We start from the raw sequence: 47,547 nt of genomic DNA, 5'->3' as shown, positions 1-47,547 counted from the left end.
TTCGGCGGGGTGGTGGTGGGGTTCGGCGGGGTGGTCGTCGGGTTGGGGATGCCGGTGCCCGCGTTGAGGGCGTTGAGGACGGAGTCGTACGCCGGCTTCTTGTTGCCGTTGCAGTCGAACAGCAGGGCGTTGTCGGACCCGCGCCACGAGTCGCAGTCCCGCACGCCCCACACCGTGATGCCAGTGCAGCGCGACACGTTCATGCAGGCCCGGGTCACCGCGCCGAAGATGTTGGCCTGGTTGCCGCCGGTCATGACGTCCAGCTCGGTGATCTGCACGTCGACGCCGAGGTCGGCGAAGCGCTGGAGGTTGGCCTGGTAGTCGCTGGCCAGGGTGGTGCCCAGGTGGGACTGGAAGCCGACGCAGTCGATCGGCACGCCCCGGGACTTGAAGTCGCGCACCATGTTGTAGATGCCGGTCGACTTCGCGTTGACCCCGTCGGTGTTGTAGTCGTTGTAGCAGAGCTTCGCGCCGGGGTCAGCGGCCCGCGCGGCGCGGAACGCCGCCTCGATCCAGTCGTTGCCGGTGCGCTGCAGGTTGGAGTCACGCCGGCCGCCGCTGCCACCGTCGGCGAACGCCTCGTTCACCACGTCCCAGGCGTAGATCTGCCCCTTGAAGTGGGTGGCGACCTGGGTGACGTGGTTGATCATCGCGCTGCGCAGGGCGCTGCCGGACATGCCCTGCGCCCAGCCCGGCTCCTGCTGGTGCCAGAGCAGGGCGTGGCCCCGCACGCTCATCCCGTTGGCCCGGGCGTGGCTGACGAGGCGGTCACCGCCGCTGTAGTTGAACACCCCCTGCTGCGGCTCGGTGGCGTCCCACTTCATCTCGTTCTCGGCCACGACGCTGTTGAACTCGCGGTTGAGAATCGTCGTGTACGTGCTGTTGGAGAGCTTGCCCGTCGCGACCGCGGCGCCGAAGTAGCGGCCCTTCTCGGCCGCGGCGGCCCGCAGGGTCGTGCCGGCGCTGGCGGCGGGGGCCATCGTCACCAGCACGCCGGCGGTGAGTGCGCCGGTGACCGCGAGGGTCACCGTCGTCAGGAGGACTCTCTTGCGTCTCATGTCGATTCCTTCTCCGGGTGGATTGCAGCGGTGGTGGTGCGCCCGGATTCGCTTCGCAGAGGAGATCCGGGCGGATGATCCTGGAGGGTCACTGTTGCCGCACGAGGCCCGTCCCGCCGTCGCCGGCGGCGCTGTGGGGGTGCTGACACGACGCCCGCATGCCCTGTCGGGAAGTCGCGATCCCGAGGTTCGACCAGCAGGCCCGCCCGGTGGACCATCGACGCTGGTTATCCTCGGCATCGACTGTGAACGATAACAAGGTCGTTCGTCAAGTCCTGCCGAATCGCGCCAGTTCGAGCCGCCGCTCGGGGGCAGCCGAACTGCCCGCGCCGGGTGCGGGCCGCCGGCCGCCACGCCGACGCCGCCGGCCGCCGCACAGTAGGATCCGGCGGTGGTCGGTCGTCGGCGCCGCGTCCTCCGCCGGGCCCTGGCGGCCGGGCTCCTGGTCGTCGCCGCCGCGCTGCCCGCCGCCGCGCCGGCGTCCCCCGTCACGTCCACGACGCTCACGGTGCTCCAGCTGAACCTCTGCAACAGCGGCCGGGCCGGCTGCTACACCGGCCGGGCGGTGCCCCGGGCCGCCGAGGTGATCCGCGCCGAGGCACCGCAGCTGGTGTCCCTGAACGAGGTCTGCCAGGGCGACGTGCCCGAACTCGGGCGGGCGTTCGCGCGGGTCCACCACGGCGGCACGGTGGTGGCGGAGTTCAGGGCCGCCGACGACCGCCCGAGCGGCGGCGTCACCCGGTGCCGCGACGGCCAGCCGTACGGCATCGGCCTGCTGGTCCGGCTGCCCGTGCCGCACCGGGGACACACGGTGCACAGCGGGATCTACCCGGTGCAGGACCTCGCGGACCCGGAGCTGCGGGCCTGGCTCTGCGTCCACGTCCCCGGCGTCGTCAACGCCTGCACCACCCACCTCGCGGCGTTCAGCGCCCGCACGGCGCTCGCCCAGTGCGGCCACCTGTTCGACGCGGTCGTGCCGGCGGTCCTCGGCCGCGCCGGGTACGCGCCGACCGTGCTGGGCGGCGACCTCAACCTCCGCTCCGGCGGCTCACCCGACCTGCGGTCGTGCGTGCCGCCGGAGCGTCCCCGGGTCGACGACGGCTCCGTGCAGCAGATCGTGGCCACGGCGGGCGTCACCGTCGCCGCCGGCCGGTCGGTGGACATGCGCGCCGCCACCGACCACCCGGGACTGCTGGCCACGCTCACGATCGAGCACGGCCGGCCGCCCCCGGTCAGGAGACCGCGGCCGTGACCAGCTCGACGACCTTCCGCTCGACGGCGGGGCTCCACGCCCGCAGCGCGTACGCCACCGGCCACAGGTCCCCGTCGTCGAGGTTGGCCGCGTCCTGGAAGCCGAGGGTCGAGTAGCGGTAGTTGAACTTGCCCGAGTCCTGGAAGAAGACGACGATCTTGCCGTCCGCGTTGGCGTAGGCGGGCATCCCGTACCAGGTCTTGGGTGACAGCTGCGGGGCGGCGGCGGTCACCGCCACGTGCACGCGCTCGGCGAGCGCGCGGTCCTCCGGCGCCATCTGCGCGATCCGGTCGAGGACCGCCTGGATCCCGTCGGCCTTCTTGGCGCCCTTCCTGCCCTCGGCGCGCAGCTCGGCGGCGCGCTCCTTCATCGCGGCACGCTCCTCGGGGGTGAAGCCGTCGGACGTGGTCGTGGACTCCGTGGCGGACATGCGGGGCTCCCTTGCGCCGTTGCGGGCCGGGCGGAGTGCCGGCTACCTGGCAAAAGGCTAGGCCCGGCGGCGTGGCCGTGCTTCTCGATTCCTGATCTCCTCCGCCGGGTGGGCGGACGCCTTCGCCGCGCGTCCCCGCGACGGCGGGGAGGTCACGGCGCGGGCGGAGCGGCGCCGCATTCGCCGGCGAGGAGGTCGGCGGTGGTGTGGGCGGCGATGCCGGGCTGCGCGCCGTCGGCGAACCGCGCGACGACCGCTCGGACGTGCCGCTCGGCGGGTGCGGCGAGGCCGTCGTAGACCGCCGCGAACAACTCCCGGGCCCGCTGCCTGGGCCACCCCTGCGGCAGCAGTTCCAGGGGCAACTGCGGATCGAGGACGGGAAAGCGCCGGTAGGTGTCCATGACCTCGGTGCGCGCCCGCACCGCCGCCGCGCCGTCGATCCGTCCGGACCTCACCCGGGGCAGCAGCGGGGTCCACCGCCGCAGGAACGCCTGGTAGTGCCGGCTGATCACGTCGATGTCCCAGGCGTCGACGGGAGCCCGGTGGCCGATCGCGTCGAGCGCGGCCTGCCGACCACGGAACACCGTGACGGCACCGGGGGTGAGCTCGGCGAGGTGCGCCCGCGCCTTGGGCGTCAGGTCGTGCGGCGAGATCCACAACCCGTCGTACAGCGGCGCGTAGCCGAGCCAGCGGAGCTGGCCGCGCAGGGCCCGCCGCTGTGCGCTGCGCTCCTGCGGCAGCGAGAAGGCCACGATCGTCCAGCGCCCGTCCCACGGCACCGCCGTGGTGGTGGAGGCCACGATCCAGTTCCCTCCGGCGGCCAGGTTCGCGGCGGCGAGGCGGCTGAGCCGGTAGGCGCTGCGCCGGCCCTGGCGGCTGCCCTCCAGCACGCCCCGGCGGGCCAGCCGGCTGATCGCGGTCCGCGCGCCGGCCGTGGACACCCCGGCCTCGGCGAGCAGCGCGACGATCGCGGCGGACGGGAGCGCGGCCCGGGCCCGCAGGGTGTAGTCCGCCAGGAGGGTCACCGCGACCCCCTGGGGTGAGTTGCCGGCCTGCCTCCGGGGCAGCCGCAGCGGGCGCCCGTCGTCCGGATAGATCTCCTCGATGCTGAACGGGCTTGCCACAGGCGCTCCGGGCTCGAAGTCTCGGGGACAACCCACGACTGTAGACGGATCTCCCGGCGGGCCGGCTCGCCGTGGGGGCCCACCGGGGCGGCCGGGTCGACGATCCGCAATGATCGAGCTACATCGATTGACACTTGTGTGCCCCGGGGGAACACTAACTGCTACGCGATGCCCTACGGAGCCGGGCGGGCGAGCACACGCAGTGGGCGACACGCATCCCACGGGGCCGGGCAACCCCGACCGGGACGCGCGTGGCCCGACCCAGCCCGCACACCCGCACAGGTGACCGAAGGAGTCGTCCCCGTGAGAATCAGAAGGAAACTGCTGCTCGGCCTGGCCACGACCCTGGTGGCGGCCGGCCTGGTGGCGCCGACGTTCCAGCCCGCGTACGCGGCGTCGCTGGTCGAGGTGACCAGCTTCGGCAACAACCCGGGCCGGATGCGCATGCACGTCTACGTGCCGGACAACCGCCCGGCCCACCCGGCGACGGTGATCGCCATGCACGGCTGCGGCGGCTCGGGCCCCGCCTTCTATTCCGGCAGCGAGTTCGCTTCCCTCGCCGACCGGTACGGGTTCATCGTGATCTACCCGACCGCGACCCAGCAGGCCGGCTTCGGCAACTGCTTCGACACCTGGTCGGACGCCGCCAAGCGCCACGACGGCGGCAGCGACCCGGTGTCGCTCGTGTCGATGGTCCGCTACGCGCAGCAGCAGTACGGCGCGGACCCCGAGCGGGTCTACGCCACCGGCAGCTCGTCCGGCGGCATGATGACCAACCACATGCTGGCCGTCTACCCCGAGGTGTTCAAGGCCGGCGCGGCGTTCATGGGGGTGCCCTACAACTGCTTCGCCGGCGCGGCGGACTACCCGCCCGGCAGCAGCCAGTGCACGGGCGGCAGCATGAACCGGACCCCGCAGCAGTGGGGCGACGCGGTCCGCCAGCAGGCGTACCCCGGCTACTCCGGCCCGCGCCCGCGCGTGCAGGTGTGGCACGGCACCGCCGACACGCTCGTGCCGTACAGCCTGCTCCAGGAGTCGATCGAGCAGTGGACGAACGTGTTCGGCCTCAGCCAGACCCCCACGTCCAGCGACACCCCGCAGGCCGGCTGGAACCGCCGCCGCTACGCCGACGGCAGCGGCACCGTCCAGGTCGAGGCGTACAGCATCCAGGGCGCCGGGCACAGCCTGCCCTCCGGCGGCATGGCCGCGGCCGCCATCGCGTTCTTCGGCCTGACCAGCACGCCGAGCCCGACCACCACCCCCAGCCCCACCGTGACGCCCACCCCCACCACGACCCCCAGCCCGACCCTGCCCCCCACCACGCCGCCGGCTTCCGGAGCCTGTCGCGTGACCGTCGCCGTCAACGCCTGGAACACGGGGCTGACCGCGAACCTCACCATCACCAACACCGGCGCCAGTGCCGTCAACGGCTGGTCCCTGGTGTTCGGTCTGCCCGCCGGGCAGACCATCACCTCCGGCTGGAACGCCACCTACTCCCCCACCACGGGGCAGGTGACGGCCAGGAACCTCGCCTACAACGCGGCCATCCCCGCCAACGGATCGATCGACATCGGCTTCCAGGTCACCCACGGCGGCAACGCCGCCAAGCCGACCTCGTTCGCCCTCAACGGCGCGTCCTGCACGGTCGCCTGACAAGGCCGCGCTCCGGGGAGGCGTGCCCCGGCATGTCTCCCCGGAGCACCGGCGGGTGTCACCACCGCCGCGCGAACGAACCGGCGGGCCGCGCCCGCCCCCTGTGCCATCTCCATCATATGGGTCGGTCAAGCCGCCCGAATCGTCCGGGATGCCGATCTTCTGTCCCCGGCCGACGCATAGTGTCGACACGTCCGCGCCGGCCGCGCGCCCCGTGAGGCGCGCGGGCCGCAGCCGCCGCGCGCCTGTCGACCCGACACGCGCACGCCGAGGCGCCCGGCCAGGGCCGCGCGGAGCGACGCACGCAGGAATCGGGGGGGCACCGTGTCGGAAGCAGCACACCAGATCGCCGTCGAGCAGCAGGTGGTCGACCGGGTGTACGCGCGCCTGGAGGTCATGCGCGAGCAGACGAGGCAGCTGAGCGCGGAGGGACACCGCCGCGCCGGCTCCGGGCCGGTCACCGGCCTGGTCGAGCGGGACGCCATGGTCCTGGGCGCCGCCGCCAGGCTCGCCGAGCTCGACGGCCAGGAGGAGGGCATCGTCTTCGGCCGGCTGGACTTCGACGACGGCTACACCTACCGCATCGGCCGGCTCGGCGTACGCGACGAGGACCGGGAGCCGCTCGTGGTGGACTGGCGCGCGCCCGCCGCCGCGCCGTTCTACCGCGCCACCCCGGGCGAGCCGCTCGGGGTGGCACGCCGCCGCGTCATCACCTGCGCGGGTGACCGGGTCGTCGGCCTCGACGACGAGGTCCTCACCACGCGGGACGTCGACGGCGTGGTCGGCGAGGGAGCCCTGCTCACGTCGCTGACCCGGGCGCGCGGCGAACACATGCGCGACATCGTCGCCACGATCCAACGCGAGCAGGACGAGGCGATCCGCGCGCCCGCGCACGGCGTCACGCTGATCACCGGCGGCCCGGGCACCGGCAAGACGCAGGTGGCCCTGCACCGCGCGGCCTACCTGCTCTACACCGACCGGGGCAGGTTCACCGACGGGCGGGTGCTGGTGGTCGGCCCGTCGACGGTGTTCACGGAGTACATCGGCAAGGTGCTTCCCGGGCTCGGCGAGGACAGCGTCCACCTGCGCGCGATCGGTGAGCTGTTCGACGGCGTCGTCGCCACCCGGCGGGACCCCGCCGCCGTGGCCCGGTCCAAGGGCGACCTGACGATGGTCCGGGTGCTGGCCGACCTGGCCTGGGACACCCCGCCCCACGCGCCGGACCACCTGCGCGGCCTCACCGCCGACGACCTGGCGAAGGCCCGCGTCGAGATCCGGCGCAGGTGCGAGGCCAGGGGCGTCACGGTCAACGGCGCGCGGGCCGAGGCCGCGCGGGTGCTCGCCGAACTGCTGGACGGCAGGGAGGCGCCGGAGGCCTTCCTGAACGCGTGGTGGCCGCCGCTGACCCCGCAGGACGTCCTGCCCGCGCAGGACGGGCAGTGGTCGGTCGACGACGTCCCGCTGCTCGACGAGCTGGCCGAGATCCTGGGCAGGCCGCCGGAGCCGACCCGGGCCAAGCCGGAGTGGCAGCTCCGTGAGCTGCGCAGCGGCGCCCGCCTCGCGGAGACCTTCGTGCTGAGCTGGAGCCTCAACGACGGCTGGCAGCTCTTCGCGCCCGGCCTGGCCACGCCGATGGCGTCGTCCGGCCAGTCCATCGACCACAACGGCTACTGGGCGGCGCAGCGGTGGGCCGCCGCGATCGTCCTGCGCGAGGGCCACCAGGTGGTGAGCTGGGTCGACGGCTTCGACCCGTACGGCGAGGAGGGCTACGTGCCGGTGCTGGCCGAGCCGTTGCCGGTGGCCGAGACCGAGGAACCCGTCGGCGACGCCTACCTGCACGTCATCCTCGACGAGGCGCAGGACCTGTCGCCGATGGAGTGCCGGATGATCGCCCGCCGCGCCGCGCACGCCTCGATGACCATCGTGGGCGACCTCGGCCAGGCCACCCACCCGCTGGCCGCCGACTCCTGGCCGGAGCTGGTGCGGCGGCTGGGCAAGCGCGAGGCCAGGACCCTCGACCTGCCCACCGGCTACCGGGTGCCGCAGGTCATCGCCGACTTCGCCGCCCGTGCCCTCGCGCCGGGGATCCCGCCCACCCGGTCCTTCCGGCCCGGCGGCAGCCTGGAGATCCGACAGGTCGACGACCTGGCCGAGGCCGTCGCCCGCGAGACGGGCACCGTCATCGCCCCCGACCACCTGGCCGCCGCCCTGGGCGCCGTGCCGGTCAGCCAGGTCAAGGGCCTGGAGTACGACCGCGTGGTGCTGGTGGAGCCGGCCGACATCGTCGCCGCCGAGCCCCGCGGGATGAACCGCCTCTACGTCGCCCTCACCCGGGCCGTCGCGGAGCTGGTCGTCCTGCACACCAGGCCGCTGCCGGAGAACCTCACCGGCGGCGGGCCGCAGGCAGGATGACCCGGCCCGTCCGGCGCTCAGAAGACGGACATGAACTCGATCGGCCCCATCCTGGCCGAGGCTAGGCGGCGGACCGACTCCGCCCCGTCCCGCACGGCCGCCACGAACAGCTCCTCCAACCGCCGGGCGTCGCCCTCGGCGAACACCGCCGGGTCGACGTGCACCTGCCGCAGCTCGCCCAGCCCGGACAGGGTCACCGTCACCAGTCCCCCGCCGGCCCGGCCCGTCACCGACGTGCGGTCCAGCTCCTCCTGGACGCTGGCCATCCGCTGCCGCAGCCGCTCGGCGCGGTCCAGCACGGCCCTGACCTCAGCTTGCACGCTCGCCTCCTGCGGGTTGCCGGGTGATCTGTTCCGCCGCCGCGGCCCGGCTCAGCCGGGGGCCCTGCGGCAGCACCGCCAGCAGCTGGCGGGGAAAGGGGACGGGCGGTCGCCCGCCGAGTTGGAGCGCCGCCACCGCCTGCGCGTCGGCGAGCGGGAACGCGACGCCGCCGTCGGAGATCAGCGACATCCCGGGCGCGGGGCCCGTCCCGTCGCCCGGGACGGCGACGACGAGCATGCCGGAGGCGGGTCCCGCGTGCACGAAGCCCCGCCCCCGGGCGTCGACCGCGGCCTCCTCGCGCGGGGCCAGGACGACGGTGCTGGCGTACGTGCTGGCCGAGGTGGGCTGCTGCCGCAGGCACAGCACCCGGCCGCCCGGGTCCTGCCACCCGGCCGCCGACAGGTCGGGCAGGCGGGACAGCAGCGAACGGTCCGCCGACCTGGGCGCCCCGGCCAGCGCGGCGGTGTCCAGCTCGATCGCGGCCCCGGCCGGCCCCGCCTCCAGGAACAGGGCCTCGGTGCGGTTCACCGGGGCGAGGCCGTCGGCGCGCAGCACGAAGTAGCGCCGCTCGCCGGAGGCCAGCTCCTGCCGGTACAGGGTGCCGATCGGGCGGCTGCGCCCGCCGACCTGCGGGCCCGCCGCGCCGGCCCCCGCGATGGTGGCCGCCCGCAGCGCCGGGCCGTCCGGGAGCCAGTCGAGCCACCGCTGCGGCGCCCGGACCGGGCGGGCGTCGAGGGCGCCGAGCGCGACCGGGACCGCGTCGTCGAGCACCCGGTGCTTCACGCCGGCGTGGATCAGGAACCGCGCCCCGTCCGGCCCCCGCACCAGCAGGAACCGCCCGGCGGGCAGCGGCTCGGCGACGGCGCGTGGGTCGAGGTTGACGCCGAGGGACTCGCCGGGGGTGTCGACGACAGAGCCGGGCAGGCAGGCCAGCCACGGACCGGTGGTCAGCTCGGCCGGCGACGGCACGAGCTGCGGGGCGTCCGCGATCCCCAGGGCCGGGCCGCGCGGGACGTCCCGCAGCGAGTTGCGGGAGATCAACTTGACCTTCGCCTGGCCGCCCTGCAGCAGCATCGCCGACGCCAGGTTCGGGGTGGGGTGCAGCACCCCGTCGAGATAGACGTACCGCGTGCCGGACTCCTTCTCGACGAGGATCGCGCCCTTCTCCCGGAAGGCCGCGCTGCCGCCCGGGACGATCCAGCCGTAGACGCCGAACCCGGCCGCGACGAGCACCGCGACCAGGATGCCGAAGCCGAGACCGGTCAGGGCCCGCCGGGCCGGGAACACCGCCGTGCCGGGGTCGCCGAGCACGAGGGCGCAGCTGAGCCGGTCCATCATGAACTGGTACGCGTGGACGTGGTCCCGCTGGGTCTGCATCCCCGCCCCTAACCGAACAGGCCCCGGGCCCAGGCGTACCCGCCCAGGACGTGCGTCAGCAGCGGAAGCACCGCCAGCCCGGTCGTGACGTCGAAGAACGTCGCCAGGTACTCCCAGATCGGGAGCATCCGGCGCGGCCACGGCCGGATCGCCGCGAGCACCAGCGCCACGACGAGGCAGGCCAGGGCGACGAGCAGGCCCAGCCGTGCCCCCGGCGTGGCCCGGGCGGCGAACGTCGTGACCACCAGCAGGAGTCCGGATCCTCCGGCGGCCACCAGCGCCACCCGCTGCCACAGGCCCGTGAACGTCCGGGCCCGCAGCAGGACCGCGCTGGCCAGGACCGTCACGAGGGTCCAGCCGACCCAGCCCGGCGTCGCCATGACGAACAGGAAGAGCACCGGCAGCAGCAGCGCCGCGACGACCATCGTCACGGTCAGGTAGGTGTCGGCCAGGTAGGTGCGGTCCCGGACCTCGTCCGACGGCGCGGGCTCGATGTCGACGGTCATGTCGGCGCCCGTCTTGGGCAGCTGCGGCCCCCGCAGCCCGGACATCCGGATCGCCGCCCTGGGTGCCAGCACCACGGCGACGACCACCGCCGTGGCCGCCACCGCCGCGGCCCGCTCGGCGCTCATGCCCATCGTGGCGTGCAGCGAGATCACGCAGACCACGACCAGCGCGGCGACGATCACCACGAGGAACGGCGCGAGCGGCAGCGCCGGGGCGACCGTACGCTGGGCGACGATCAACAGCACGGCCACGGCGGTGGCGGCCACCGCGGCGGCGCTGCCGGCCTCCGCCGTGACCGCGATCCGCTCCGGCGCGCCGTCGACGGCCGCGGCGGCGGCCAGGGCCGCGAAGGCCGCGGACGCCACGGCGAACACCAGCGACAGCGCCGAGTCGGCCATCCGCCGGGCGATCCGCAACGCGGCGGCGCCACAGGCGACGGCCAGCACGGCGGTGCCGGCCACCTGGGTCGGCAGCGGCCCGCGCGCCGCCGACGCGTACCCGAGCAGGCCGAGCGCCACGGCGGCGAGCGCGAGGAAGAGCCGGCGGCGGTGGTGCGGCTGCCAGCGGTCCGCGCGGCGGTTGACGCTGGTGGCGATGCCGTCGGCCAGGTCGTCGAAGTCCAGTTCCGGCAGCGGGTCCTCGGCCGGGCGCAGCACGACTTCCTCGCCCTCCAGCCAGTCGAGGCTCTCCGGCGTGCCGGCCAGGTCGAACGGGGCCTCGCCGACCCGCTGCAACACCCACCCGGCCGCGCCGGCCGCGCCGGTGGGTGGGCCCGCCGTCGCCGTGTGTCGCAGCAGGATCGGCAGCAGCGTCGCGACCGGGGTGCCCGACGGCACGGCCAGGTCCACCTTCCGCCGGGGGCCGGTCACGGTGATCCGGCAGAGGTCGTTGTCCAGTGTGCTGCTCACGTCATCTCCCGGTGGTCACGAAGCCGGTCTGGACCAGGCGTACGCCGCGCCGGGTCACCAGTTGGGCGCGGCCGGCCGGCAACTGTCGCGGCGTGGCCTCGCCGAGGAACCTGCCCTCCTCCTTGGGGTAGGAGAACAGCAGGGCGGGGCTGCCGAGCTCCCACAGCCGGCGGATGACCGGGTCCATCATCGCCCGCATCGCCCCCGACGTGCTCCGGGCGACGATCAGGTGCAGGCCGATGTAGGCGCCCTGGGCCAGCAGCGGCAGCAGCGGGTCGAGGGTCGAGCCGGCACCGACGCCCCTGGTCATCAGGTCGTAGTCGTCGACGACGACGAACAGCTCCGGGCCCTGCCACCAGTCCCGGCGGCGCATCCGCTCCGACGAGACGTCCGGGCCGGGGATGCGGCGGCTCATCGACACCGCCGCCTGGCCCGCCAGCTCGAACAGCTTGTCGCCGGTGAGGCCGGTGCCGACCTGGTACTCGGCCGGCAGGGCGGTGTCCAGGTCCCGCCGGGTGTCGCCCAGCACGACCTTCGCCTCGTCCGGGCCGTAGCGGCGGCGGACCGCGTCCAGCACCAGGCGCAGCGCGTTGGACTTCCCGGTCTCGGCGTCGCCGAACACCAGCAGGTGCGGGGTGGTCAGGAAGTCGTGCCACACCGGGGCGAGGCGCTGCTCGTCGCGGCCCACGCACACCCTGAACTCGGGCTCCGGCGGCGGCAGCTGGGCGACGGGCAGCCGGGTGGGCAGCAGCCGCACCTCGGGGGCGAGGCGACCCGGCCAGAACACCCGGATCTCCTCGGTCACCGCCTTGGTGGCCTCCGCCAGGTCGTCGACCGCCGAGCTGCCGTCCATCCGGGGCAGGGCGGTCAGGAAGTGCAGCCCGTCCGCGGTGATGCCGCGGCCCGGCTGGTTCGGCACGGTGGCCGCCTTGCGCGAGCCCACCTCCGACTCCATCGAGTCGCCGAGACGCAGCTCGACCTTCGTGCCCAGCAGGTCCCGCAGCCAGGTCCGCAGCTCCGACCAGCGGGTCGCGGTGACGACGAGGTGGATGCCGAACGACAGGCCACGGGAGGCCAGCTCGCCGATCCGCTGCTCCAGGTCGGGGTAGTCCTGCTTCACCGTGTACCAGCCGTCGACGACGAGGAACACGTGCCCGAACGGGTCGTCGATCGCACCCGCCGCCCGCTGCGCCAGATAGGTGGCCATGGAGTCGATGCCGCGCTCGACGAACTCGGCCTCCCGCCGCTCCAGGACCTGCCGGACCTCCTCGACGGTGCGGACCACCCGGTCGCGTTCCAGCCGGGTCGCGACGGAGCCGACGTGCGGCAGCCCGGCCACCGCCGCCAGGCCACCGCCGCTGAAGTCGAGGCCGTAGATCTGCGCCTCCTCGGGGGTGTGGGTCACCGCCAGCGACAGGATCAGGGTGCGCAGCAGGGTCGACTTGCCGCTCTGCGGCGCACCGGCGACGCCGACGTGCCCGTCGGCCCCGGACAGGTCCGCGACGAACAGCTCGCGGAGCTGGTCCTGCGGCCGGTCGACGATTCCGACCGGCACCCGCAGGCGTCCGCGCAGCGCCGGGTCCCCTACGGTCGCGCCCCGCGCCGGGTCGGGAACGACGCTGGGCAGCAGCGTGTCCAGGCTGGGCGGGTCGGACAGCGGCGGCAGCCACACCTGGCGGGCCGGCGGGCCCGACCCCGCCAGCCGGCCGACGAGGACGTCGACGAGGCTGGGGCCGGTGGCCTCCTCGTCGGGTCCCGCCCCGTCCGCCGGCTCGACCGCGGGGGCGTCCACCCGCGCCGGGTCGTGCCGGACGCGGGCCTGCCGGGTGCCGAACAGGACCACGTCGGCGGGCTCCCGTGCCTGCCGGCCGGGCTCGTCCGCGACCGGTCGCCCGCCGCTGTACGGGCCGGACACGTACGCCGACTTGAACCGGACCAGGTTGCTGGTGTCGACCTTCAGGTAGCCGTTGCCCGGCTCGGACGGCAGCTCGTAGGCGGAGCCCACGCCGATGACGGCGCGGGACTCCATGGTGGAGAACGTCCGCAGGGCCAGCCGGTAGGACAGGTGCCCCTCGACCCGGTTGATCCGGCCCTCGTCGAGCCGCTGCGAGGCGAGCAGCAGGTGGACGCCGAGGCTGCGGCCCAACCGGCCGATGGAGACGAAGAGGTCCATGAACTCGCTCTTGCTGGACAGCAGCTCGCTGAACTCGTCGACGACGACCAGCAGCACCGGGAACGGCACCAGCGGGGCGCCCGCCGCGCGGGCCTTCTCATAGTCGAACAGCGACGCGTGGCCGCTGGCCCGCAGCACCTCCTGCCGCCGCGTCAGCTCGCCGTTGAGCGCGTCCTGCATCCGGTCGACCAGGGGCAGCTCGTCGGCCAGGTTGGTGATGACGGCCGAGGTGTGTGGCAGCCGCTCCATGCCGAGGAACGTCGCGCCGCCCTTGAAGTCCACCAGGACGAGGTTGAGGATCTCGGAGGAGTGGGTGGCGGCGAGCGCGCAGACCAGGGTACGCAGCAGCTCGCTCTTGCCCGAGCCGGTGGCGCCGATGAGGAGCCCGTGCGGGCCCATCCCGCCCTGGGCGGACTCCTTCAGGTCGAGCTCGATGACCTCGCCGTCGGCGGTGACCCCGATCGGCACGGTGAGCCGGGAGCGCTGCGGCTGCCGGCCGCGCCACGACGCTTGCACGTCGAAGGTGTGCGCGTCGCGGATGCCGAGCAGGGTGGTCAGGTCGAAGCTCGACTCCAGGGGCTTCTCGACCGCTTCGAGGGTGCCGCTGGTCCGCTTCGGCGCGATGACGCGGGCCAGCGCCTCGGCCGGCACCACGCCGAGACCGTCGCGCTCGGCCGACCGCGTCTCGTCACCGGCGGGGAAGGCGACCTCGGTGTCCCGCACGTCGAGCCGGAGCACCCTCGGCCCGCCGGGCAGGGCCCCGGTCAGGTCGAGCAGCACGACGTTGCGCAGCCCCGCGCCGTACAGGCGGGAGCTGTCCGGAAGCCGCGCCAGGTAGGCCAGGATGACGACGAACGGCTCCGCCGAGCTGGGCCGGGCCGACTGGTCGTGGTCGCCGCGGTCGACCACCTCCTGCCCGAGCAGGTCCATCAGCTCGTCGTGGCCGGCGGCGAAGAGCCGCGCCGGGCCGGCGGCGTCGTGCGCGGTGGGGTGCGCGTTGTGCGGCAGCCACTTGATCCAGTCCCATTCGGCGCGGTGCTCCTCGGCGGCCAGCACCGCGATCCGCAGCTCGTCGGGGGCGTGGAAGGTGGCCAGCTGGGCGAGCATCGCCCGCGCCAGTTCGGCCGCCGGGCCGCCCTCACCCTCGAACTCGATGCTGGTGAAGCTGCGCAGACCGACGGCGATCGGCACGCCCGACACCGTGCGGTACGCCTCGGAGAAGCGGCGCAGGGAGATCGACGAGAGGGGTTCGAGATCCTCGATCGGCTTGGTGGTCGGGGGCAGGAACCGCATCATCGCGTTCTGCCGGCCCAGGCCGATCCGCACCTTGCCGAAGTCGTCGTGGCTCGGGCGGCGTTCCCAGAGGCGGCTGCTCATCGCCACCGACCAGAGCGTGTCCGGCTGGGGGTTGTCCCACAGCACGGCCTGCCGGTGCTGGTTGGCGGCCTTGCGGGCCTGCCGGCGGAGCTGGGTGACGTAGCGCAGGAAGTCCCGCCGTTCACCGCGCATCTTGCGCTTGCGGTCGGCGGCGGCCCGGCCGATCTGGACCAGCCCCATGAACAGCATCCCGGCGGCCATCGCGCCGCCCATGACGTACAGGATGGGGGTGCGGTTGAACAGGCCGAACATCATCATCATGCCGCCCATGCCCAGGCCCATCGGGACCATCATGGCGAACGACCGGAAGTCCAGCGGGGCCTCCTCGGCCATCAGCGGGGGCTCCTGGAGCTCGACCTCCCCGTCCGGGGCCTCCGGTCCGGCTGCACGCGGCGGCCGCTTCACGGTGATCGTGTTCACGTGCACCCTCCTCCGGTCCGGCTGCTCATCCGCCGCCCCAGGCGTCGTCCTCCCGCAGCAGCGTGACCGCGTACCGCGTGTCCTTCCCGGCGTCCTTCGCCGGCTCCTCGCCCATGGGGTCGTCGGCGGCGGCGACGTCGGCCGCGTCGGCGACGGGCCGGCGCCCGGCGCGTGCGCGCGAGGCCGCGCGGCGCTCCTCGGCCTCCGCCTCGGCCCGGGCCCGCTGCTCCGCCTCGGCCCGGGCCCGCAGCTCGGCCCGCTCGGCCGCGGTGTAGTCCGGCCCGCCGCAGCGCGGCGGCTGTTCCTCGGCGAGGGGCGTGCCCCGCCGGTCCCGCCGCCAGGTGCGGACCGGTTCCGGCCGGCTACGCATCCGTCCCCCGGTCCGCCCGGTCCGGGTCGGCGGCCGGCAGGTCCGCGCCGGCCAGCCACCACCGTTCGCCCGGCGCGTCCCAGGCGCTGGTGTCCTCGGGCTCGCCGGTCGGGCGTACCACCGGCACCCGGTCCGGAGCCGGCGCGTCGTCGGCGGCCCAGCTCGTCGGGGCCTCGATCAGCAGCTCGGCGGCCTCGGGCCGCTCGGCCTTCTCGCGTTCTCCGGGCCTGGGCACCGAACCGACCGGCGCTGCCGCCCACCCCGGCCGCACCGGCGCGGCGGGGCCGCCCGGTGGGTCGACGGCGCGCTCCGGGCCGGGCTCACGTTCCGGCCCAGGCACACGTTCCGTGCCGGGCACACGCTGCGGCTCGGGGTCACCCTGCGAGCCGGCGGCACGCTTCGGGCCGGGCTTGCGCTGCGGCTCGGGGTCACCCTGCGGGCCGGCGGCCCGCGACGGCACGGGCAGCGGCACCGGCACCGGCAGGTCCTGGTGCCAGCCCGGTTCGGGATCGAGCAGTTCGGCGGCGTCCGGCCGCTCCGGCGCGGCGCGCCCGTCGGGATCGGCCGGTGCGACCGGCGGCGCCACCACCGGTGGCAGGCCGGATCCACCGGGCGGCGCGCCCTGCGGGGCGTCCGGCGCGTCGACGCCGTCCGGCACCGGAGGCTGCCACGTCTGCGGCTCGCCCTCGACCAGGCCGGACGCGTCCGGGCGGTCGGGCGCACCGCCCCCCGCGCCACCGGGCGCACCCGACGGCGGCGGCAGGAACGGGGGCACGCCGCCGCTCCCCGCCGGGGCGGGCGACGCCGGGGACGCGCCGAGCCCGCTGCCCCCGGCCTCCGTGCCGCCCGGCGAGTACGGCACGTCGACGCCGCCCGAGAGCGGCGGGTCCCAGGTCTGCGGCTCCCCCTCGACCAGGCCGGACGCGTCCGGACGGTCGGGCGCACCGCCCCCCGCGCCACCCGGCGCACCCGACGGCGGCGGCAGGAACGGGGGTGCCCCGGAGGTGCCGTCCGGCCTGCCGCCACCGGTCGCATCGGGCGGATCCACGCCACCGAGCACCGGCGGGGCGAGCCCACCGGGCCCGTCCACGCCGGGCGGCCCGACCGTCGGCGGAGCGTCGACGCCCGGCGCCTCGAACCCCGGGAGCCCGCCGCCGTTCTGGCCGCCCGGCACCCCGCCGCTGCGGGGCGGTGGCGTGCCGGTCGGTGCCGGCGGCGTACCGCCGGGCCGGTCCACGCGCGGCGGGGGCGTGGTCACCGGCGGCGTGCCGACGGGCGGTCGCGGGGAGCCGACCGGCAGGGGCGTCGGCGGCCTCGGCGGCGGCGTCACCACCGGAGGGGACGTCACCGGCGGCCGCGTCGTCACCGGCGGCGTCACGACCGGGGCCGTCACCGTGGGCTTCGGCGGCGACGTCACCACCGGGGACCTCGACGGCGGCCTCGTCACCGGCGGCGTCACCACGGGCGCGGAGGTCGACAACGGCGGCCTCGTCACCGGCGGCGTCACCACCGGGGGGACCGTCGCCGACGGCCGCGTCGCCACCGGCGGCGTCACCACCGGGGCCGTCAACGACGGCTTCGTCACCGGCGGCGTGACCGTCGGCGGCTTCGCGGTGGTCGCCGGCGGCTTGGTCGAGGTGGGAGGCGGCGTGCCGGTCGGCGGCGTGCCGGTCGGCGGCTTCGTGGGCGAGGGTTTCGGGGGCGGCGGCTTCGTGGTCGTCGTCGGCGGCTTCGTCGTGGTGGTGGGCGGTGGCTTCGTGGTCGTCGTCGGCGGCTTGGTGGTGGTGGTGGTGGCCGGCGGCGTCGTCGTGGGCCTGGTCGTGGTCGTCGGCGGCGTCGTCTGGAAGCTCTGGCTCGGGGTCGGTGGGACCACCCGGCCGTACGTGAGCTGGTACTGACCGGCGAGCGTGTCCACCACCTCGAACATCTGGGCGGTCATCGGCTTGACGTACTCGGTCGAGCTGATCGCGACGAGCCCGGTGTCGGTCACTCCCGCGCCGTTCGCCTTGGCGATCTCCGCCCAGCCGACGTCGATCGTCTCCATGGCGTTCTGCGCCCAGGCGAGGTAGTTGGCGCTGTTCCAGAGCTGGTCGGGAACCGATCCGGTGCCCCCGCTGCCGCCCCCGCCGGCGATCCGTTCGGCGTTGGCCCCGAGGTAGTCGGCGAACAACTGCATCTTGGCGAGGAACGCCTCGGCGGCCACTCCCGCCCACGCCCGGTCCTCGCCCGCGATCGCGTGCGCCTGGTCGTAGATGAACGACTCCAGCCAGGACAGCAGCTCGTACGCGTACTGGAAGGCGCCGTAGGCGTCGGCGAGGGACTGCGCATCGACGATGCCGCTGGCGATCGCCGTCTTCTCCGCCCCGGAAATGGCGGTGGCCGACACCCCGACGACCGATGCCTTCAGCTTCTTCCACTGCGGCGGGTCGCTGTTGGCCCAGTCGACGTAGTCGTTGAGATCCTTGGCGGTGGCCGCCGTGCTGCCGAAGACGGCGTCCGGATCGATGTTCGGACGCTTCCAGTCGGCATCGGGGTCGGAGTTGTTGTCCGCCACGGTTCATCCTCGATCCATCTGAAGTACGACCGGCTGGCAACGGCCGGCTCTCCCCTACGGCTGGGCGGTGGTGCCCTCGTCGTCGCCACCGGTCGAGCCGCCCGGCACGCCCGAACTGCTGTTGCCGTAGTCCTTGAACATGCCGATCTTGGACCAGGTGTCCCGCATGGCGTTGTCGAACGTGGCGGCGGTCAGCTTGTTGAGGTCCTCGGCGCTCTCGTATTCCCGCAGCATCGCGCGCAGGTTCTTGGCGAGGCCGACGAGTGCCTGGTCGACCGCGTTGAGGAAGCCGATGGTGTCGCCCTTGAGGCCGTAGTTGGTGGTGGAGCCGCTGGGCCCGGTGATCACCTCGCGCAGGGCGACGGCGTGACCGAAGGTGCCCGGTTTGATGTCCAGCACCGACAGTTTCCGCACCGCCTGGGTGAGCGACCCGTCCTCGGTGATGCTCTCGATCTGTCGGCAGAAGTAATCGATGGCCGCCGAGCTGATGACGACCTCGCCCCGGTCGCCCGACCTTCCGTGCACGCCCGTCGGCGGCTCGAATTCGATGGGCGGCTTGTCCGTGTAGTGGCGCTCCGGGTCGTAGTCGCCGGGGTCGGGGGCCGGATTCTCGACGAGCTTCTCCCACTTGTCCTGCGGGAGGATGTGGTCCCGGTAGTAGATCCAGATGTTGGTCTCGTACTGGGTGTACTCGTTGTCCGCGTAGTTGTCTGCGAAGTCCTCCCGCATACGCACCATGGTGTCGAACGCCCAGCCCGGATAGTGATCGCCGTCGAAGCGGTCGAGCAGCCCCAGGCTCTTGATGGCTTCGTCGTTCGGCGTGCTGTAGTCGACCATCTGACCTCCAGAACACGATGACCAGGAATGGCGTCGGCCGGGTGGGTGTCGAGGCCGCCGTCGCGCAGCAGCCCCGACGCGCGGTCACCCGCCCCGGACGTCGTTCCAGATCTTGGCCGCGTTCTGTTCGGTGGTGCCGTAGTTGTCCGCGATGCTGAGCAGCGTCTGCCGCGCCGAATCCAGCGCGACCGTCATCTGGGCGGCCGCCGCGTTCCAGGCCGCCTTCGACACCTGGTACTGCTCCTGCGCCGCGCCGGTCCATTCGGCGAGCGTCCGCTCGACGTTGCCCTCCATCTCGGCCAGCGCGGAGGTGATACGCCCGTTGATCCCGTTCATGTCGGTCAGCGTGGCGTCGGCCTGGGTGAAGCTGAAACGGTAGTTCGACATCGGTCAGATCCTTTCTCGACGGTTCGGTCAAAAGCCCGGCAGCGCCTGCGCGAAGGACGCCGCCGTGGAGGACGCCTCGTCCTCGGCGGCCGAGTAGGACCGGGTGTTGACACCCATGGCCTCCATGATGGTCAGCAGCTCGTTGATCACCTTCTGGAACGCGTTCTCCCAGGCGTCCATGGCCGAGTTGAACTGAGCCGACGCCTCACCGGTCCAGGACGCCTGCAGCATTCCCATCTGGTCGTTGACGTTGCGCAGGTGAGTGGTGAACTCCTCTGCGCGGCTGGCGAACTCCTGGGCCGCCTGCTGCATGCCCGGTTCGTTGGTCTGCACCACTGGCATCGTCACAGCGAATCTCCTCCGAACGGTCGCTCCGCGATGACGCCGCGCGGTCGGCGATCCGGTTCCGTCGGCGTCGGCGACAGTTTTGCCAATCGACGTGCCCGTCGGGAGGCTTCCGCCGGCGGGACTGCCCGTTCGACGCCCCGGATTGCCTCCCGGTGCCCTGGCGGCACACTCGGGAAGATCCGCTGCCTGTTCCGCCCTGATCGGTCGTCGGCGCCTTGGCCACGGCCGCCGCCGGTCCTGTACTGGGGGCCGCGTCCGGCGAAGGAGGAGCGCGTGGAGTTCAGCGAGCGCATCGAGAGCCTGTTCCAGCGGTACCAGCAGCAACGCGACGGCCTCGGCGCCCTGCGGCGGCGGATGCGGTCGATCGCCGTCACCCGCACGTCGCCCCGGCGCGAGGTGTCCGTGACCGTGGGGCACAACGGCGTCGTCTCGGACATCACCTTCCCCACCAACGCCTACCGCCGGCTCGCGCCGGCCGAGCTGCGCACCCTGCTCATGCAGGCCATCGGGGAGGCGCGGGAGGAGGCCCAGTCACAGGCCGCGGCGGTCATCGCGCCCCTGCTGCCGGACGGGCTGAACGCCCGGGACCTGATCAGCGGCGACGTGGACACCGACACGCTGCTGCCGCCGCAGCCGCGGATGGTCAACAGCGTCCGGCAGCAGTTGGGGCTGGGGCGGGTGTCCGGATGAGCGGCGACCTCTTCGTCGACCCGGAGGGCCTGGGCCGCCTCGGGGACCAGTACCGCGGCCGGGCGGACGCGTTCCGCCAGCTCCAGGCGTACATCGAGGCCCTGCGCCACACGTACGGGACCAGCTGGGGCAACGACGACCTGGGCCAGCAGTTCGCCGCGAAGTTCGTCGCCGGGCTGCTCGCGCTGGAGAACATCGTCGGCGCGGCGGCCGACACGCTCGACTACACGGCCGACGGCCTGACCGTCTCCGGCACGACCTTCCGGGGCGCCGACGACGACGCGTACGGCGCCGGCCGCAAGCTCGGGACCGTCTTCGGGAACCTCCGCCCAAACTCCGACACCAGCCCCGTCAGGGACAACCGCCGCTACGAGAAGCTGCGGCCGGCGCTGCTGCGTACCGTGCCGGACCGACTGGAGCCGGAACGGCTGAGGCCGGGGCTGGTCTTCACCGTGCCGGCGGGCACGCTCAGCTCCTCGGTCCTCGCCCCGGCGCTGCCTCCGGGCGCCGAGGTCCTGGTCGGCGGCGTGCCGGTGGACGACCAGCAGCAGGTGGTGTACTTCCGGGAGGTCGCGCCGGGCACCGTGCGGGTGGACACCAACCACTACCGCACGATCACCCCCCTGCCGCCCGGGACGGACGTGCGGCTGGGCGGCACGCCGTTCGAAGCGAAGGACGGCTACCAGCTGTTCCTGGTGGAACGGGCGCCGGCCGACGGTCCGCCCGCCGGGCCCACGTACGTCGACTACCACCCCGACGGCACGTCCGAGCCGTACGGCACGGCTCAGGGATAGCGCCCGATGCCCGACCTGCACATCTCGACCGACCCGGAATGGCAGTGGGTCTACGACGCCATCCTCTACGGCGTCGGCGAGGAGTATCCGGAGGCCGACCCGACCGCCCTGCGCCAGATGGGTGACGAGCTGCTCGCCTTCACCAACACCCTCAACGAGGAGGTGGCCGGGACCGCCGGCCTCGCGGGCAACATGCCCGCGCTCCTGAGCGGCGACGCGGCGCAGGCGTTCGAGCACTTCGCGCAGAGCCTCACCACGAACGTGCCGGTCGCCGGCGACATCTCCACCGCCCTCGGGCAGAGCGCCTACGACTTCGCCCTCGACGCGGAGCAGACGCAGTACAACATCGCCATCGCGATGTTCACCACGCTGTGGGACGTCTTCCTGGCCCTGTCCGGCGGAGCGAGCGCCTTCATGGTGCCGGCCCTGATCCGGACCGGCAGCGAGATCGTCAGCACCCTGATCGCGCAGTTGCGCAGCCGCATCCTGCAACGCATCGCCAACCTGACGTTCGACGCCATCGGCGAGGGTTTCGAGGAGCTGTGGCAGGGCCTGGCCGCCCAGGGCCTGCAGATGGCCGAGGGTAACCGGGACAAGATCGACGGCAACGACGTGCTGCTGGACTTCCTCGCCGGCATGCTGATCGGGGCGACGGCGAGCGGCGTGATGCAGGCCGGCGCGAAGTGGTTCCCCAAGGTCGGCACCCACCGGTACGGCCAGGAGATCTTCGCCGCAGCCGGCGAACTCCTCGGCGAGACCTTCCTCTGGGGGATCCTCGGCGGCGACTTCAACCCGGGTGCCACGGTGACCTCGTCCGTCATCACCGGCTTCACCCAGCAGTGGGCCGAGGACCTCGGCCAGCACGTCCGCCCCGGGCCGCAGTCCGGGCCCGGCGGCCACGGCCAGGGCGGGAACGGCATCGGGGACCCGGCCGGCCTGGACGGCCCGAAGACCGACCGGTCCGGCCCCGGGCAGGACCCGTGGCGGCCGGGCGACGACTCCCCGGCAGGGAAGTCCGGCGCCGACGGGCCGGGCGGCGACCCGCCCCCGTACGAGCAGCCGCCCTCGCACGACGACGTGACCGGGGGCCCGTTGCCGGTGACGGACGGTGGGCTGCCCGGCGGGCCGGAGCGCGAGCCCGGCGCGCAGCGCCCCGGCCCGCCGACGAACGTCGACGACGAGCCGGAGCCGCGCTCGTCCACGGGCGGCTCGACGGACCCCACCGACCGGCGCGAACCCCCGCCCGTGACCCGGGACCCCGCCGCCGAGGCCGGGCCCCGCACCCGCGACGAGACGCCGCCGACCCGCGACGGCGCGCCAGGCGACCCCGCGCCCCTGGACCCCTCGCCTGTCACCGGCCCACCCGCCACCCACGAGTCCGTCACCCGCCCGCCCACCGGCCCGGGTGACCTGCCCGCCGGCGGGGACGCGCCGCCCCTGGACCCGCCCACCGACGGGGACACGCCGCCCGTCGACCCGCCCACCGACGGGGAGACGCCGCCCCTCGACCGGGACGGCCCCTCCCGCGGTCCCGAGCACGCGCCGCAGCGGCCCGGTGAGCAGCCGTCCACCCTCGACCCCGGGCGCGCCGACCCTGGCGAGACGCCGTCCCCGGTGGGCGACACACCCGGTCCGGCCGACCCGGAACACCGTGTCGGCGACCCGGAGCACCGCCCTGCCGGCCCCGAGAACCGTCTCGACGGCCCGGAGCACCGCTCCCCGGACCCGGAGAGCCACCTCGGCGGCCCGGAGAGCCACCTCGGCGACCCGGCGACCCGGCCCGGCGACCCGGAGGCACGCCCGCACGGCCCCGGCGGCCACCTGCCCCCGCCCGTGGACACCGGCCTGCGGGGCGGCCCGTTCCCCCAGGACGCCGAGGGCGTCACCGCCGGGCCCACCGGCAACCCGCGCGGCCTCGACGGCCCGGCTCCCCTCGGCGGCCCGCCCGTGCCGACGGGCCCGGCCGACGAACGGCCCGACGGCACCGGCCTGCCCGGCGTGGTGACCCAGTTGACGCCCACCGGCCCGACCCCGCCGGGCGGCCCGGCGGCCGTGCCGGAGGCCGCCACCACGGCCACCGCGCCGGCCACGACCGCCCCGGCCACCGGCACCACCGCCCCGGCCACCGGCACCATGCGCCCGACCACCGGCGCCGAGGGCCCGACCACCGCGCCGACCGGCCCGGCCCGCGACGGCACCACCGCACCCCCGCGCGGAGCCACCACCAGTCCGCCTCGGCGGCGCGGACACCCCCCTCGCGACGCCGACCCGCGCACCGCCGCCGGCCCGCCACCACAGGTCGCCGACAGCATCGTCCGGCCGGTCGAGCCGCCGGTCGGGACCGCCCCGCCCGGGCCCGTCGCCCCTCCGGCCGAGGCGACCCGGTTGACCAAGCCGGCCCAGTCGACCGAGGCGGCCCAGTCCAGTGAGACGGCCCGGTCGACCGAGCCGGTGCGGGCCACCGCCGAGCCGCCCCCGCCGACGGGGCCGGCGGGCGGCGAGGTCAGGCCGGCCCCGACCGACGGGCCACCGCAGGCCCCGGCCGACGGGCCACAGCCGGTCCCGGCCGGGTGGGCGCTCGTCGACCCGTACGACACGACCGACGCCGAGGCCGCCCGCTCGTTCCCCGCCCGCGACGGCGAGCTCGTCGTCTTCGCGCACGGCACCCCCGACCACCTGGTGCTCGGCGACCGGCGGGTCACGCCCGAACAGCTCGCCGAGCTGCTCGGGGCGGACCGTCCACAGCGGATCGTCCTGATGTCCTGCGACACGGGTGCGGACGCCGACGGCTTCGCGGCCAAGCTGTCGCGGCTGTTGCCCGGCACCTCGGTCACCGCCCCCACCGGCACGGTCTGGACGACCCCCGGCGGGCACGCGTTCGTCGCGGGCACCGCCTACGGCCCCGACGGACGCCCCCGCCCGGCCGAGCCGGACGCCGGCCACGGGTGGCGGACGTTCACCAGCGACGCCCCCGGCGACACCCACGTGCAGGAGGCCGGCGCCGACCTGCCGGGCACCCCGCCCCGCCCGGTCGCGGACGCGGTCGGGGACGCGGTCGCGTGGAAGGGCAACGGCCGGCCGTACACCAACCGGCCGGTCCTGGAGACCACCGAGCACCTGATCTTCGCGACCCACCTGGAGGAGCAGCTCGGGGCGTACCTGTACCGGCTGCCCCGGGTGCGGCGGGCGGCGCAGGCCACCGTGGCGCGGCTCCGGGAGGTGCTGGACACCTTCGACGGTCGTCCCGGCGGCGTGTGGCGCTCTTTCATCAAGGACGACCCGACCAGCGCCGGGCAGGTGGGTGACCAGCTCACCGCCGTGCAGGTCGACGAGCTGCTGGACGACGGCAACCTGCGCGAGCTGATGACGGCCTTCTACAACGCCGCCTACTTCCACCACGCCTCGCCCGACCCGACGCTGAAGACCGTCGTCCAGGAGCTGTTCGCCGACACGGACTGGGACCGGGCGGCGCAGCTCGGCCTGGACGTGCCGGCCCTGCAACGCCAGCACGAGCAGCTCGACACGCTCTCCGGTGCGCTGATCGGTGGGCTGGCCAAGCTGGTCGGCCGGGGGCACACCTTCGGCGAGGGCGACCCGTTCGCCCTCGGCCGGGTGGCCGGGCAGTCGGAGAAACCGCTGACCGACCTGATCGCGCTCGGCGGCAGCCAGGCCAACCGGATCGCCCGCCACGACGACCAGGCGAACCGTGGCGGGCCCGGCAAGTTCACCCCCACCCACCTGGCTTCGCTCGGCGCGCCGCTGAGCGACCGGGAGAAGAGGTACCTCGCCGGCCGGGGACGTCGGCCCTTCACCGTCGTCGGGACGGACGGCACCGAGACGGTCCACGCCGAGCCCGACACCTCGTGGACCGCCGAGGGTTCGCTGGGCGTCGAGATGCCCCTGCCCTGGGTCGGCGGCCGGGCCGGCGTCGTGCTGGACACCGGTTCCCGGCTGGCGTCGGTCTGGTACCGCCGGACCCACCACGAGGCAGGCCTGCCGGTGACGGCCGGCATCTCCGGCACCACGGCCCGGCTCATGATGGCGTTCGAGTGGCTGAACGTGCCGGGGGTCAGCCGCGAGGACTTCCTGCTGGCCGTCATCGCGTGGATGCTCACCTTCCAGGACCACTCGCTGTACGAGATCCTGCGCGGCGCCGAGATCGTGGGCAGCGGCCCTCCGGTGTCCACCATGGCCGCCGACGAGGTGTACGAAGCGCTCGCCGCCCTCGGCGTTCCGGCCCCCGTCCTGCGCCAGGTCGGCGATCCGGAGCACCGGTTGCCGGCGGCCGGTCCCGAGGGAATGCCTCCGGCGGTCGACCTGGACGACACGGCGCTCCTGGAGCAGCTGCTGCCGCACGAGGCCGCCTACTTCGCCAAGGCCCGGGCCGCGCACACCGCGCACGGCTACGCCGCGGTGACGTCCGACGAGTTGGACGGGTCCCTGGAGGTGGCCGACGAGTTGGCCAACGCCGCCTACGACGTGGCGACGGCCAAGCAGCTCACCCAGGAGTGGCTCAACTTCAACTCCGTGGACCCGAAGGCCCTGGCCAACCGGCTCACCCGGGCCCACCTGCTCGCCCTGCAGGTGTGGACCGGCTCCAACCACAGCCTGCTCAACGCGGTCGCCCCCGCCGGCCCGTTCACCGACCTCGCCTCCGAGCTGGTGCTGGAGCACAAGATCCGGGAGGCCGTCGACCTGCTCGTCGACCTCGTTCCGGCCGAGATCCCGTCCATCCTCGCCAACGACCCGATCCTGCGTGGCCTGCACGACGAGATGGCCACCGACCCCGACCGGACGCCGGAGCGGATCGCCGCCGTGCGGGAGCAGGCGCAGGACCGGGGCCGGGAGATCCGGGACGCCGTCGAGGCCGAGCTACGGGCGCACTTCGACATGGTCGTCGACGCGCTGCGGCAGCTCCCCCCGGCCGACAAGGGCGTCGTGTGGCGCGCGGACTGGGCGGCCGGCGGCCTGACCAACCCGCTGGGGAAGATGTTCTCGGCCTACGGCGGGGACGACCTCACCCTCTCCGGCCTGAACAGCGCCAGCCGGGACGAGCGCGTCGCCCAGGGGATCCTGGCCAAGTACACCAACAGCGCCACCAGCCATCGGGTGCTGATCGGGATCGAGCTGGCCGGTCACGCCGGCCGGGACATCACCCCCTTCTCGGCAAAGCCCACCGAGCAGGAGGTGCTCTTCCTTCCGGGCGCCCGCTTCGTCGTCACGTCCCGCGAGATCGACGAGGCCGCCGGCATCGAAAAGATCATGATGAGGGAGGTGGAGCCCGAAGGGGTCGCCCGGGAGGCGCTCGTCGCCGAGGCCAAGCGGTCCATCGCGGAGGTGTCGGGGCTCGGCACCGCGGTCCGGAGTCTGGCCGAGGCCGTTCCCCCTCTGGCTGAGCAGGTGCGGGCGCTGACGCCGGAGTTGACCGCAGCCCTCGCGACGTTCCGTGACCTGCTCGACAGGTCCACGGCCTCGTCCGGCGCCGACGAGGCGGTGCGGGAGCGGCGGAGCAGGGTGCTGGCGGCGCAGCGGACGACCGCCGCCTACGAGAACACGATCGCGAACGCCTGGGCCGCCGTGCGGGACCTGGAGGACCGGGCGCAGGACCCGGGCAACGCCCGGGCGATCGTGACGGAGGCCGAACGGATCTGGGCCGACCTGCACCAGGCCGGCGAGGACGCCCACGACATCCTCGAGGCCATGGAGCACGAGGCCCTGGCCACCAGCCGGGCCCTCGGCCAGGCGCAGCACGTCCTCTTCACGGCCTTTCACGCTACCGAGTCGGGGCCGCGCACCATCGACGAGGCCGGGCGGGCCGTGGACACCATCGAGGACGGCGTCACGCAGCTCGCCGCAGCCGAGCAGGAGTCCGCCCGGCTCACCCACGGCCTGCCGGCCGACGACGACGATGGGCTGCTGGACCGGTCGGCGGCGCTGGCGCGCAACCGCGACGCCGCCACCCGGGCGATGCTGGAGGCCGAGGCGGCGCACGCCCACCTGCCGACGCAGATCCGTGGCCTGGCCGACGATCTCCGGCTGGTCGAGACGGCGGTCGCCAACGCGGAGTGGGAGATCGGCAGCGCCGACTCGGCCCTCGATGCGGTCCGGTCCCTGGCGGAGCGGATCGACGCCCGGTACGGCCAGTCGCAGGAGCTGGCCCGGTTGATCGACGAACTCCTCGACGACCTCGACGTGCTCGTGTTCGACGCCGCCAACACCTTCGGGCCGGCCGCCTCGCCGCTGGAGGGCGAGCTGACCATCGGCTGGGTCACCGACCCGGTCGTCGACGAGCAGGTCCCGGCCGGCCGGGTCCTGGTCACCGCGGCCGACGGGGCGAACATCGACGCCGCGCGTGCCTTCCCGGCCGACCCCGACCGATACGTGATCTTCGCGCACGGCACGCCACACGAACTCGACCTCGGCGGGGGGCGGGGCCGCAGCCCGGCGGACGTGGCCCGGTTGATCAGGGACGACCCCGGGTGGCAGGGCCGGCCGATCCTGCTGATGTCGTGTCACACCGCCGCCGACGCCGACACCGGCTTCGCCGCCGCGCTGGCCCGCCTGCTCGACGTGCCGGTGACCGCCCCGACCGGCACCGCCTGGAGCACCCCGGACGGTTCGGCGCTCGTCGCCGGCACCGTCCTCGACGCCGAGGGGCGGCCCCGGCCCGCGCAACCGGGCCCGGACGACGGGTGGCGCACCTTCACCCCCACGGCCGACGACCTCCTCGCCGTCGACGACCTGGGGCCCCGCCTCGCCGGGTCGGCTCCGCCCCACACCACCGCCTCCGCGCCGCCGCCGCACCCGGTCGCCTGGGGCCCCGACAGCCGCCCCTACGGCGCCCGGCCCATCCTCGACACCGCCGAGTACCGGGAACACGCCACCCGGTTCGAACGCGACCTCGGCGCCCATCTCTACCAGCTCCCCCACGTCCAGCACGCCGCGAAGGCCACCGTCGAACGGCTGCGTGAGGTCCTGGAGGCGTACGCGAACGACGGGCGTCCCGACGGCGTGCGCCGCTCGTTCGTCAAGGACGACCCGACCAGCGCCGGCCAGGTGGGCGACCACCTCACCGACGCGGAGGTCCGTGCGCTGCTGCGCGACGGCAACCTGCGTGAACTCATGACCGCCTTCTACAACGCGGCCTACTACAACGACGCCGGCCCCGAGGCCACCCTCAAGAAGGTCGTCCAGAGCATCGTCGCGGACCAGGACTGGACCCGGGCCGACGCGTTGGGCCTCGACAGCGCCGCGCTGCGGAAGCTGCGCCGGCAGTTGACCGGCTGGAACCGCACCGTCATGCAGGGCATCGCCGGCATCGTCGGCAAGGGCTACAACTACGCCTTCGACCCCTTCGCCCTCGGGAACATCACCGCCCTGTCGAAGAAGCCGGCCGCCGACACCACCGCCATCACCGCCAGCCAGGCGGGCCGCTCCAACCGGCTCGGCACGGCCGACTTCGCCAAGAACCTCGGCGTGCCCGGCAAGCTCACCCCACGGCAACTCGCCGCCCTCGGTGCCGCGCTCAGCGACCGGGAACGCCGCTACCTCACCGGCCCCGGGCGCAGGGCCTTCACCGTCACCACCGCCGACGGCACCGAGCAGCGCCATGCCCAGCCGGAGAGCAGCTGGACGGACGAGGGCGCCCTCGGGGTCGAGCTGCCCCTGCCCTGGGTCGGCGGACGCGCCTGGTTCGACAACGACACCACCTCGCTGTGGTACCGCCACACCCACACCAAGACCGGCCTGCCGGTCGTCGCCGGCATCTCCGGCACCACCGCCCGGCTGCTCGCCGCGTTCGCCTGGCTCAAGGTCCCGGGCGTCGCGCCGGAGCACTTCCTGCTGGCCATCGCCGCGTGGATGCTCACCTCCGAGGACCACTCGCTGTACGAGATCCTCCGCGGGGCCGAGATCGTCGACGTCGGGCCCATCGTGTCGGAGGCGACGAGCGCCGAGGACGTCTACCACGCGCTCGCCACGCTCGGCCTGCCGGTCACGACCCTGCGTGGCCTCGCCGACACCGGGATGCTCCCGCACGAGGCCGCCTACCAGGCCAAGGCGGAGGCACACGGGTTCAAGAGCCTCACACCGGGCGACCTGGCGCGCGCCGGCAGGAGGCGGTACGAGCTGTGGCAGGCGGCGGGCCAGCCGCAACGGGCGTCGACGGCCATGCTCGACTGGATCGCCACCAACGGGATGGACACCCGGGCGCTGACCCGGCAACTCACCCCGGCGCACTTCACCGCGCTCCAGGCGTACACGGGCAGCAACCACAGCCTGCTCAACGCCGTCGCGCCCGCCCCCGTCGTGGGCACCGTCGCGTCGGGCCTGCTCCTCGAACGTGCGGTGCGAAGGAGCGTCGACCGCCTCGTCGAGATGGTCCTCGGCGCTGCGCCCAACGAGATCCCCTCGGCGGTCAGCGCGGACCCGGCGGTCGTCGAGCTGCTCGGGCAGTTCCAGGCCGACCCGAAGAAACACGACAAGGCGGACTCCTACCGGCAGAAGCTGCGCGACCGGGCGCGCGCCCTGGCGGCCGAGCTCGAGGCGGAGATGCGGGTGCACTTCGACATGGCCATCGAGGCCATCCAGCTGCTCCCGCCCGCGACGGGCATGACGGTCTGGCGCAGTGACTGGGCCGCCGGGAAGCTGGGTGACCCGATGTCGGGGAAACTCGGCCAGTACGGCGGCACCGAGATCACCTTCGGATCGCTCAGCAGCGCGAGCCGGCGGAGCCGGGTCGCGGAGGAGTTCCTGGCGGGCCACACCGCCGACGGCACGAGCCATCCGGTGCTCCTGGAGATGCAGCTCGACGGCCATGCGGGACGGGACATCACGCCGTTGTCGGCCGAGCCCGACGAACAGGAGGTGCTCTTCCTGCCCGGCGCCCGCTTCGAGGTGGTCAGCCGCACGACCAACGACCAGTACGAACACATCGTCGTCCGGGAGGTCACGCCGGCCGCCATCGCCCTGCACACCTTCGACACCACCGCCGAGCACGCACTGTTCGAGCTGACGGGCATCGGCCGCAGCATCGAACGGACCGTCGACACGGTCACCGACCTGACCGCCGCAGCGACCCGGACGGCGGCGCAGGTCGACAAGGCCGCCGCCGACGTCGGCCCGCCGCACCGACGGGTGGCCGACCTCGCCCGGCAGGCCCGGACCACCCTCGGCGAGGCGAAGGCACTCGACGAGCAGGCCGGACGCGACCGGCAGGCCGCGCTGACCGCCGGCGAGCGGGCCCTCGCGGAGATCGCGCCCCTGGTCACCGACCGGCCGACGCCGGCGGCGCAGCGGGCCCGGCAACGGCGGGACGCGTTGACCCAGGCGCTGCGGGACGCGATCGCCGCCCGGTCCGCCGCCCAGCAGGCCCTGCAAGGCGCCCTGCACGCCACCCGACAGCTCGACCTGCTCGACCGGGCGACCCGCCACGCGGCCGACGTCGCCTCGCGGGCCGCCGCCTACACCGACGGCGTCGCCCGGCACGCCCGGCAGGCGGAGACGACAGCACAGGCCAGCGCCACCACGATCGCCACCGCCATCGCCGCCGCCTCCGATCTGGCGAAGCAGGCAACCGACGGGACGGCAACCGACCCGAGGACCACCGCGAGGCAGCTGGCCCGGCACCGGGACTCGGCCGGCCACGCGGCGGCGGACGCCGAGTCGGCCCGGTCCGCCACCGAGGCCGGGATGGCCCACGCCCCCCGCGCCCTCGCCGACGCCACCCGGGCCCTCGCCGGGGCGAGGGCCAACGCCGGCACGGCCGAGCAGCACGGCGGTCGGCTCGACGCCGAACGTCGACACGTCGAGCACCACACGAACGAGGTCGCGCGCCTGAACGCGCTCGTCGTGCAGGCCGCGGCGGACGCCGTCGACGCGGCCGAGATCGCCGGCATCGAGGACATGGCCGCCCTCGACGCCGCCCTCACCGACCTGAGCGCCGAGGTCACGGCCGCGTCGACCGAGACGGGCCGGCTCACCGGAGAGTCGCGGTCGCACCGCCGCACGACGGATCTCGACCGCGCGGCGACGGCCGGGATCGCCGCCGCAGAGGCCGCCCACGGGCAGGCGCGCACGGCGTACGACGACGCCCGCGCGGCCGTCGAGCTGGCGGCAGCGAAGGTCACCGAGCTCGCCGCCAAGGTGCCCGCCGCCAGGCTCCAGCCGGCGCGGGACGCCCAGTCGGCCGCGCAGGACGCCGTCAGCCGGACCGAGAAGGCGCTGGCCACCGCCGCCGGGTCGCTCGACGGGGCCCGGGAGACGGCCGAGCGCCTGCACGCGTACGCCGCGTCGGTCCACCCGGCCGTCGCGCAGCTCGACCAGGCCGCGAGGGACGTCACCGAGGCGACCGCCGAGGTCGCCAGGGCGCAGGCCGCGGCCCGGGACGGCGCGGCCCGGATCGCCGCCGCCGAGCCCCACTCGGCCGCCGCCCGCCTGGCCGCCCGCGAGGCATGGGCGGCGTACGCCGCGGCGAAGTCGGCCCACGGCCGGGCCCGGGCCGCGCTCACCGCTGCCGCCGACGGCCTCGCGCGGGCGGACGCGGCGGCGGGCAGCCCCGAGCAGTGGTCGGCCGCCCTCGACACGGCCCTGCCTGAGGTCACCCGGCAGCAGCGCAGCGCGACCCTGCTCGCCGGGGAGACGACCGAATTGGCGACCACGGTGACCACGGCCGCGCAGCAGGCGGCCCGGGAGCCCGTGCCGTGGGCGCGGGGGGACGCGCCCGGCGACGTGGTCGACCTGTCCGTGCCCGCCGGACGGGTGCTGGTGCCAGGGTCGGACCGGGCCAACCTCGACGCCGCCCGCGCCTTCGCGCCCGACCCCGACCGGTACGTCGTCTTCGCCCACGGCACGCCCGAGCACCTCGTCGTCGGCGACCGCCGGATCACGCCCGCGCAGCTCGCGCGGATGATCCAGGACGACCCCGCCTGGGGCGGCCGGCCGATCGTCCTGATGGCGTGCGACACGGCCGCGTCTCCGGCCGGGGCGGCGGCGCCGTCGGCGAGCTTCGCCGAAGCGCTGGCGGGCCTGCTGCCGGGGACTCCCGTCACCGCGCCGAACGGCACGGCGTGGCTGGCCGGGGACGGTCAGGCGTTCGTGGCGGGCACCGACTACGACGCCGACGGACGTCCCCGGCCGGCCCCCAGCACGGAGGCCGACCAGTGGCGGACCCTGACGGTGGATCCGGACACCGGTCAGGTCGACTCCCGTCCCGACGGGGCACGCCTGGGCGGGGCGGCGCACCCGGCGGTGGCCGGGCCGGTCAGCTGGGCGCCGTCACCGCCGCCGCCGTCCTGGGAGCAGCAGGCGTGGCAGGCCTTCCAGGACCTGCAGGAGGCCCGGGGCTCGGAGCGGCAGGCGGAGCGGGAGCAGCAGCTCCAAGCCCTCGCCGGCACCCCGGAGCAGCAGCAGAAGCTGCTGCTCATGGTGAGCGACCACGTGATCGAGACGACGAAGCGGCACCTCTACCGCGGCTCGGCGAACCAGGTCGACCACGTGGCCCGCACCGGCGGGCTGACCCACGAGTATCTCGGCAAGGTGCGCAGCGGCGACTACTTCACCCCGGACCAGGATCCGGCCGTGCGCCTGGCCCAGCAGGGCGTGGTCGCCACGCACCTGCACACCGGCAACTGCGGCGAGAACGCCGCGCTGGCGTTCTCGCTGCTCTGGCAGCTGCTGCCCGGGGTCCGGCTGACCCAGATCAACCACAGCCTCGACCACGCGTTCGTGGTCATCGGCGACCCCGACAGCGCCGACGCGGTGATCTGCGATCCCTGGCCGGTCCAGGCCACCGCGACGACCCGCCGCGACTACTTCATGTCCAACTACGACGGTCAGGACCGCTTCACGGCGGTCTCCGACGGCACGGACCTGCTGGCCCGCGCCGCGTCCACCGTCGACCTGGAGGCCCTGGGCGCGGTCATGGACATGGAACGGCCCAGCGTCGGACTCGACGAACTCACCAGCCAGTTCGGCGACACCCTTCCGCGGGGCCTGTACCGGCACCTGCACACCACCGCCAACCCGCCCCCGCCCGAGGCGGCGGCCACCGCGCCCGGCGACGGCGACGGCGACACCGGGGGCGGCGGCCGGGCCGATGCGGAGTCGGAGTCCGACGGCGGGGCCGACGCCATGGACACCGAAGACCTCGACGACGCCGCCTCGGACGACGACGCGACGACCGACGATGCCATGGACGATGCCATGGGCGATGCCATGGGCGATGCGATGGACGAGGCCCCGGACCCGGCCGACCCGGCCGGCTCGGACGGCTCGGACGACGACGAGGGGGGCGACGCCGGCGACGACATGGAGCTGGACGACGCCGACGGCGACGGGATGGACGTGGACGCGCCCGCCGCCGTCCGGTTCGCCCAGTCGCCGACCGCCGCCGGTCCGGGCCCGATCGTGTCCACACCCGTGCCCGCCGGGTTCGCCTGGCTGCCGGCCGCCGACACCGCCAACCTGGACCTCGCCGCCAGCCACCCGCACACCTCGGGCCGGTACCTCGTCTTCGCCCACGGCACCCCCACCCACCTCGCCGCCGCCGACGCCACGCTGACCGCCGCCGAGCTCGCCGCCCTCGTCCGCGCCGACCCGGCCTGGCGTCCCGGGCAGGCCGTCACCCTCGTCAGCTGCGACACCGCCGCCCGACCCGACGGGTTCGCCACCCAGCTCGCCCACCACCTCGGCGTGCCCGTCACCGCGCCGACGCACGCCGCCTGGACCACGCCCGACCACCACACCTTCACGGCACCCACCGTCTACACCGCGGACGGCCGCCCCCGACCCGGTGCCGCCGGCACCGCCGTTTGGCACCACATCACCCCCGGCGCCGGGGCCACCATCAGCGTCGGGCCCCACCTCGACCAGCCGGCGACGGCACCCGGCCCGATGGCGGTGCCGTGGGGCCCGGACACGGCACCGGTGGCCCCGCGACCGGTGCCGGCCGGGCTGCTGCTCGCCGACCCGGACGACACCGCCGCCCTCGACGCCGCGCGACGCTTCCCCGCCCGCGACGGCACGTTCGTCGTCTTCGCCGACGGCGACTCCGGCGGGATCGTCGTCGGCGACAGGCCGCTGTCACCCACGCAGCTCGCGGACGCGATCCGCGCGGACCCACGCTGGACGGGGCGGCCGGTGCTGCTCGTCGCCGGGCGCACGGCGGCCGAGTCGGGCTTCGCCGAGCAGCTCGCCCGGCTGCTGCCCGGCACAGCCGTCACCGCTCCGGAGGGTACGGCGTGGACCACGTCGGACGGCCGGGCGTTCGTCGCGCCCACCCGGCTCGACGACGGCCGGGGCCGACCGGCGGAGCCCACCACCGCCGACCGGTGGAGGACGTTCACCGTCGACCCGGCGACGGGCCTGACGAGCGAGGAGTTCCTCGCCGCCGCGCTGCTCCCGGCGCTCCCCGACGCCGTGCCGACCGGCGGGGAGGACCCGGTCTCCTGGGACGTGTCGGCGGCCGGACCGGGCGCGCCGGACCCCACCGGCGACACCGACCTGGGCATCGGCGACACCGAGAACATCGTGCTCACGGACAGCTCGGGGAAGGTGGTCGCCGTCGTCTTCCCCGTTCAGCCCCGCGACCGCGAGCACATGCCCGAGAGCGTGCTAGGGATCGATCAGGACGACGATCTGGGATCCTACACGCAGGCCACCAGCCTCCAACCGGACAGCGAGGAGCAGGAGCTGCCGATGCCCTTCGGCGGCCGTCGGGCGTTCGGCGGACGGCAACCGGTGTACGTCTACACCCAGGGAAACCCGACGAGGTTCGCGGTCGCGCTGCGCGGCGGCGGCACCAGACTGCTCACGGGCGGGGACTTCGCCGCCCTCGTCCGGCAGACGGGGGCGTTACGGCGGGCGCGTTCCGGTGCGCTGGCGCCGATCCTGTTCCTGACGCCCTCCAGCGCCCGCTACCCGGGCCCGGGCGGTGCCGCGCACGACTTCTTCCGGCAGGTGCAGGAGTGGGGACATCTCGGCGAGGCGTACGGGCCGACCCAGCGGCTCGTGCCGTCCATCTTCGAGAAGAACAGGATCACTGTCTCCGACATGGGGATGTACGTGCAGATCCCCCAGTCGCCGGGCGACCCCACCCCGGCGCCGCCGACGGCACCGGCCGTGCCCCTGGCCGTCACCGTACCGACCGCCGCGGACCAGCCGACCAGGCGGGGACAGCCCCTGACCATCGACGACGTCGAACACGTCGTCGTGCGCAAGGCGGGCCGGGTCGTCGGCATCGTCTTCCCGATCAAGGGCAGCACCAGGATCTGGTACGAGTTCCAGGAGGTCGCCGAGGACGACCCGCTGGACCACTACGCCCAGACCAGCGACGGCGACCCCGACAGTTTCCAGCAGGAGCTGCCGACCCCGTTCGGCGGTCGCGCGGGGCTCGGCCAGCGGCAACTGTTCTACATCAGCGCCCACGCCGACCCGACGAGCTTCCTCGTCCGGCTGTCGGCCAGCGGCGCGCACCGCAAGCTCAGGGGCAACGAGCTGGCGTTCCTGGTGTGGCAGTCCGGCGCCCTCCTCCGGGCGGCCTCCGGCCGGCAGGCGCCGCTGCTGTTCGTGTCGTGCAGCGGCGCCCGCTATCCCGGGCCGGGTGGGGCGGTGTACGAGTTCGTGCGCAGCGTCCAGGCGTGGGGACACGACGGCGAGGCGTACGGCGGCACGCAGACCACGTGGGTGTCGCTCACCGACAAGCACAAGATCACCGTGTCCGACATGGGGACGCTCGTGACGTTCCCGGGCTCCGGCCGGCCGGCCGGGGGGCCGCCGCCCTGACGTGACGCCCGGCCGAGGCGGCCTGCCCGGCCTGGGCGCGGTGCGGTCGGGCAGTCCACCGCGATGCCGGGGCAACGATGCGCGGGCACGGCTCGCGGGACGCCGCGCCGCCGTAGGTTGGGGCGCAACGACAGGACGGGAGGCAGGCGATGACCGAACCGACGACGCTCGGGCGTTACCACGAACTGCTGCTCAGGCTGGCCGGACGGGTGTCGGACGTGGTCGTCACGGGGGCCCGGCAACGGCTGTCCGAGGGGCGCGTCGAGGACGTGGCCCGGGCGCTGCGCGCCGCGGTCGGGTCGGGCCGGCTGACCGTCGACGCCGCCGAGGCGGCGCTGCTGGCCGCCGCCCTGCCGGACGTCGACGATCCCGCCCCGCCGAACGCCGGGCGGGCGGCTGCCCTGCCGGCGTACGCCTTCGCGCCGCTGCTGCCCGGGGCTTCCGCCACGATGGTGCCGGTGGTGCTGGACCTCACGTCGACCGTGGCCGCCGACAGCGGTCCGGACGCGGCGGCCGTCGCCGTGGCGGCCACCGCGCCGCGGGCCGTCGGCCTGTGGCGGGCGTGGCGGGCGCCCAACGCCACGAACCCGGGCCGGCCGGTGCCGGTCTACCTGCTGGAGACCACGGCCGATCCCGAGGAGCAGCCCGGCATCGCCGCCGCCGTGCAGGGCGCGCTGTGGTCCGCCGGGGTCGAACACCCGCAGGTCGAGGTGTGCGGTCCGGCGACCGCGCTGCCGCCGTACCAGCGGCTCGCGCGCGGCCGTTCGGCGCTGCTGTGGGCCGCGCGGCCCGCCGGCCCGGTCACGATCGCCCGGGTCTTCGACCGGGTCGACCCGGTCGCCGGGCCGCGCTTCGACCCCGGCCACGAGGTGCTGCCGGCCGGCGCGGAGCGGGACCGCGTCCTGTCCTACCTGCGCGCGGGGCACGTGCTGATGGCGACGACCGCCGGCGCGCCCGACGTCATCGAGCCGCGGCGCGGCGACGTGGTGCCGATGAGCTACCGCACCGACGGGGCCTGGATCTGGACCGACACCGTGGCGTACTACCTGGAGAACCACGGGCTGAGCCCCGACGTCGAGCTGATGGCGCACCTACGGTCGGCCGGTGACCGTCCCGTCGTCGACTCGGTGGCCGCGCACCGCGCGATGGTGGCGCTGACCGCTCCCGTCGAGCAGCCGCCCGCCTGGACCGTCGCCGCGGCTCCGGCCCGGTGAGGTCCGGTGCCCCCGACCCGAGAGGCCGCCGAGATGCAGCCTGAGCTGCCGCACGACGCCGCGCACTACTTCCTCCTGATGGACCCGGCCTGGGAGCCGGAGCCGGGCGAGGAGGTGCCGCCGCTGGAGGTGGTCGTCGGCGGGTGGCCGGTGACCGACGGCGGCGACATCGGGGCGTTCCGGGCGAACCCCGGTTACGTGCCGAGCGACGAGAACGCCCCGACGGATCCGCTGGACGCCGTGCTGCGGCTCGTCATGTCCCACCGGGCCGACGCGGAACAGTTGCAGCTCGTCCTCCGCGACTCTGCCCTCGACATCGGCATGGACGGCGACGGGCGGCCCCTGGTCGCCCGGTCCCCCGACGGCGTGCCCTGCGTGGTGGTGGCCACCGGGCCCGCGCACCGGGCCCGCAGCGCGCCGCCGGCGTGGCGGCGCGGGGACCTCGACGACCTGGTGACCCTGCTGGTCGACGGCGTCGACGTGCTGGTCAACCCGGGTGGCCCGGCCGCCACCCGGCTGACCGGCGAGTTCGTCCGCGAGACGGTGCTGATGACCGACGCGGAGGTGAGCGCCGCTGCCGGGCGCTGCCTGCGCGCCGACGACCGCGTCGCCGTCGTCCGGTGGGACACTCCCCCGGCCGACGGCGACGCGGCCCGCCCCGGCGGCGGCGCTCAACCGGCCGCGCCGACGCCCACCGGGGCCCCGGACGACGGCTCCACGCCCGAGCGGCACTCCGGCGAGCTGGTGCCCGACCGGAACCCGATCCCCGCGTACCGTTCGTAGCCGGCGACCGTGCGCGCGGGGCCGCACCCCCACGGGCCCGGCGTCGGGTTGCGCAGCATCGTCACGACCCGGCGGCGGCTCGCCCGGTCCCGCGCCCACCAGGGCTTTCCCGCCCCGGGCTCGGTGTGGTCGGTCCAGTGCTTCGCGCCCTCCTCACGGAGGTAGTAGTGCCAGGCCAGCAGGTCCGGCAGGTGGAACAGGTCGTAACCCCAGGTGTACGCGCGGACGGTCAGGCTGATCTCCTCGCCCATGAAGTAGACCCGCGGGTCGTACGGGACCTCGGTGACGAACGACCCGGGCGCGAAGAGGAAGTGCGCCGAGACGAACCGCGCCCGGGGCGGGGCGGCGAGCTGCTGCCAGCCGTCGATGGCCCGCTGGCCGAACAGCGGGATGCCGTCGTCGGTGAAGCTCTCGCACACCATCACGGTCGGCTCGCCCGTGCCGTCGCAGTCGGTGCCCGGCTCGTAGGCCGGCAGGTACGACGTGACGATCGGCTTCGCCGCGCCGGTGGCCGCCGCGTGCCGCAGCACCCTGCTGTCCCAGCCCGGCGCGAACCGGGTGTGACTGTCGATCTGGAGGAAGTGGTCCTCGCCGTCGTAGAGCCGCATGACCTCGGCGCGGGCCCAGCAGGCGCCCCGGCTCTCGGCCGCGTCGAACTCCACGATCCTGATCCGCGCGTCGCCGCGCAGCGCGGAGATGTCCTCTCCGTCGGCGTGCTGCCAGTTGACCCCGATGCGGAGGCTCTCGGGCCGGTCGGCCTTGGCCAGGCAGTCCTGGACCGTGGCGACGAGCTCCGGGTCGCGGTACGAGGCCACGGACACGAAGATCGTCCTGTTGGTGGCCGGTTCGGTCATTCCTGCTCCCTGGTTGGTCTGGCTTCCCGGTCAGGCCGTGCGCGCCGGGGCGGGGTCGTGCCGGAACGGGACCGGGTGGTCGCGGCCGTGGCCGCGCGCCGCCGACGCCGGGGCGGCCTCGGCCCGGCCCGGGGGACGCCCGCCCGCCGCCAGCACCCGGCGGTAGGCGGCGCGCAGGGCCGGACCGGGCTCGACGCCGAGTTCCTCCCGCAGGGTGCGCCGCAGCCGTCGGAACACCACGAGGGCGTCGGCGTGGCGGCCGGCCCGGTGCAGCGCCCGGATCAGCAGCTCGTGGACGGGTTCGTGCAGGCAGTTGGCGCGGGCCAGGCCCGCCAGCTCGGCCACCAGCCCGTCGTCGCGGCCACGGTCGAGCAGCAGCCGGGCCCACTGCTCGGCGGCGGCCAGCCGCAGCTCGGTCAACCGCTCCCGCTCCCACTCCAGGTGCGGCGCGCGGAGCCCGGCGTAGGGGTCGCCGTGCCACAACCGCAGCGCGTCGCCCAGCCGCCCGATGGCGCCCTCGGCGTCCCCGGCGGCCACCTTCGCCGCCGCCTCGGCCCGCCAGCGCTCGAAGACCGCCGCGTCCAGCGCGTCGCCGGGCAGCCGCAGCACGTAGCCGTGCGGCGTGGAGGTGAGCAGGTCGCCGGCCGGGGGGCGGGCCGGGTCCGGCTGGAGCCGGCGGCGCAGCCCGCAGACGTACGTGTAGACGCTGCCGACCGCCGTGGCCGGCGGGGAGGCGCCCCACACCGCCTCGACCAGCTCGTCCCGGCCGACCGCCCGGCCTGCCCGGGCGGCGAGCACCGCGAACACGGCCCGCTGCCGCGCCGGGCCGAGGTCGATCTCACTGCCGTGCACCCAGGCGCGGAGCCGGCCCAGGACCGACACCCGCAGGCGCACCGCGGCCGCTCCGCCGACGGCGACCCGTTCCATCTGTTCTGTCCCCACCATTGCTGACCGCCTTTGCGCAGCTTCGACGAACCGTCTTCCCGGCCGGTCGCCGGGTGGACGCCGGAAAACATAGGTCAGCGGTTTACGGCGACGATGGGTCCAAGTGCCCACCGCGGTCGTTGTGGGGGGCCCAATTCGCGGGCCCCGCCGTCGTTTCGCAATGGCGGCGCCGGATCGCCGGACGACAGTTTCCGGCGAGATCGCGCTGTTCGCATCCATGCTGGACACCGGACGGAAACACCGCGTCAATCTGCTCAGGCTCAACTTGCTCCGCTTCCGCCGCGGCCGGTATCGTGCCCGAATCATGGGGACGGGGGACGATGTGGGCGGGAAGGATTCGTCCACAGAGGACACCGCCGGGTCCGACCGGCACATTCTCCCCCGGGGCGAGGCCCAGCGTCGCGTCCAGCTCGGCGCGCTTCTCGTCGGCGTCGCCGTGGCGACGATCGCCCTGCCGTCTCTGATCATGGGGCCCGGCGACGACGACCCGCCGGCGACGAGCCCACCGGCGATGGCGGTGTCGGTTCCGGCGAGCACGCCCGTCGGCCCACCGGCCTCGTCCGGCTCGCCGACCCCGGTGCCGTCGTCGGCTGCCGCGTCGCCGAGGTCCGGCGCGGCCACGCCCTCCGGCGGCTCCGCGTCGCGTCCCGCTTCCGGGTCGACCGCGTCGGGCACGACGCCTCGCTGCGCCGCCGAACCCGAGGGGAACGACGTCACCCTCACCGCGGCGGTTTCCTGCGGCGTCTACAACGCTGGCTTCGGCAACGGCTGGCGGGCAACCGGCGACGGGCTGAAGCTCCTGCCCGGCTGGAAGGTCCCGGACACCGGCGAGGTCGGCCTGCGGGTGGAGCGCACCCGGCCGGGGCTGCCGCAGACCGAGATGGCGCTGATCGCGGCCCGGCCCGTCCGCATCGACGGTGACGACGTGCTGCGGTTCCGGGTGTGGGGCGGCCGGGACTACGGCACCGTCCTGCGGGTCTCCGTCTCCCCCGCCGGGCGCGGCATGGTCACCGTCAGCGCCGGCGCGGACCGGTGGACCAACTACTCGGTCCGGCTGGGTCAGCTGACCGGCGCCGCCTCGCTGACCCGCATCGACCTGGTGGTGGCCGCCGACGAGGTCCCACAAGTCAACCGGTTCTACCTCGATGACATCGCCATCGTCGGCTGACCGGATCCACTCGGCCACCCAGGTCGAGCGGCTGGCGGCGGTGGCGGCGCTGTGCCGCGCCGTCCTGCTCGGGCGGGCGGTCGTCACGGTCACCGCCTCGGCCGCCGGCCTGCTCATCGTCGAGCGCCCGGACCGGCTGCTGATGGTGATCGGCCTCGTCGTGCTGTCGACCGCCGTCGAGGTGACCGTGCTCTCCCGGCACCCCCACTGCGTGCGGTTCGTCGGCTCCGCCCTCACCATCGACGCGCTGCTGCTCGGCGCGGTGCTCGCCCTCCAGGCCGGCGGCGCGGCGTTCTTCCTGTTCGCCGCCGGCGGCGCCGCCCTGGCCGGGGTGCTGCTGGGCACCCGCGCCTGGCCGCTGTGGGCGGTGGACGCGCTCCTCGGGTTCATCGCCGCGGCGCGGATCCTGCGCGCCGACGACGTGCCGTCGGAGGTGTCCGCGTTCGTGGTGGCGTTCCCGATGGCGACCGTCGTGACGGGGATCGTCGCCGCGTGGGTGACGCAGGCGACCGTGCGGCACGTGGACATGCTGGTCGACATCATCGGGGTCGCGCAGCGGTCGGCGGCGGCCTCCGAGCGGGCTCGGCTGGCCCGGGAGCTGCACGACTCGGTGGCGAAGACGTTGCGGGGGGTCTCCTTCGCCGCCCTGGCCCTGCCGGCGTCGCTGCGCAGCGGCCCGGAGCTGGCCGAACAGCTCGCCAACGTCGTCGCGGCCGGCGCCGACGCCGCCGCCGGCGAGGCGCGCGACCTGATCGAGGGCCTCCGCCTCGACGACGCCGACCAGGACTTCGCCGCCAGCCTCGACCGGATCTGCCGGGAGTGGTCGGCGGCCACGGGGACGCCGGTGCGGCTGACCGCCGAGGACGTCGACCCGACGGCGGCCGTACGCTACGAACTGAGCCGGATCCTGCGGGAGGCGCTGCACAACGTCGAGCGGCACGCCGAGGCCGGCCGGGTGACGGTCGGCCTCGCGCACACCGGCACGGTGCTCCGGCTGACCATCGAGGACGACGGGAAGGGCTTCGACGTGCCGGCCGACCTCACCGAGCTGCGCGCCAGGGGCCACTACGGCCTGCTGGGGATCGCGGAGCGGGCCCGCACGGTCGGCGGCACGGCCACGGTGCGCTCCAGCCCGGGGCGCGGCCTGACGGTCGAGGTCGGCGTGCCGCGACCCGCGCCGGTCGCCGCGCACCGACCGGCATGATCGACCTCGTCGTCGTGGACGACAACCCGATCGTCCGGGCGGCCGTGCGGGGCTTCCTCGCCGCGGCGTCCGACGTGCGGATCGTCGGCGAGGCGTCGGACGGCCGGGAGGCGCTGCGGCTGGTGACCAGCCTGCGCCCGCACGTGACGCTGCTCGACTACCGCATGCCGGTCGCCGACGGGCTTTCGGTCGTCGGCGACCTGAGCGCGCACACCAGGATCCTGGCGTTGACCAGCGACACCGACCCCGGGACGGTCTCCGGGATGCTGCGCGGCGGGGCCGGCGGCTATCTGGTCTGGGGCCAGTTCCGGCCGGACGACCTGCTCGACGCCGTCCGGGAGGTCGCCGCCGGGGGAAGCTGGCTGTCGCCCACCGCGGCCTCCGTCGCGGTCACCGCGCTGCGCCGGCACGAGCCCTCGCCGGACGACACCCGGGACCGCGACCTGGCCCGGCGGTCGGCGCTGCGCAGGTACGGACTGTCCCGGCGCGAACAGGAGGTGCTCGACCTGCTGGGCACCGGCCTCACCAACGCCGCCATCGGCCGCCGGCTGGGGCTCACCGAGAAGACCGTGAAGAACCACCTCAACCACGTCTTCGCGAAGCTCGGCGTCCAGAACCGCACCGAGGCCGTCCTGCTCTGGCTGAACCACGACCACTGATCCACCCCGTCGCCCCCGCCGGTCTGATTCTGCACCGCCCCGAGGCCCGCACTCGTCCAGCCTGGCGCTCGCGTGCAGTCATGTTGCGCGCTCGTACCTCCCCGCCGCCGGGGCGCAGACCCGGCCGGGCCCCCGCTTGTACGGTCCGGTTGCCGCATGGCCCGCAGCGGGCGAGCCGCGCGGGTCGTGCGCCCGTCACCCGACCTCGACGGAAGGTGGAACGCCGTGGTATCCCTGCTCCGAGGCCGCTTCCGTGGTGACCGGGACCCCGGAGGCATCGTCCGGCACACCGTGGGCAACGCCGTGGTGCTGCACGCCGAGGGCGTGATCAGCCCGGAGGCCCAGTCGCTGGCGCTCTCCGTGGCCGAGGACCACGAGAACGACGTGGTCGTGCTGGACCTCGCCGACGGGATGCCGATCACGTCGTGGGAGTCGATGGCCGGGGCGCTGCCCCGCCGCCGCCGGGGCATCCGCCTGATGACCTGCGGTCGCCAGCACGGGCCGGCGGCGATGGCCGGGCAGTGGCTGTCCGAGCGGCTCAACCGCACGGTCGTCGCCCCCGACGGCACCCTCGTCCGGGGGGCGGCCGGATCGCTGTTCGTCCACTCCGCCTCCGACAGCGGCTGGATCCGGTTCCGGCCCGGCCGGGCACCGGAATGGGACTCGAAGCGCTATCCGGCGCCGTCCTGGGACGCCGCCGCCGTGCGGCGTCGCGCGTCCAGCTCGACGGGGGAGATCGAGCCGCTGCCGGGCGGCGTGTGGATCCACGACACCGGCGAGCCGGAGCTGATCGAGCGGCACCGCGACCGGCTGGTGAGCGGCGTGCCGTGCCACCACGAGACGATGACCGTGCTCCTCGGCTGCCCCGGCACCGCGCCGCTGTCGCTCGACGACGTGATGCGGTTCTGGCGCGATCTCGACGTGGACAGCCGCACCCGGGCCCGCTTCGTCCAGTACGGCACCGTCGACCTGCCCGACGGCGAGGCCCTCGGCCAGCGGCTCGCCGACCTCTTCCAGTCCACGGTGGTCTGCTACACCGGGGTGCCGATCGGCACCCCGGACCGGACCGAGTTCCGCACCGTACGCGCCGACGCGTCGCTGGGCTGGCCCGTCTTCGCCAGCGAGCTCGGATACGCGCCCCGGTCCCGCCCCCGGTCGGCGGCCCGGTGTCCCGTGGTGCTCAGCCACCGTGGCCCGCTGCGCTGGAGCGACGAGGTGGAGCCGCGCGTCTACTGGTACGCCGCGGACGCCGTGATCGAGGTCGTGCAGGCCGGGCTGTGGATCCGGCCGCCGCAGGTGCCCCCGAACGCCGAGCGGGTGCGCGCCGCGTTCGTCGACCCGGAGCACAGCACCCTGTTCTTCGACGACTCGGTCGAGGAGACCGCCGCCCGGATGCGGGAGCTCGCCGCGGACGTGCTGGCCCGGCTCGACGAGCGCACGGCGGCGGGCAACGTGCTGCTGCCCGCGTCGGCCCTGGCCCCGGAGCCACGGCCCGCCGGGCCGGCGCTCGGCGCGCTGAGCCCCGACGCGGATCGGCCGCCGGTCGCGGCGCTCTCGGCCGTCCCGGCGTCACCGGCCGTCGGAGTCCTGCCGCCCGCCCCCACCATCGGGACCGCCGCTGCCGTCGTGGGTGTCGCCGCCGAGGTCCTCGCCGCCGAGGTCGTCGCCGCGATCGAGCCGGTCACGGCCGTCGGGCCGGAGCCGGCCGCCGCCGTGCCGATCGCCGCCGTGCCGGAGCCGACCGCCGCGCCGACCGCAGCCGAGCCGGGACCGGCCACCACCGTGCCGATCGCCGCGCCGATCGTCCCGCCGATCGCCGCCGTGCCGGAGCCGATCGCGCTGGCGGTCGGGCTGGCGCCGGTGTCGCCCGGACCGACGTCCGCCCCGCCGCCCCCCACGCCGCGCCCGCACGGCACCGCCTCCGACGCGACCGGCACCGCCCCCACGCCGCGCCCGCCCGCGCCCGCACCGGCCCCGGTCCGCCGGCAACCCGTCCCCGCTCCGGCGGCGGCTGCGCTGCTGGTCGAGGGACGACCGCTGACCGACGAGCGGGCCTGGCTGCGGCGGACGCTGAGCCGCGAGTTCGACCAGCTGGCCAGCTCGGTGGCCCGGTTGCTGTCCGAGCATCCGGGGATGCAGCGCAGCGCCGGGCACGCCGTCGACGAGGTCCTGGCCGACTGGGTGGCCGTCCGCCTCTACCTGTCCCGGCGCGGCGCGGCCATCGACGCGGGCCTGCGCAGCGGGGAGCCCGGCCCGCACGTGCCCTTCGCCCGCTGCGCGGTCGCCGGCCTGTCCCGGCTGCCGTCGCACCGGGGCGCCACCGTCTACACGACCACGGCCTCCGACGCCCAGTGGGCGCTCTACCGCCGGGGCGGGCTGGTCACCGAGTGGGGCTTCGTCAACGCCCTCACCGCGCCGTGCGCCGGTCAGGACGGCGACGTGGACGTGCTGCTGTGGTCGATGACCGCGCGCCGGACCGCCCTGCTCGAACCCGGCGGCGAGGAACGCGCCGACGACCGGGTGCTGTTCGTGCCCGGCACCAGCTTCAAGATCCTTGAGGTACGCCGCCCTGAGGGCGGCCGGCGCGGTCACGTCATGATGCGGGAGCTCGGCACCAACGAGATCGACCCCGACGGGCGGGTCGACCCCCACCGGCTGTCCCTGGACGAGCTGGCCCTGACCACGCTGCGGCGCGGGATGGACCGGTGGGCCGAGGCCGAACCCGCCACGCGGGTGGGCCCCGGGGCGGCGGGCCGGTTCGCCGCGCTGCCCGGCCTCGTCGGCGGTGCGGCGCGATGAGCGGCGAGGTGCTGGTGGTCGGCGGCGGCCGCCCGAACGCGTACCCGACCATCGGCTCCGCGCTGTCGCGGGCCCGCCCGGGCACGACCATCGCAGTGCACGCCGGGCGCTACAGCGAGAGGCTCGTTGTCGGCAACAGCGTCACGATCGCCGCCGAGGACGGCGTCGGCACCGTCGAGGTGCACGTCGAGGAGGGCAGCGTCCTGGTCGGCAACGGCACGGGGGCGCAACTGCGCGGCATCGTGCTCTCCAGCGCGGACGACCGGCTCGCCGCCGTGGACGTGCACTCCGGGCAGGTCGCGCTGGACAACTGCACGGTCCGGGGTGCCGCGTGGGTGGCGTTGCTGGCCCGGCACGAGGGCTCCATCGCGCTGCACGGCTGCACGGTCGGCAGCACGGGCGGCGCCGGCATCGTGGTCACCTCGGACCGGCTCAGCACGGTCGAGGACACGGTGGTCACCGACGTCAGCTCGTCCGGCATCGTGGTCGCCGAGAAGGGCGTGCTCACCCTGCGGCGCAGCGCCGTGCGCAGCCCCGGCGACAACGGCATCTGCGTCAACGGCGACGCCCGCTGCGTCATCGAGGAGTGCGGGATCACCGGTGCGGGCAAGCCCGCGCTGGTGGTGGAGCAGCGCGGGCACGCCCGGGTCACCGGGCTCACCGTCCGCGACAGCCGCAACGTCGACCTCTACGTGCGCGGCGAGGTGGACGTGACGATCACGGGCTCCGAGTTCACCGGCGCCGAGGTGCAGGCGGCGCACGTGGCCGACGGCGCCACGCCGCACTTCCACGACTGCCTCTTCCGCTCGGCGGGCGGGGCCGCCGTGCACGTCACCGGCGGGGCCCGCCCCCGCTTCACCGACTGCACGGTCGCCGACTCCCCCGTCGGCGTCCAGGCCGACGGCGGGAGCCGGCCACGGTTCGACGGCCTGACCGTGCACGGCACCGGCGAGCACGTCGCCAGGGTCGTCGGCGGCGCCGGCGTCGAGCTGAGCCGGCTGCGCGCGGACCGGTTCGCCGGCGCCGGCCTGCTGGTGGACGGCGCGACGGTCGAGGGCACGGACCTGCGGGTGGACGGCGGCGCGGGGGTCGCCGTCGAGGTCCGGGGCGGGGGCGTCGCGACGGTGTGCGACGCGCGGCTCTCCGGCGGCGGCGAGCACGCCGTCACGGTCGGCGGCGGGTCCACCCTGGGGCTCGAATCGGCCCGGCTGCGGGGCGCCGGACTGCTCGCCGTGGACGCGGCGACCGTCACCGTCCGCGACTGCGAGATCGTGGCGGCATCGGGCACCGCGCTGACCGCCGGGGACGGGGTGCTGCTCACGGCCGCCCGTACCCGGATCCGCGACGCCGGCGGCACCGGCGTGCTGCTGGGCCCCGGCAGCAGCGGCACCCTCACCGAGTGCGAGGTGCTGGACAGCGCCGGCGACGGAGTCGGCGTCGACACCGGCCTGCCGGTCGAGCTGACCCGTTGCACGGTGCGGGGCAGCGCCGGGGAGGACCTGCGCCGCGGCGCGGACGCCCGGGTGGCGCTGCGGGACACGGAGGACCCCGTTCGCGCGCCGGGCCACTCCCCCCGCCCGCCCGACGCGTCCCCGGCCGACGACGGGCAGCCGACCCCACCGCCCGGCGCGGAGTCGCCGGCCGGGGCGCTGGGTGAACTCGCCGGCCTGATCGGGCTCAGGGGCGTCAAGCAGGAGGTCAGCGCCCTGGTCAACCTCATCCGGATGGCGCAGGCGCGGCAGCGGATGGGCCTGCCGATGCCGCCGATGAGCCGGCACCTCGTCTTCGCCGGCCCGCCGGGCACCGGCAAGACCACGGTGGCCCGGCTCTACGGCTCGGTCCTGGCCGAGCTCGGTGTCCTGACCAAGGGACACCTGGTCGAGGCGGCCCGGGCGGACCTGGTCGGGCAGTACATCGGATCGACCGCGATCAAGACCACCGAGCTGGTCACCAGGGCGCTGGGTGGGGTCCTGTTCGTCGACGAGGCGTACACGCTCTCCGCCGGCTCGGGTGGGTCCGGGCCGGACTTCGGCCAGGAGGCCATCGACGCGCTGATGAAGATGATGGAGGACCACCGCGACGAGCTGGTCGTGATCGTGGCCGGCTACTCGGAGCTGATGGGGCGGTTCCTCGACTCCAACCCCGGCC

General features: G+C 75.0%; 27 protein-coding genes (1 of these 27 only partly in view). 13 read left to right on the top strand and 14 right to left on the bottom strand.

Annotated features, from left to right (window positions below; genetic code table 11):
• On the bottom strand, positions 1 to 1,058 hold a 1,058-nt coding region (locus LPU61_RS07590; RefSeq protein ID WP_229404537.1), incomplete at its 3' end, for an endo-1,4-beta-xylanase.
• Between the two features lie 391 nt (positions 1,059 to 1,449).
• On the opposite strand from LPU61_RS07590, the gene LPU61_RS07585 reads away from it, so the two are divergent.
• Positions 1,450 to 2,310, top strand: coding sequence for an endonuclease/exonuclease/phosphatase family protein (locus tag LPU61_RS07585; RefSeq protein ID WP_199486020.1), 861 nt, complete (start codon positions 1,450 to 1,452; stop codon positions 2,308 to 2,310).
• Here the strand turns inward: LPU61_RS07585 and LPU61_RS07580 are convergent.
• Both LPU61_RS07580 and LPU61_RS07575 read right to left on the bottom strand, forming a co-directional pair.
• Positions 2,291 to 2,740, bottom strand: coding sequence for an iron chaperone (locus LPU61_RS07580; RefSeq protein ID WP_043963055.1), 450 nt, complete (start codon positions 2,738 to 2,740; stop codon positions 2,291 to 2,293). The two genes, LPU61_RS07585 and LPU61_RS07580, sit on opposite strands and share 20 nt — an antisense overlap.
• A gap of 152 nt (positions 2,741 to 2,892) precedes the next feature.
• Positions 2,893 to 3,864, bottom strand: a complete 972-nt coding sequence (locus tag LPU61_RS07575) for a PaaX family transcriptional regulator C-terminal domain-containing protein (RefSeq protein WP_043963054.1) — start codon at positions 3,862 to 3,864, stop codon at positions 2,893 to 2,895.
• A 303-nt stretch (positions 3,865 to 4,167) separates the two neighbouring features.
• On the opposite strand from LPU61_RS07575, the gene LPU61_RS07570 reads away from it, so the two are divergent.
• Both LPU61_RS07570 and LPU61_RS07565 read left to right on the top strand, forming a co-directional pair.
• Complete coding sequence (locus tag LPU61_RS07570; protein WP_043963052.1) at positions 4,168 to 5,517, top strand: PHB depolymerase family esterase; 1,350 nt, start codon at positions 4,168 to 4,170, stop codon at positions 5,515 to 5,517.
• Positions 5,518 to 5,841: 324 nt separating this feature from the next.
• Positions 5,842 to 7,929, top strand: coding sequence for a UvrD-helicase domain-containing protein (locus LPU61_RS07565; RefSeq protein ID WP_043963051.1), 2,088 nt, complete (start codon positions 5,842 to 5,844; stop codon positions 7,927 to 7,929).
• Between the two features lie 17 nt (positions 7,930 to 7,946).
• Here the strand turns inward: LPU61_RS07565 and LPU61_RS07560 are convergent, their stop codons facing one another.
• From LPU61_RS07560 to LPU61_RS07520, 9 genes are all read right to left on the bottom strand, one after another.
• Positions 7,947 to 8,249 carry a YbaB/EbfC family nucleoid-associated protein gene (locus tag LPU61_RS07560; protein WP_229404536.1) on the bottom strand — a complete coding sequence of 101 codons (303 nt, stop codon included), beginning with the start codon at positions 8,247 to 8,249 and terminating at the stop codon, positions 7,947 to 7,949.
• Positions 8,239 to 9,627: a type VII secretion protein EccB gene (eccB, locus tag LPU61_RS07555; protein ID WP_229404535.1), complete on the bottom strand. Its 1,389-nt coding sequence runs from the start codon at positions 9,625 to 9,627 to the stop codon at positions 8,239 to 8,241. Before eccB ends, LPU61_RS07560 begins: the two co-directional genes overlap by 11 nt.
• Before the next feature lie 8 nt (positions 9,628 to 9,635).
• Positions 9,636 to 11,042 carry a type VII secretion integral membrane protein EccD gene (eccD, locus tag LPU61_RS07550; protein ID WP_229404534.1) on the bottom strand — a complete coding sequence of 469 codons (1,407 nt, stop codon included), beginning with the start codon at positions 11,040 to 11,042 and terminating at the stop codon, positions 9,636 to 9,638.
• Between the two features lies 1 nt (position 11,043).
• On the bottom strand, positions 11,044 to 15,012 hold the full coding sequence (eccCa, locus tag LPU61_RS07545) for a type VII secretion protein EccCa (protein ID WP_229404533.1): 3,969 nt from the start codon (positions 15,010 to 15,012) through the stop codon (positions 11,044 to 11,046).
• Positions 15,013 to 15,037: 25 nt separating this feature from the next.
• A complete protein-coding gene (locus LPU61_RS07540) occupies positions 15,038 to 15,382 on the bottom strand; it encodes a hypothetical protein (RefSeq protein WP_229404532.1) in 345 nt (114 codons plus the stop codon).
• Positions 15,375 to 17,936, bottom strand: coding sequence for a hypothetical protein (locus LPU61_RS07535; RefSeq protein ID WP_229404531.1), 2,562 nt, complete (start codon positions 17,934 to 17,936; stop codon positions 15,375 to 15,377). Before LPU61_RS07535 ends, LPU61_RS07540 begins: the two co-directional genes overlap by 8 nt.
• A gap of 54 nt (positions 17,937 to 17,990) precedes the next feature.
• A complete protein-coding gene (locus LPU61_RS07530; protein ID WP_229404530.1) occupies positions 17,991 to 18,773 on the bottom strand; it encodes a hypothetical protein in 783 nt (260 codons plus the stop codon).
• 84 nt (positions 18,774 to 18,857) lie between these two features.
• Positions 18,858 to 19,160: a WXG100 family type VII secretion target gene (locus LPU61_RS07525; RefSeq protein ID WP_043963044.1), complete on the bottom strand. Its 303-nt coding sequence runs from the start codon at positions 19,158 to 19,160 to the stop codon at positions 18,858 to 18,860.
• 27 nt (positions 19,161 to 19,187) lie between these two features.
• Entirely contained in the window at positions 19,188 to 19,508 is a 321-nt protein-coding gene (locus tag LPU61_RS07520; protein WP_308102548.1) for a WXG100 family type VII secretion target, read from the bottom strand.
• Positions 19,509 to 19,781: 273 nt separating this feature from the next.
• Between LPU61_RS07520 and LPU61_RS07515 the strand changes: the two genes are divergently transcribed.
• From LPU61_RS07515 to LPU61_RS07495, 5 genes are all read left to right on the top strand, one after another.
• Positions 19,782 to 20,198, top strand: a complete 417-nt coding sequence (locus tag LPU61_RS07515; RefSeq protein WP_043963043.1) for a YbaB/EbfC family nucleoid-associated protein — start codon at positions 19,782 to 19,784, stop codon at positions 20,196 to 20,198.
• Positions 20,195 to 20,992: a hypothetical protein gene (locus LPU61_RS07510; protein WP_229404529.1), complete on the top strand. Its 798-nt coding sequence runs from the start codon at positions 20,195 to 20,197 to the stop codon at positions 20,990 to 20,992. The genes LPU61_RS07515 and LPU61_RS07510 overlap by 4 nt, the downstream gene beginning before the upstream one ends.
• Before the next feature lie 6 nt (positions 20,993 to 20,998).
• A complete protein-coding gene (locus LPU61_RS07505; RefSeq protein WP_229404528.1) occupies positions 20,999 to 35,773 on the top strand; it encodes a hypothetical protein in 14,775 nt (4,924 codons plus the stop codon).
• Positions 35,774 to 35,922: 149 nt separating this feature from the next.
• A complete protein-coding gene (locus LPU61_RS07500; protein WP_229404527.1) occupies positions 35,923 to 36,987 on the top strand; it encodes a hypothetical protein in 1,065 nt (354 codons plus the stop codon).
• 6 nt (positions 36,988 to 36,993) lie between these two features.
• Complete coding sequence (locus LPU61_RS07495; protein WP_374199608.1) at positions 36,994 to 37,770, top strand: type VII secretion system-associated protein; 777 nt, start codon at positions 36,994 to 36,996, stop codon at positions 37,768 to 37,770.
• Here the strand turns inward: LPU61_RS07495 and LPU61_RS07490 are convergent.
• Both LPU61_RS07490 and LPU61_RS07485 read right to left on the bottom strand, forming a co-directional pair.
• Positions 37,659 to 38,624: a GlcNAc-transferase family protein gene (locus tag LPU61_RS07490; RefSeq protein WP_229404526.1), complete on the bottom strand. Its 966-nt coding sequence runs from the start codon at positions 38,622 to 38,624 to the stop codon at positions 37,659 to 37,661. The two genes, LPU61_RS07495 and LPU61_RS07490, sit on opposite strands and share 112 nt — an antisense overlap.
• A gap of 30 nt (positions 38,625 to 38,654) precedes the next feature.
• Positions 38,655 to 39,569: a BTAD domain-containing putative transcriptional regulator gene (locus tag LPU61_RS07485; protein WP_229404525.1), complete on the bottom strand. Its 915-nt coding sequence runs from the start codon at positions 39,567 to 39,569 to the stop codon at positions 38,655 to 38,657.
• Positions 39,570 to 39,873: 304 nt separating this feature from the next.
• Here LPU61_RS07485 and LPU61_RS07480 point away from each other — a divergent pair, with 304 nt between their 5' ends.
• The 5 genes from LPU61_RS07480 to LPU61_RS07460 form a co-directional block, all read left to right on the top strand.
• Complete coding sequence (locus LPU61_RS07480) at positions 39,874 to 40,737, top strand: hypothetical protein (protein ID WP_144420229.1); 864 nt, start codon at positions 39,874 to 39,876, stop codon at positions 40,735 to 40,737.
• Positions 40,715 to 41,941: a sensor histidine kinase gene (locus LPU61_RS07475; protein WP_052503730.1), complete on the top strand. Its 1,227-nt coding sequence runs from the start codon at positions 40,715 to 40,717 to the stop codon at positions 41,939 to 41,941. The genes LPU61_RS07480 and LPU61_RS07475 overlap by 23 nt, the downstream gene beginning before the upstream one ends.
• Complete coding sequence (locus LPU61_RS07470) at positions 41,938 to 42,600, top strand: response regulator transcription factor (protein ID WP_229404524.1); 663 nt, start codon at positions 41,938 to 41,940, stop codon at positions 42,598 to 42,600. The genes LPU61_RS07475 and LPU61_RS07470 overlap by 4 nt, the downstream gene beginning before the upstream one ends.
• 225 nt (positions 42,601 to 42,825) lie before the next feature.
• The gene (locus tag LPU61_RS07465; RefSeq protein ID WP_229404523.1) at positions 42,826 to 45,399 is read left to right on the top strand and encodes a hypothetical protein; all 2,574 of its coding nucleotides are present in this window, start codon (positions 42,826 to 42,828) and stop codon (positions 45,397 to 45,399) included.
• Positions 45,396 to 47,547 carry the 5' portion of a right-handed parallel beta-helix repeat-containing protein gene (locus LPU61_RS07460; RefSeq protein WP_043963035.1) on the top strand. 1,118 nt of this gene lie beyond the right edge of the window, so the window shows 2,152 of its 3,270 coding nt (coding positions 1-2,152); its start codon is at positions 45,396 to 45,398; its stop codon lies off the right edge, out of view. The genes LPU61_RS07465 and LPU61_RS07460 overlap by 4 nt, the downstream gene beginning before the upstream one ends.

This window comes from Micromonospora sp. NBRC 110038 (assembly GCF_020884815.1).
Taxonomy (GTDB): Bacteria; Actinomycetota; Actinomycetes; order Mycobacteriales; family Micromonosporaceae; genus Micromonospora; species Micromonospora haikouensis.
The sequence above is the reverse complement of the archived record's forward strand: the minus strand, read 5'-3'. Positions and strand labels throughout refer to the sequence as shown.

Bases quoted from the DNA above. Each gene is read 5' to 3' on its own strand.
- LPU61_RS07580 (WP_043963055.1), bottom strand. From the start codon at position 2,740: ATGTCCGCCACGGAGTCCACGACCACGTCCGACGGCTTCACCCCCGAG.
- eccB (WP_229404535.1), bottom strand. From the start codon at position 9,627: ATGCAGACCCAGCGGGACCACGTCCACGCGTACCAGTTCATGATGGAC.
- LPU61_RS07540 (WP_229404532.1), bottom strand. From the start codon at position 15,382: ATGCGTAGCCGGCCGGAACCGGTCCGCACCTGGCGGCGGGACCGGCGG.
- LPU61_RS07530 (WP_229404530.1), bottom strand. From the start codon at position 18,773: ATGGTCGACTACAGCACGCCGAACGACGAAGCCATCAAGAGCCTGGGG.
- LPU61_RS07525 (WP_043963044.1), bottom strand. From the start codon at position 19,160: ATGTCGAACTACCGTTTCAGCTTCACCCAGGCCGACGCCACGCTGACC.
- LPU61_RS07510 (WP_229404529.1), top strand. From the start codon at position 20,195: ATGAGCGGCGACCTCTTCGTCGACCCGGAGGGCCTGGGCCGCCTCGGG.
- LPU61_RS07505 (WP_229404528.1), top strand. From the start codon at position 20,999: ATGCCCGACCTGCACATCTCGACCGACCCGGAATGGCAGTGGGTCTAC.
- LPU61_RS07500 (WP_229404527.1), top strand. From the start codon at position 35,923: ATGACCGAACCGACGACGCTCGGGCGTTACCACGAACTGCTGCTCAGG.
- LPU61_RS07490 (WP_229404526.1), bottom strand. From the start codon at position 38,624: ATGACCGAACCGGCCACCAACAGGACGATCTTCGTGTCCGTGGCCTCG.
- LPU61_RS07485 (WP_229404525.1), bottom strand. From the start codon at position 39,569: ATGGTGGGGACAGAACAGATGGAACGGGTCGCCGTCGGCGGAGCGGCC.
- LPU61_RS07480 (WP_144420229.1), top strand. From the start codon at position 39,874: ATGGGGACGGGGGACGATGTGGGCGGGAAGGATTCGTCCACAGAGGAC.
- LPU61_RS07475 (WP_052503730.1), top strand. From the start codon at position 40,715: ATGACATCGCCATCGTCGGCTGACCGGATCCACTCGGCCACCCAGGTC.
- LPU61_RS07470 (WP_229404524.1), top strand. From the start codon at position 41,938: ATGATCGACCTCGTCGTCGTGGACGACAACCCGATCGTCCGGGCGGCC.